Origin of the sequence: Sphingobacterium sp. GVS05A, assembly GCF_019969845.1 — a bacterium.
In the GTDB taxonomy this organism is placed as follows: domain Bacteria; phylum Bacteroidota; class Bacteroidia; order Sphingobacteriales; family Sphingobacteriaceae; genus Sphingobacterium.
The window spans coordinates 1-57671 of sequence record NZ_JAHXYR010000001.1 but is presented as its reverse complement, the minus strand read 5'-3'; the positions used below and the strand labels follow the sequence as shown (position 1 = coordinate 57671).

Annotated in this window: 54 protein-coding genes and 2 pseudogenes (1 of these 56 running past the window's edge); 11 read left to right on the top strand and 45 right to left on the bottom strand. The window is 37.2% G+C overall.

What is annotated here, in order from left to right:
• From LC454_RS00260 to LC454_RS26575, 5 genes and pseudogenes are all read right to left on the bottom strand, one after another.
• Positions 1-515: the 5' portion of an MBL fold metallo-hydrolase gene (locus tag LC454_RS00260; RefSeq protein WP_223577858.1), read on the bottom strand. Its footprint begins 985 nt before the window's first position; the window shows 515 of its 1500 coding nt (coding positions 1-515); it begins with the start codon at positions 513-515; the stop codon falls past the left edge of the window.
• Positions 516-587: 72 nt separating this feature from the next.
• The gene (locus tag LC454_RS00255) at positions 588-1835 is read right to left on the bottom strand and encodes an MFS transporter (RefSeq protein ID WP_223577850.1); all 1248 of its coding nucleotides are present in this window, start codon (positions 1833-1835) and stop codon (positions 588-590) included.
• Positions 1836-1878: 43 nt separating this feature from the next.
• On the bottom strand, positions 1879-2142 hold the full coding sequence (locus tag LC454_RS26580) for a hypothetical protein (RefSeq protein WP_404479131.1): 264 nt from the start codon (positions 2140-2142) through the stop codon (positions 1879-1881).
• A gap of 244 nt (positions 2143-2386) precedes the next feature.
• Positions 2387-3055, bottom strand: a complete 669-nt coding sequence (locus LC454_RS00250) for an ArsR/SmtB family transcription factor (protein ID WP_223577848.1) — start codon at positions 3053-3055, stop codon at positions 2387-2389.
• A 388-nt stretch (positions 3056-3443) separates the two neighbouring features.
• A pseudogene (locus tag LC454_RS26575) lies at positions 3444-3668 on the bottom strand (colicin immunity domain-containing protein); the annotation flags it as partial.
• A 43-nt stretch (positions 3669-3711) separates the two neighbouring features.
• Here LC454_RS26575 and LC454_RS00240 point away from each other — a divergent pair.
• On the top strand, positions 3712-3858 hold the full coding sequence (locus tag LC454_RS00240) for a hypothetical protein (RefSeq protein WP_223577846.1): 147 nt from the start codon (positions 3712-3714) through the stop codon (positions 3856-3858).
• 160 nt (positions 3859-4018) lie between these two features.
• Here LC454_RS00240 and LC454_RS00235 read toward each other — a convergent pair whose 3' ends face one another.
• Genes LC454_RS00235 through LC454_RS00205 form a run of 7 tightly spaced genes read right to left on the bottom strand, consistent with a single transcriptional unit; the run spans position 4019 to position 10718 of the window.
• Complete coding sequence (locus LC454_RS00235; protein WP_223577844.1) at positions 4019-4762, bottom strand: GLPGLI family protein; 744 nt, start codon at positions 4760-4762, stop codon at positions 4019-4021.
• Positions 4763-4772: 10 nt separating this feature from the next.
• Complete coding sequence (locus tag LC454_RS00230) at positions 4773-7406, bottom strand: hypothetical protein (protein ID WP_223577842.1); 2634 nt, start codon at positions 7404-7406, stop codon at positions 4773-4775.
• A gap of 42 nt (positions 7407-7448) precedes the next feature.
• Complete coding sequence (locus LC454_RS00225; RefSeq protein ID WP_223577840.1) at positions 7449-8039, bottom strand: hypothetical protein; 591 nt, start codon at positions 8037-8039, stop codon at positions 7449-7451.
• A gap of 3 nt (positions 8040-8042) precedes the next feature.
• Complete coding sequence (locus LC454_RS00220) at positions 8043-8366, bottom strand: PadR family transcriptional regulator (protein ID WP_223577838.1); 324 nt, start codon at positions 8364-8366, stop codon at positions 8043-8045.
• Between the two features lie 17 nt (positions 8367-8383).
• Positions 8384-9133: an AAA family ATPase gene (locus LC454_RS00215; protein WP_223577836.1), complete on the bottom strand. Its 750-nt coding sequence runs from the start codon at positions 9131-9133 to the stop codon at positions 8384-8386.
• 12 nt (positions 9134-9145) lie between these two features.
• Complete coding sequence (locus LC454_RS00210; RefSeq protein ID WP_223577834.1) at positions 9146-9763, bottom strand: hypothetical protein; 618 nt, start codon at positions 9761-9763, stop codon at positions 9146-9148.
• Positions 9756-10718, bottom strand: coding sequence for an AvrD family protein (locus LC454_RS00205; protein WP_223577832.1), 963 nt, complete (start codon positions 10716-10718; stop codon positions 9756-9758). The genes LC454_RS00210 and LC454_RS00205 overlap by 8 nt, the downstream gene beginning before the upstream one ends.
• Positions 10719-10927: 209 nt before the next feature.
• Here LC454_RS00205 and LC454_RS00200 point away from each other — a divergent pair, with 209 nt between their 5' ends.
• Positions 10928-11905 carry a helix-turn-helix transcriptional regulator gene (locus LC454_RS00200; protein WP_223577830.1) on the top strand — a complete coding sequence of 326 codons (978 nt, stop codon included), beginning with the start codon at positions 10928-10930 and terminating at the stop codon, positions 11903-11905.
• 16 nt (positions 11906-11921) lie between these two features.
• Here the strand turns inward: LC454_RS00200 and LC454_RS00195 are convergent, their stop codons facing one another.
• The 7 genes from LC454_RS00195 to LC454_RS00180 form a co-directional block, all read right to left on the bottom strand.
• Entirely contained in the window at positions 11922-13685 is a 1764-nt protein-coding gene (locus LC454_RS00195) for an ABC transporter ATP-binding protein (protein WP_223577828.1), read from the bottom strand.
• A 33-nt stretch (positions 13686-13718) separates the two neighbouring features.
• A complete protein-coding gene (locus LC454_RS00190; protein WP_223577826.1) occupies positions 13719-14435 on the bottom strand; it encodes a hypothetical protein in 717 nt (238 codons plus the stop codon).
• 17 nt (positions 14436-14452) lie between these two features.
• Positions 14453-15394 carry a DUF6895 family protein gene (locus tag LC454_RS00185; RefSeq protein ID WP_223577824.1) on the bottom strand — a complete coding sequence of 314 codons (942 nt, stop codon included), beginning with the start codon at positions 15392-15394 and terminating at the stop codon, positions 14453-14455.
• A 116-nt stretch (positions 15395-15510) separates the two neighbouring features.
• Positions 15511-15633, bottom strand: coding sequence for a hypothetical protein (locus LC454_RS26335; protein WP_262903019.1), 123 nt, complete (start codon positions 15631-15633; stop codon positions 15511-15513).
• A 57-nt stretch (positions 15634-15690) separates the two neighbouring features.
• Entirely contained in the window at positions 15691-15813 is a 123-nt protein-coding gene (locus tag LC454_RS26330) for a hypothetical protein (protein WP_262903018.1), read from the bottom strand.
• A 57-nt stretch (positions 15814-15870) separates the two neighbouring features.
• Positions 15871-15993: a hypothetical protein gene (locus LC454_RS26325; protein ID WP_262903018.1), complete on the bottom strand. Its 123-nt coding sequence runs from the start codon at positions 15991-15993 to the stop codon at positions 15871-15873.
• A 1101-nt stretch (positions 15994-17094) separates the two neighbouring features.
• On the bottom strand, positions 17095-17364 hold the full coding sequence (locus LC454_RS00180; protein WP_223577822.1) for a hypothetical protein: 270 nt from the start codon (positions 17362-17364) through the stop codon (positions 17095-17097).
• A gap of 1537 nt (positions 17365-18901) precedes the next feature.
• Here LC454_RS00180 and LC454_RS00175 point away from each other — a divergent pair.
• The 3 genes from LC454_RS00175 to LC454_RS00165 all read left to right on the top strand — a co-directional run bounded on the left by LC454_RS00175 (position 18902) and on the right by LC454_RS00165 (position 20487).
• The gene (locus LC454_RS00175) at positions 18902-19441 is read left to right on the top strand and encodes a TetR/AcrR family transcriptional regulator (protein WP_223577820.1); all 540 of its coding nucleotides are present in this window, start codon (positions 18902-18904) and stop codon (positions 19439-19441) included.
• 38 nt (positions 19442-19479) lie between these two features.
• A complete protein-coding gene (locus LC454_RS00170) occupies positions 19480-20007 on the top strand; it encodes a DUF2867 domain-containing protein (protein WP_223577818.1) in 528 nt (175 codons plus the stop codon).
• A gap of 222 nt (positions 20008-20229) precedes the next feature.
• Entirely contained in the window at positions 20230-20487 is a 258-nt protein-coding gene (locus LC454_RS00165) for a transposase (RefSeq protein WP_223577816.1), read from the top strand.
• 223 nt (positions 20488-20710) lie between these two features.
• Here the strand turns inward: LC454_RS00165 and LC454_RS00160 are convergent, their stop codons facing one another.
• Together LC454_RS00160 and LC454_RS00155 are read right to left on the bottom strand one after the other, a co-directional pair.
• Positions 20711-21136 (bottom strand): hypothetical protein, encoded by a 426-nt coding sequence (locus LC454_RS00160; protein ID WP_223577814.1) that lies wholly within the window; start codon positions 21134-21136, stop codon positions 20711-20713.
• Between the two features lie 247 nt (positions 21137-21383).
• The gene (locus tag LC454_RS00155) at positions 21384-22061 is read right to left on the bottom strand and encodes an ArsR/SmtB family transcription factor (RefSeq protein WP_223577812.1); all 678 of its coding nucleotides are present in this window, start codon (positions 22059-22061) and stop codon (positions 21384-21386) included.
• Between the two features lie 109 nt (positions 22062-22170).
• On the opposite strand from LC454_RS00155, the gene LC454_RS00150 reads away from it, so the two are divergent.
• Positions 22171-23484 carry an alpha/beta fold hydrolase gene (locus tag LC454_RS00150; protein ID WP_223577810.1) on the top strand — a complete coding sequence of 438 codons (1314 nt, stop codon included), beginning with the start codon at positions 22171-22173 and terminating at the stop codon, positions 23482-23484.
• A gap of 182 nt (positions 23485-23666) precedes the next feature.
• Here the strand turns inward: LC454_RS00150 and LC454_RS00145 are convergent, their stop codons facing one another.
• Positions 23667-23990: a MerR family transcriptional regulator gene (locus LC454_RS00145; protein ID WP_223577801.1), complete on the bottom strand. Its 324-nt coding sequence runs from the start codon at positions 23988-23990 to the stop codon at positions 23667-23669.
• Between the two features lie 102 nt (positions 23991-24092).
• Between LC454_RS00145 and LC454_RS00140 the strand changes: the two genes are divergently transcribed.
• On the top strand, positions 24093-25136 hold the full coding sequence (locus LC454_RS00140; RefSeq protein ID WP_223577793.1) for a nuclear transport factor 2 family protein: 1044 nt from the start codon (positions 24093-24095) through the stop codon (positions 25134-25136).
• 49 nt (positions 25137-25185) lie between these two features.
• The gene (locus tag LC454_RS00135) at positions 25186-25800 is read left to right on the top strand and encodes a cysteine hydrolase (protein ID WP_223577791.1); all 615 of its coding nucleotides are present in this window, start codon (positions 25186-25188) and stop codon (positions 25798-25800) included.
• A gap of 59 nt (positions 25801-25859) precedes the next feature.
• On the opposite strand, the gene LC454_RS00130 is transcribed toward LC454_RS00135, so the two are convergent.
• Positions 25860-26393 (bottom strand): STM3941 family protein, encoded by a 534-nt coding sequence (locus LC454_RS00130; protein WP_223577789.1) that lies wholly within the window; start codon positions 26391-26393, stop codon positions 25860-25862.
• Positions 26394-27129: 736 nt separating this feature from the next.
• Here LC454_RS00130 and LC454_RS00125 point away from each other — a divergent pair.
• From LC454_RS00125 to LC454_RS00115, 3 genes are all read left to right on the top strand, one after another.
• Positions 27130-27747: a zinc ribbon domain-containing protein gene (locus LC454_RS00125; protein ID WP_223577785.1), complete on the top strand. Its 618-nt coding sequence runs from the start codon at positions 27130-27132 to the stop codon at positions 27745-27747.
• Positions 27748-28589: 842 nt separating this feature from the next.
• Complete coding sequence (locus LC454_RS00120) at positions 28590-29423, top strand: hypothetical protein (RefSeq protein ID WP_223577783.1); 834 nt, start codon at positions 28590-28592, stop codon at positions 29421-29423.
• A gap of 437 nt (positions 29424-29860) precedes the next feature.
• Positions 29861-30058, top strand: coding sequence for a hypothetical protein (locus LC454_RS00115; protein WP_223577781.1), 198 nt, complete (start codon positions 29861-29863; stop codon positions 30056-30058).
• A gap of 437 nt (positions 30059-30495) precedes the next feature.
• Here the strand turns inward: LC454_RS00115 and LC454_RS00110 are convergent, their stop codons facing one another.
• The 22 genes and pseudogenes from LC454_RS00110 to LC454_RS00005 all read right to left on the bottom strand — a co-directional run.
• Complete coding sequence (locus tag LC454_RS00110; RefSeq protein ID WP_223577772.1) at positions 30496-31734, bottom strand: peroxiredoxin family protein; 1239 nt, start codon at positions 31732-31734, stop codon at positions 30496-30498.
• Between the two features lie 235 nt (positions 31735-31969).
• Entirely contained in the window at positions 31970-33568 is a 1599-nt protein-coding gene (locus LC454_RS00105; protein ID WP_223577770.1) for a hypothetical protein, read from the bottom strand.
• Between the two features lie 324 nt (positions 33569-33892).
• A complete protein-coding gene (locus LC454_RS00100) occupies positions 33893-36298 on the bottom strand; it encodes a GumC family protein (protein ID WP_223577768.1) in 2406 nt (801 codons plus the stop codon).
• An 11-nt stretch (positions 36299-36309) separates the two neighbouring features.
• Positions 36310-37104: a polysaccharide biosynthesis/export family protein gene (locus LC454_RS00095; protein ID WP_223577766.1), complete on the bottom strand. Its 795-nt coding sequence runs from the start codon at positions 37102-37104 to the stop codon at positions 36310-36312.
• A 62-nt stretch (positions 37105-37166) separates the two neighbouring features.
• Positions 37167-38252, bottom strand: a complete 1086-nt coding sequence (locus LC454_RS00090; RefSeq protein ID WP_223577758.1) for a nucleotidyltransferase family protein — start codon at positions 38250-38252, stop codon at positions 37167-37169.
• The gene (locus LC454_RS00085; RefSeq protein WP_223577756.1) at positions 38242-39366 is read right to left on the bottom strand and encodes a glycosyltransferase; all 1125 of its coding nucleotides are present in this window, start codon (positions 39364-39366) and stop codon (positions 38242-38244) included. Before LC454_RS00085 ends, LC454_RS00090 begins: the two co-directional genes overlap by 11 nt.
• A gap of 5 nt (positions 39367-39371) precedes the next feature.
• Positions 39372-40493, bottom strand: a complete 1122-nt coding sequence (locus LC454_RS00080; protein ID WP_223577754.1) for a glycosyltransferase family 4 protein — start codon at positions 40491-40493, stop codon at positions 39372-39374.
• Positions 40490-41641, bottom strand: a complete 1152-nt coding sequence (locus tag LC454_RS00075; RefSeq protein WP_223577752.1) for a glycosyltransferase family 4 protein — start codon at positions 41639-41641, stop codon at positions 40490-40492. Before LC454_RS00075 ends, LC454_RS00080 begins: the two co-directional genes overlap by 4 nt.
• 9 nt (positions 41642-41650) lie before the next feature.
• Positions 41651-42931 (bottom strand): hypothetical protein, encoded by a 1281-nt coding sequence (locus tag LC454_RS00070; RefSeq protein ID WP_223577750.1) that lies wholly within the window; start codon positions 42929-42931, stop codon positions 41651-41653.
• Positions 42932-42937: 6 nt separating this feature from the next.
• Positions 42938-43933, bottom strand: a complete 996-nt coding sequence (locus LC454_RS00065) for a glycosyltransferase family 2 protein (RefSeq protein WP_223577748.1) — start codon at positions 43931-43933, stop codon at positions 42938-42940.
• 10 nt (positions 43934-43943) lie between these two features.
• The gene (gene gmd / locus LC454_RS00060; protein WP_223577746.1) at positions 43944-45023 is read right to left on the bottom strand and encodes a GDP-mannose 4,6-dehydratase; all 1080 of its coding nucleotides are present in this window, start codon (positions 45021-45023) and stop codon (positions 43944-43946) included.
• Between the two features lie 25 nt (positions 45024-45048).
• Positions 45049-45897, bottom strand: a complete 849-nt coding sequence (locus tag LC454_RS00055; protein WP_223577744.1) for a hypothetical protein — start codon at positions 45895-45897, stop codon at positions 45049-45051.
• A 4-nt stretch (positions 45898-45901) separates the two neighbouring features.
• Positions 45902-46783, bottom strand: coding sequence for a glycosyltransferase family 2 protein (locus LC454_RS00050; protein ID WP_223577742.1), 882 nt, complete (start codon positions 46781-46783; stop codon positions 45902-45904).
• A gap of 8 nt (positions 46784-46791) precedes the next feature.
• Positions 46792-47724 carry a glycosyltransferase family 8 protein gene (locus LC454_RS00045; protein WP_223577740.1) on the bottom strand — a complete coding sequence of 311 codons (933 nt, stop codon included), beginning with the start codon at positions 47722-47724 and terminating at the stop codon, positions 46792-46794.
• The gene (locus tag LC454_RS00040) at positions 47721-48710 is read right to left on the bottom strand and encodes a glycosyltransferase family 2 protein (protein WP_223577738.1); all 990 of its coding nucleotides are present in this window, start codon (positions 48708-48710) and stop codon (positions 47721-47723) included. The genes LC454_RS00045 and LC454_RS00040 overlap by 4 nt, the downstream gene beginning before the upstream one ends.
• 2 nt (positions 48711-48712) lie before the next feature.
• Complete coding sequence (locus LC454_RS00035) at positions 48713-50239, bottom strand: hypothetical protein (RefSeq protein WP_223577736.1); 1527 nt, start codon at positions 50237-50239, stop codon at positions 48713-48715.
• Between the two features lie 6 nt (positions 50240-50245).
• Positions 50246-51262 carry an acyltransferase family protein gene (locus LC454_RS00030; RefSeq protein WP_223577734.1) on the bottom strand — a complete coding sequence of 339 codons (1017 nt, stop codon included), beginning with the start codon at positions 51260-51262 and terminating at the stop codon, positions 50246-50248.
• Positions 51263-51269: 7 nt separating this feature from the next.
• Positions 51270-52232: an NAD-dependent epimerase/dehydratase family protein gene (locus LC454_RS00025; RefSeq protein WP_223577732.1), complete on the bottom strand. Its 963-nt coding sequence runs from the start codon at positions 52230-52232 to the stop codon at positions 51270-51272.
• 9 nt (positions 52233-52241) lie between these two features.
• Positions 52242-53408, bottom strand: a complete 1167-nt coding sequence (locus LC454_RS00020; protein ID WP_223577729.1) for an MraY family glycosyltransferase — start codon at positions 53406-53408, stop codon at positions 52242-52244.
• A gap of 58 nt (positions 53409-53466) precedes the next feature.
• On the bottom strand, positions 53467-54627 hold the full coding sequence (locus tag LC454_RS00015; RefSeq protein WP_223577727.1) for an acyltransferase family protein: 1161 nt from the start codon (positions 54625-54627) through the stop codon (positions 53467-53469).
• Positions 54628-54882: 255 nt separating this feature from the next.
• Positions 54883-56088 (bottom strand): OmpA family protein, encoded by a 1206-nt coding sequence (locus LC454_RS00010; protein ID WP_223577725.1) that lies wholly within the window; start codon positions 56086-56088, stop codon positions 54883-54885.
• Positions 56089-57333: 1245 nt separating this feature from the next.
• Positions 57334-57671, bottom strand: a pseudogene (locus LC454_RS00005) (hypothetical protein); the annotation flags it as partial.

The window sequence follows — 57671 nt, the reverse complement described above, 5'->3', positions numbered from 1 at the left end:
GAAAGCGAAAGATCTGTCAGCAGGAACGTCATGCTTTCCGGAGTATGCCCTGGGGTATGTATGGCTTCAACAATGATACGTCCCAACTGGAACTGCTGTCCATCTTTGATCGGACTGTGTGGAATATGGTATGACCAATCTGGATCTGTCTCGCCAGAAAGGATCAATTCCGCCCCCGTAGCGGATGCAAGTTCCTGAGCACCACTTAAATAATCGGCATGTATATGTGTTTCTGTAACTTTTGTGATTTTTAACCCATTCTGTTTAGCGATATCGAGATAGGTATCAATATCCCGCTTCGGGTCGACTACGAGAGCTTCTTTGGTTTCCATACTGGCGATCACATAGCTGGTCTGTGCTAATGTAGAATCAAAAACACGTTCAAAAAACAACGTACCTGTACTTGGACTATGGCTGCTTACCCTTACTTTTGTATCTGCAATTGTCAACAGTGGAGCCGCCAAGGAAGCCGTCCCCAGTATAACACTTGTTTTTATAAAATTTTTTCTTTCCATATTATTCTTTTTTTAATTTCCAATATTTTCTCAATCTAGTATCCTACATTCATCAGCCTTTACTTATCATTCTTAGTCGTTGACCGCTGTTGTCTTCATGTTTAACCAAGCGATCACCCCCGAGATAAACGTAATGATTCCTGCGATGTGTACAGCCCAGATCAGACCAAAGAAATTGCCGACTATACCTGCCATCAAAGCACCGACAGCATACCCCATATCTCGCCAGAAACGGTACACGCCCAATGAAGAGGCCCGCCAACTGGGATGGGCAGCATCACTTACCGCTGCTAGCAAAGCCGGATACACCATCGCTGTACCAACCCCTAATAGGACAGAACCGATCAATCCGGATTGAAGTGGGTCAAATACAGCCAATCCGATGATAATATGTCCCAAAACCTGAACAAACATGCCCCAGACAATAAGTGGTTTCCGACCCCATCTATCAGCCAGAGGCCCCGTGATAATCTGTCCTACCCCCCATACAACGGGGTATATGGCTTTGATCCACCCCACTCCTTCCAACCCGACTCCTAATGACATAAACAGTAAGGGGAATACGCCCCAAGACATTCCGTCATTGAGATTGTTGATCAATCCGGCCTGCGAAATGGAGAACAAGTTCCTGTTTCTCATGGAGGTCTCCCTGAATACCCACCACAGGCTTGGTTTACCTTTGTGATCCTCTGAAGCCGTTCCTCTTAATTCCATAGCCTCCAACTCCGCATATTTTCGGGTATCTTTGACTAGGATAATTGATAGGAATAAACCAATAATAGTATAAACAATACCAATATAAAATGGCTGAGGACGCAGCCCATAATAAGAAGCCAGATATCCTGTCAAAAGTGCTGTCAATCCTACCGCCCCATAACCCGCTGCTTCGTTCAACCCCATGGCTAAGCCACGGCTCTTACGACCAACCAGGTCTATCTTCATATTTACTGTCATTGACCAAGCCAATCCCTGACTTATACCCAGTAGCACGTTGGCAAACAAAATCCAATTCCAACTTGGACCAAATGCCAAAAGAAAAGGCACGGGAAGTCCCACCAACCATCCCCATACCAGTACTTGTTTGCGGGTATAGCGATCGGCTAGTACACCCGAAATCAGATTCGTGAGTGCTTTGACTACGCCAAAAGCAATGATAAATGAAAAAACAACCACATCGGACTTTATATTGAACTCATTGGTGCCCACTAAAGGTACAACAGTGCGTTCTAGCCCAACCATTCCACCCACCATCATATTAACGAGAACAAGTAATGTAAACTGCCTCCAATTTTCTTTAAGCCCTAATCTGATCTGCTCCACTTGTTTTATCTATTTATTTATTATTACTAAAAAGACTCCTCGCTTATGATATGGTACATCTATTGGCTCCAGCCTCTAGATCCGCAGGATCAATGCCTTCATACTTGCTGGTTTTATTTAGCGCTGCAATTTGACTAGTTCTACCTGCAGCACTAACTGTTACGATCGCTATTTCTTTGGAAACAGGAAGATTGTCAAAAATATCTTGATCCCCTTTGTTGAGTGCTTCGTATGCATCAACATGATAGCTACCGTGAATATTCCATTCATCACGCTGATCCTGCGGTCTAACATCAACAATTGCTATTTTCTTATCGGTTCAAGCAGCTGTTGCAACTCGTAAACGCTTAAATCTTTTGTGCTCATTTGTATTATTTTGAGTATAATACAAAAGTAGCAAAAACAAACTATTCAATAGAATTATTGAATAGTTTGTTTTAAATAAAAAAGAATAATTCAATATAAACAACTTACAAACAATAATTTACATTAAAAAAATAGCGCTAAAACTTTGGTTATAGCGCTAGTTAAAACTGATTTAAACAGTAATATCATTCAGAAAGATCGACTGGATATCCTTTGATTGCCCATTCGGGATACCCTTCTTCTAGTCGGACGGCTTTATATCCTTTTTCTTTCAACAGGGCTACGGCCTCATCTGCATACACACAGAAAGGACCACGACAATATGCCACCAACATCTTACGTTTGGGGAATTTTTTGAATGAATCGCCCAATTTATCAATAGGAATTGACATCGCTTGATGAATATGGCCTCTATGATATTCTTCTTCTGGTCGGACATCTAAGAGTATTACCTCATCATTTTCGAGCATGGTCATTAACGTTTGAGCATCGATAGCCGACATATCCTCATGATGTCCTTTACGAAAATCACTGACCACTTTCTCCACTTCGGCATTGAAAGCGATTCCTAATCCACGGAGGGAAACCCAGGTTTCATAAACGCTCTCACTTGCAAGCGTATAGTTTATAAAGTTCCCATTTCGGGTCACAGTCACCAATTTTGCATTTTTAAGATTTTGTAGATGTTGGGATGCATTTGCAATAGACTGTCCGGTATAATTAGCTATCTGTTCGACAGAAAATGGTCCTTGGGCCAAAAGATCGATAATTTCTAACCGCACAGGATTAGCCATTGCTTTAGCTACCTTTGCCAACTCAGTATATACTTTGTCTTTAAATTCTCTTTTATTCATAGTGCTATCCAAAAAGCGCTTCGCAAAAGTGAAATATTGATGGCGCTTAATGCATTGCAAAGTTATGAAAGACTTTACACTATTCAATTAAATTATTGAATAGTGTAGTTTTCTTTGCATTTACTCCCCCATTTTCTTTTTGGCATTAGAGAAAAATAAAGATATTGCCCTGAATTTTAGAATTCATCACTCCCTCAGACAGGATGGAAGATCTTGAACTGGTGGCGAATTCATAGTTTATCTGAATACTCCCCCAAAGCTCATTGAGTTGATCTTCGTCGTATGGATTCGCTTTCCTTTCAAGAGTAAAATACAATTTCCCGCAATCCATTTTTTCAAAATTTAGTTATTTACGATATCAATTCTTCAAGCAATACTAAATGAGCTCCTAGCCGTCTTTTAAATTCAGATTCACTAATATAAATTGATCCCTCTCATCATACAATTTATCTGGAGCATATTCGTCCACATCCAAGAATAGCATATCTAAAATTCGGTAGATTCCATTGTCAGAAACAGCTACCCTCCAATGAATATCTTCCCTCCTAAGCTGAAGAAAGCGCGTCTCGAAAACTGATGCTGTGATCTCGCTATTTAGGAAAGCACGTAGTAAATAAAGCTTAACAACAACACATGATGGTTAGCGACTGTAGTATATGACACTCGAAGAATTAACACTTGAAATCTACGCGGAAAGAGTATTGACTCATTTTGAGGGTAAACGCCTTGTTGCCTGGACAGTCAATGTTTTAAAATTGGGCTATGAGAGTGATAACCTCTATGTATTAACCGGATTGGATTAGGCATCTACTGAAGAACGCAAACTCTATTTTTGGAAATCAATTGCTGATCTGAAGCTGGATATTGAGAAAAACGAGAGACTGCAACGTAAACTGTGTCAATGGAATAATTCACGTTACAGTCTCCAACTGTCAAATCAAATAGTGGCCGTTATTAAATTTATTATTGGGCCATTTTATTCTGAACCATTTTCATAAAATTAGCTTTAGCCGTTATTGATTCTCTCAAAGAAACTGTCTTAGCATTTTTTTTCTCTCGTACAAGTGACTCAGAGAGTTTTGAAAATTGATTCTTTTCTTTATCATTCACAAATGTGGCATTTGTAACTTTTATTAGCTCAAAATCGCTATCAACCTGCATAACTAAGCCAGGAAGTCCTTGGTATAATGCCGGGCCATAATTAACAGGAATGTCAGGAGTGAAATAAACTACAGCGTCGGGTAACTCTTTTAACGTTGCCCTATAACATGTATAGCCTGCGATGTTTACAGTATCTTCAGAAATCTGCCAGTTATAATCTTTTACATTCCCTTTAACAGTAAAATTAGAATTCATAAAGTTCTCATTATTTAAAAAACTACCCGTTGAATCCCTCAAATTAAATTCAGTATTTCCAGCTATTCTTACAGAGTTCACTGTTTTTACCGAATCTAGAGAATAAATAGCATTATTCTCCTTAAGGTAGACACGTAGTGTGTAATAAAATTTATAATCAGACAGCATATTAGTGACCTCTGACAGCTTCTCAGGGTCTTTGATCTGAGATCGAAGCAAAGAAACCATTTTTGGAGAGGATGGTGAAGCTGTATACTTCGCTTCGAGCACATCATGTTCGACCACTTGTCCATGAGCTAAAGTATATAGCGCGAAAACAAGTACAAGACTGATTAATCTAGATAATTTCATCTTAAAAAAATTAAAAATTGTGTTTAAAAAATAGTTGTATATAACTTATGGCCATATTCCGAACTAAAACAGAGTTGAAACCATTTTCAAAACTTAAAGTAGAGTTATAGGCTCGGTTGTCGAACAACTCTAATATATCATCAAAATTCTGAGCTTCAATTCCGATTAGTGTTTTACCAATATTTCTTTCATAAGAAAAATTAAAGTTTTTGCGAACATATTGCTGCCCAAGCAAATTGTCATTATTGTATAAAAACTCAACTTTGGCATTATGCACTGTCTTTCGGTATTTTAAAGCAATGCTATTCGACCAATAATTGTAACGGTAATAATTTGTAGGAATCTCTACTTTAGTCGTTTTATAATTGGATGTCAATTCCAAATTAAATGGCGAATCTATAAGCGTTTCAAGTTTAATTAGTAAATTTTGTTCGTTACTATTTAGATCCATTGGCTTATCAAATGAATAAACCTCCATATTACTTTTCATTATTTTGTAATTAACATAGCTATTGAGCGGAAATGATGGAGAAAATAATGTTTTTGAACCATACACAGAATAAGACTGTTCGGTAATCTTGGGAATTAGGTAAAGCTTAAAATTTTGGATCCCATTGTCCAAAATGGAAACAAGTCCTTCTCTATAGTGATTTTTCTTTCTATTATAGGTAATATTGGCCCCATAAGAATACATTTTAAAAAGATTGTTGTGGGCATATCTAATCTCCCACTTCTCGTCAACTAACTGTTGAATAGGCATGTCTAGACTTCCAGTTATCAATTTATTATATGGTTGAAACTGATCAATTCCAGCACTTACATCGAGAGGTAAATAACTTTTGTTGCTGAATAGGTCTAACAGATCCAACCTATTTTCAAAACGTATTCTAAATTCATAAGGAAAATTAAGATATCGTTTCTTATCCCCATTTACCCCAAATTCAGCATCTTCGATTCCCAGCCTTCCTTCGTATCTAATTTTATCTAATACTTTCTGACCAGCAATTTTGAATGTTGCTTTCCAATTGTTGATATATCGCTGTATTGAACGCATTTCTTGATCCAAATATCCGTCAATTGATTCATCAAGGTAGCCGTAATCAAAATCAAGTCTGGGGGTAAATTGTTCTGACGCTTTATATTTAATCTGAAAAGTCTGCCTAATCTTTTCTCTACTATAAGGATAATCCATTAGACGAAAGAAAGCCTCATTTCCATTGTGTAAAATATCGCCATTAATTTTTGTATCTTCTTTAGACCAGAATGTCCTACTGCCAAGTATTGTTTTCGGAGTTATTTTAATATCATAACTTAATCTATTCATAAATTCGGCAACTTTCAGATTATTATTGGAAACAATCTCATTTGAAGCCCCTTTCTGCATGAATAGTTCCTCAATGCTATTATTTTTCCCATTCATATAATTCATTCCCATTTGATAGGATAAAATCTGATTGTTATTAAGCTTAAAATCAGCGATAAAATTTGAGAGGAATGTATTTGAATTGGTCGAGATTTTCCGTTCTGATGAATAAAGTAGATTATCATCATACGTACTGGCTTTTTGCAATGTGCTCATTTCCCGGTCGGCTGAAATAAAATAAATAGAGGTATTCAATCTAAAAGCATTTGACTCTTTTCTTAAAGTAAGATTATTGGACGACGTAAAATCTGATAATCTGTTTTTATCTGGAATTAATAGATCTTTTAGATATTTATCCTGAAATGAAGAAATCAAATCTTGGCTAACAAGAAACTTATTTATTTCATTCAGATTTAGAGAAGTCTTTCCCATATTGTTATTGGAAGACTTGAGAAAAAAATTAAGTTTTTCTCCAAAATATAACACCTCGGCATCTCCTTCGAATTTCCGTTTTATCCCACCTCCTATTCGAAGGGTTGGCTTGATGACATTTGAATAATCTTTTTTAGTTTTAATATCTAAGACTGTTTCCTGAACCTCATCAAAGTCTAAATTAAATTTGTTCTTATGGTTATTTACAATTTTCAAATCTTCAATCATCCGCTTTTCGATAGACTCTAAAGCGATCGCATTTTGATTTACAAAGGCCTGTTTGTTGTTGACTGTTATCTTTTCAATAGATTTTCCTTTATAAAGTATTGTACCATCTTCGCCTAATATGAAATTGACATTTTTTTTGAGTATTTCCTTTAAACTGCTGTTTTCAGATAGATTGAGTTTATTCAGGTTTAGACTTATTGAATCAGGCTCAGTATCTCTTTTGCCGGTAATAACAATTTCTTCTAACCTTGAAGAAGAGTTTTTCAAATGTAGAGTATATGAGCTGTGTTCTTTAGCTATTTGCTGAAGTTCTGCAGCCGCTAATACTCTCTCCAAAAATGCAATGTGTTTTATTACTAAAACATTATTATTAGACAGCAACTTCGGGATTGAAAACTCTCCTTTTTCATTACTCGAGCTGAAAGAGGCTATTCTGTCTTTCTCTTTTAGAATAACTGTAGCACCTTTTACAGGTGAATTTGAAGAGTCAACAAGGTGAAAAATAATTCTTTCACCCTGCGCTTTAGAAAGCAAAGGAACAGCCGATAATATTGCCAGAAGGAAGCAATATTTGGCAAGTACCCTTCTGGCTAATATTAATAAATTAGGGCCTATCATCATTTTTTTTACAACTAATCTTTATTTCTCTCGACAACCTTTTACTTATTCTGGTTTCATTTTTGAGGGATATCCATTGAGTGCCTCCAAGATAAGTTTGTTATATTCTTTAGGATACATATATCTTCTTATAGTGAGCAGATAAAGCAAAAACATAAAGAACAATGCAGGAGCAGAAAGAAATGCAAAGAACCATGGACCTAACTTATCTTCTAAATTATAACCAGAAAAATTCATATAGCCCAAGCCAACAAATTGATTTTCATCATAGAACAATCCTGTTTGATCTGGGTAAAAGAGTTTAAGCAGTGCTAATAGAAAAATAATAATCAAACCAGTCCAAATTATGTACTTTGCGCAAATCAATAGAAAACGAAAAATTGAACTTTTATTTTCAACTATATCCATTTCGGCAGTAATTGAAACTGAACCATATAGTTTATTTATTGCGTTAAGCGAATTAACTTCTTCGCCGTTTCTTTTTTGATTGAGCAATTCTTCGTAAATATAACTTTGTACTTCTTTGATAATCTCATACCTTTTCTTTTTCGGATAAGGAAGCATCTGTTTATTTAAATCTTCGATATAGTTTTTATAAAACTGATACATGTTTTGCGTCTTTAATAAGCTTTTCATATGTTATTTTTTTAAAGTTTTAAAGTAATTAGTAAGCATTTCTTCCATAGTTTCAATTGCCTTTCGGCCTTCGTCCGAAACCTCATAGTATTTTCTTGGCATGCCAGATTTTTGCTCAGTCCATTTAGCGCTTACCAAGCCGACTTCATTTAATCTGACCAGGATAGGATAAATAGTTCCCTCGGAAACTTCAAGCCCAGTTTCGTCATTTATAGTGACAAGTAGGGAATAGCCATATTGTCTTTTCTTAGCGATAGCTTTTAGAATGATGAAAGGGAAAAAGCCTTTATTTATCTGGGTTCTCCAATTTTTTATCAAATCTTCCATTGCATGTGATTTAAATTTCAAAATAGATTAAAATGATTACTTTCTACTGTCAGACTAGCTCGCATCAAAACTGGATTTTCCAATTGTATGTTGTCAAATCTGGAAGTTTTATATTTTCGTGCTTTCTCAATTGCCTTATGAATGTCCATTACTGGATTTATCTGCAAGACATCTAATATTTTTTCGATTCTTTCTCCGGTCGTTCCGTTAATAATCTTATAATCTAAACCTAATTCATAGTAAGACTTTACCAACATTTTATCCGATAAGCGACGGAAACCTTCACTGGCAGGACGATGACCATCAAGGACCAAAGGGAACTCAATCGGTAAATGTATCACCATATCGTAGTTTGATTTGGCATGTTGCTTTGCGATTTCACCAAATGCCGCGACAGACTCGCTGAAAATTTTCCATTTTTTGCGCTGTAGCAGCTTTTTTAAATAAATTAGATAGCTCTTTTCAGAAGGATTAAGACCTGCTTTGATTCTTGCGGCACCGTATACCCATTCGTTTAATGAACATCCATCAGAAATAAAATTGGTTCCTAAGGGAGACTCATTCACAATTCTATTTTCCAACCGCCTAATTCCCAACTCTATTAACTCATGACCACCGCATTCTTCTAGTCTTTTATTTGGCATTGACTTGGGTAAAATCTCACGCATAGTACGCGCAAAACTAAATGGAATGCCTGTAACATAACTAAGGGCTAATGCAATGGTTGTTTTTCCTGTGGAATATGTTCCTGATATGGCGACTCTCATAATCTTTCTTTTTTATTTGTTTAACCAAAGTTGCTGCTTAGCTCTTTCTATATAAGCTCTAATAGGACCTTCAATATTTATTTCTAATTCTTCGAGGAGCACTTTAAGAGCTTCTTCTAGACTGTGATTTTCAAGAAATACAATATTTTTACAATGTTCCCTCAAATTACTCTCAAGCATTCGAAAATCATCCCTACCCTCATTTTGGGTTTGATTTTTTTCAATTTTCGAATCAAAAAGTACGACACATTGATATTGGCGGCTCGAATATTCACAGGCAACTTTAAATAAACTGTTTATCATCATACTTTGATATTTTCGTTTCGTAGTGTCCCTTTCTTTTTTATAACTTTCCGACTGAATGAATATAAGATCTTGCAAAGAGCAACCATTTGAAACATATTGAACATAATTCTGTTCAATAATAACTCGCTCTATAAATGACGAGAAAGCATAGGTTAATAAATCTTGCCATTTGGCTTTATCAAAGCTGTTTTTAATTTTGTATTGCTTAGACAAAAGGTACGCAGGCTTTCGTTGCGATATATTAAATCCTAGAATATAGGCTAAGGAATAACTCATTATGGCTTGCTCTTGAAAATCAGTTCCTATAACGCAGATTCTATCCATCTATTTTTGTTTTATGTGCTATTTTAAAATATGATTTACATTTATCATCCGATATTGTATTCTCTACTGTAATACAGGACCACTTTTCATCTCCCTTATAAAGCTGCCTGTAATCCGTAAATCTTATATTATTTTGATAAGAAAGCTGACCATTGGGAATTGGATATGCTATCTCCAATTCCCTCAACCATAAATTATTACATTCTTCTCTTTTTTTATTTTCAATACTGTATAGAAGTATTTGTACCATCTGCCCTGTGACTGCTATGATATCTGTCAGCAACGTACTTTTATAAAAAGATCCAATGCCTCTGTCCCCTTTAAATTCATTTTGTATGAATACTTCAGCTGAACAAATATTATCATTTGTAGAATAAACGATCTGGCTGATTTGGTGCGTGCGCAGTTTATAACCTTCGCTATATAACCTATTGGTGTCTACCTCTTCGATATTTATAAATGGATGAATTTGTGTGCAACTACCTAGAGGGTGATCCACTATCATTTTAACCATTGTTTCGTTAATTTTCACTAATACTTCACTTTGAAAGCCATTTATCGAATTTTCACATGGCTTTGTAGTGTTAACCCGTACAATTGTCCTTGCTTGAGCTTGTGTTTCAAAAGCAATTGGCTCTTTGACTTTCATTGAAACCTTATTGATCCAAGAACGTGATATTTGATTTTCTGATAAACCAAGAGAACAACGAATAATATCTTCTACTAAACAGCATGATAGAGCTAAATATTCGATAGTGCCAAGATGATGTTTGTCTTTATCTAATGTATTTCGCTTGACGGATTCAAGACAATAAATATCTATTACTCCCTCAATTTCTCGTTGATCATTCCATTTTTCGCTACAAAGTGTAAATGATATTTTTTTAAAGCCATTAGAAAAATATCTCGTAGCGGGATTACCTAAAAAATCTGAGGCTAGTTCTATTCTTTCCATATTTTTTCAGTTTCTCAAATCTATCTAGTTAACAGTGTTTATGGAAATTGAAAAAAGTACAGACAAATTAAACTCTAAGCTTATACCAATAATTACACACAGCAACCTGAGATAAATATTGATATAGAATATTAATCAATGATTATTTTTTTGTATTATTGCTTTACACTAATAATTATATTTCCATTTGCGGAAATCAATAATAATTTATGAAAGTACAAGATCACCTTTTTAATACGTTGAAAGCCGTAATTCCTAAACAATTTAAACTTGCGGATATAATAGGCGAAATTTTACAATTAAGTCCGGATGCAGTTTATAGAAGAATTCGGGGAGACAAAGAATTAAGTTTAAGTGAACTATATAAACTCTGTAATCATTTCAATATCTCTTTAGATGCTATCTTGCATGTAAATACGAATTCTATGCTAACCCGTTATTCGTCTTTAAATCTTGATGATTTTTCCAACTATTATAAATATTTAGACGAGTTTGATAACCAATTGCAAATGATGTCTTCTGAGGAGCACAGCGAACTGTTTTTTACGGCTGAGGATATACCAATATTCCATTTTCTACAATTTCCTGAATTGACATATTTTAAAGTTTATTCATGGTTTCAGACTATGAATAATTTGAAGATCTCCTATGAAGACTTTGTAAAAAATTTAGACCAAGAGTTTCTCAAAGCAAAATATTTGAGTATTTTCAATAAGTACATTAAGATACCCTCCACTGAAATATGGACTGAACGAACCATTGATCAATTACTATTTACATTGGATTATTACTATGATATACAGTGTTTTGACGATCCTAATATTGGATTATTAATCTGTTCCCAAATTTCCGAATTAATTGATAATTTCAACTTATGGACCGATGAGAAGAAAAAAGGTCTACAAGGAGATAAATATGATGTTTACTTGAGCCCTCTTAATCTAGAAAACAGCTTCATGCTGCTAAAGGCACCAAATAAAAGTGCGTGTAGCCTGAAGCTGTTCACAATCAATAGTATCGTTACTTCGAATGAAAAGTTTTGCAAAGAAACAGAAAATTGGATTTTAAACACCATTAACAAATCGTCCTATTTAAGTGGTGCATCTGCAAGAGAGCGTTTTAAATTTTTTCAAAGTACGAAAAACAAAGTAAATAATTTAATAGAAAAGCTTCAAACAGGCCTATAGTATCCAGTCAGTTTATTTAAGCCGCCACAATTTTCTTATCTTGCTTAAACTGTTTATCATATAATTGGATGTAGGGTATACAGCCACTATTTATTAATGACTGATGGTCACCTATTGCTTCGATCTGTCCTTTGTGAAGCACAATTATTTTATCGTAATCTTTGATTCTTGAGAAATCATGAACAATTGCCATTAAAGTCTTTTCTTCTAAGATATCTTTTAGATTTTGATAGATCAGATGCTCAGACATTGCATCTATTGAACTTGTAGCTTCATCGAAGATTATGATATCGGCGTTCTTATATAATGATCTGGCAAGTGCTACACGTTGACGTTGGCCTCCAGACAACTTATTACCATTTTTGCCCAACGCTACATGTAAATCGGTATTTAATGAAGCCAAGATCTCCTCACAATTTGATATTTTTAAGACTTCCTTCAATCTTTTAGGATCAAGATCGGTTCCAAAAATAATATTCTCATATATAGAGCGATTGAAAATTTCAATATCCTGGGACACCACACCAAAAATTTTTCTATAGCTTTCAGGAGAAATAGTATTCACTTTGACGTCATCAATATAAATATTCCCTTCTGAAGGACTGATTAGTCCTATTAACGTATTAATAAGCGAAGACTTCCCGGCCCCGTTATTGCCAACGATCGCAACCTTTTCTCCCTTTTTTATTTCAAAAGAGATATTTTTAAGAATGTCATGACCATTTTCCTCGAAGGATAATGATAAATTCTCAATATTTATTTTACTTTTAAAGTTTTCGATCATCTCTTTCTTCTGCCCATGCTCATCTTTTTCATTTAAGATCTCCAAAATGCGGGCTGTTGCACCTTTCGATCGTTGGAGACTACCGAAAAAATTCGATATGGAGGAGAAAGCGTTTATAATAAAAACCATATTGAAAACAAAAGTAATTATCTCTGCAACTGTCAATTCGCCCATTGCAACCATTAAAAATGCATAGAACACATTTAAAACCATAGCTAATACCACTAAGAAAGATGTAGATAGCACAAAAGTTGATCTTATCAGACTATTCTTAATTGACTTTTGGATAACAGCATCGATTTCCTGTGAGAATCTTTTGACTTCCTGATCTTCATTACCGAAAAGCTTAATTGTTCTTATATGTGCTAGATCTTCTTCTATAATAGAATTACAGCTGGCTTGAAAGGCCTGAGTCTCCACCGAATTCTTCTTAATTTTCCCAGAAAAGTATGTTGCTACAAACATAACAAATGGAAAGACTGAAATTAAAATCAGGGTCAGCTTTACGTTAATTGAGAATAAAATTACTACACTAAATAGTAGCAGAAAAACACTATGGAGCACATCAGATAACTGAGTAGAATATAAATCCCTAACTACAAATACATCTCCCGACAATCTGCTCATCAAATCTCCTGTTTTATTTTTACGATGAAAGGAAAAGGGCAGATGCATATATTTTTTGAATAAACTTTTTCTTATCGAGCCAATCGACTTTTCTGCAAAATTATTGAAAAAATAATTTCTTATGAAGGTGAGGATATATTGTAAAATAAAGACAAATACCAATATGATAAGGTTTTTCTGTAGATCTTTAGAATCGAAATTCAATTGTTGTGTAGTTTGACTAAAAGTTTTACCTAAAATCGGCGGAAGTGTAAGCTGTAAAGCACCAGATAAGACCAGAAATATTAATCCAATATAAAATATCTTAATATTATTCCTAAAATGGGTAAAAATATTCTTTATAAAAATCTTTGATAGTAAAAATTTCATATTCTCTAGTGTTGAATTGATGATCTCCAAGTATTAAACGCTCGCTTGAATAACTTTATACATAACTGCTGTATCGTTTACTTTAGAAAAAGTAGCATTCAGGGTTCTCAAACAATCTAAATTTTTTGTCAGAAAATTAATGATGTTTAAATCCTTTAAATCAGAAATACTACTTTCACAATAGAAATATCCCTGAGTTGTCTGGAGGAGTCTTAGGTATTTTACTCCAGAATTTACAGCAATTGACTTATTACCAGAAATTTTTAAAAATCTCAAAAGCGTATTAGCTTCTATTAACTGAAATCGTTCAAAACATTGTATCATTAGGCACTCTAAAAATATAACATTTGATTTGGTTAAAGAATCTACTATAGCTCTGGCCTGTATTTCATTAAAGCTATTAGGAAGAATGAACGCTCGGGTAAACGGCACAATCTCCTCATTATTTAATCTAAAAAAATCTTCAGGAATAGAATCAAATTCATTTTCAAAAGTCGATAACGTGGAATATTTTTTTGTATCAGAGAGAAGATCATTTTGAAATCCAAGGTCGTAAAGTTCGATAAGAAAACTATTAATGTCATCAAAAGAACAGATTTTTGACCTAAAATTTAACTCAAACAAAGTGAGTTTTTGCTTGATCATTTCAACATCCGAAACAGTTCCATTTAATAAACACTCCCTTTCTAACAACGTGCTTATCCAGGCTCCGAAATTCATATTTATATTATTGATTTCATTATAATTCATGATCGTTAAATGGGGTTTTAATTTAAATAATATGTGAGCAATGCTGCTATTGACACGAAGGTGGTGTGATAATTCAAGACCACATCCCGATCCCTGTCTACTAAGGACCGTAATGTCGTAGATTCGACTAAAGCCCTCTGATAGGTATATGAGGCAGCTTCAAATACTCCATCTTCTCTTTGCCCTTCACATAGCGTATTTATTGATTGATCAAGCAATGGATGCGCTACATTCAAATGAACCATATTCATAACCAATTCGGCTAACAGATCATTATTCTTAAGAAGTAGGTTTTTACCAGTTAAATATAGTACAAGCTCCTGTATAGTGTTAACCCCCAACTCCATAATGATTTGGTTCGCATTTATCTTCTCCCACTCTGTGAGGTAAAATAGTATATGTGTAAGCTCATACTCTTCTAAACGAGTCATGTTCACTAAATTCAGCTGCCTTTTACCTAATATCGACTGCTTCGCTAAACTTATCTTTTCTTTATTGTCAAACTCGATCAGTTTGTTCATTTCCAGAAATGACTTGACTTCATAGTGCCTAAACGCAGAAGCAACACAGGGATCAAAAAGACCTGAATAAAAAGCTTTCAATACAATTTTGTTTAATAACTCATCTTCCGGATGAAGCTTGAGCATAATAAGTAATGCAACCTCCATAGGTTTAAAGCTTCTTTCATTTTTAAAAATACCCATATATAACTGTGGGCTTTTCAAAGTTTTCAAGATCTGTGTACTTAAGAATTCAATTTTGTTGAGCAATACGCTATTAAGATGTTTTTCAACTTTTTTTGCTGCGAAGACGATCAAGGTTATCTCAGCAAAACTTTTTTTAGAAATATGTTCTGGATAGTTTTCTTTTCTCTGATAAGGGTCAAAATAGTCATAGTTGTTTATAACCCAGTCAATCCCTTTCTCTATGTTCCTTTCAAAATTGGAAATGGTTCTCATATGTAAACTCTGTTTAAAGCCTTGTTCGTGAAAATAAAATACTATAAATGATAAAATAATTGGGGGTTTAATTTTTAATCCTCCGAGTCTAATGATCGGCCCGGAGGATTAAGATATTACCAACTGGCAATAAAGTACCAATCGTCTGTACCAACGATAATACCGCCTGCCTCCGCTTCTGAGTTGTAAACTTTAACATCTCCTCTGGAGTGATTCATGTGTGTGTTCTTCGTGTTCATTTTTTTAGTTTTAATTGTTAAAAATTCTGTTCTTAAATTTCCAGTCTACCGTGTTTATTACCAGCCGGCAATAAAGTACCAATCGTCTGTACCAACGATAATACCGCCTGCCTCCGCTTCTGAGTTGTAAACTTTAACATCTCCTCTGGAGTGATTCATGTGTGTGTTCTTCGTGTTCATTTTTTGTAGTTTTAATTGTTAAAAATTCTGTTCTTAAATTTCTGATCCACCGTGTTATTACCAACCGGCAATAAAATACCAATCGTCTGTACCAACGATTATGCCGCCTGCCTCCGCTTCTGAGTTGTAAACTTTAACGTCTCCTCTGGAGTGATTCATGTGTGTGTTCTTCGTGTTCATTTTTTTAGTTTTAATTGTTAAAAATTCTGTTCTTAAATTTCCAGTCTACCATGTTATTACCAACCGGCAATAAAATACCAATCGTCTGTACCAACGATTATGCCTCCTGCCTCTGCTTCAGCATTGTAAACCTTAATGTCTCCTTTGAAGTGATTCATGTTTGTGCTCATCCCTTTTTATTTTCTTTAAGTTATTATTAACAAGAACTAAATTAGCTACAATTATTTTTAATGAAAAATAATTAATTTAAAATACATGACATTACACATACACTTGTATTTAATAATACCTTGTGATACATGGTAGTTATATGAAGAGAAAAGGAAAGGTATCTTCGGTGTATGTCGCATGATATGCTTTTCCGCTATGCTACTTAGAGAATAAAGGCAGCAGTTATATTGGCCGTAACCGTTACATCAAAATATCTGATGTGTATGGGAGAAAGTAAATAATTCAGATTTTAATAGCCCAGAATTCAGAGTAATTAAAATCTGAAGCCGAAACAAGTAGATTCATTTGTGTATTTCAAAGCAATGAGTTCGTCATCACTTTTGTTGAACAGTTTTATACAAAATCTACATCATGTCTGGATGTATCTGTAAGAAGCGGAATATCCGAGAACTGCACAAAAGAAATATCAAAGTATCCAGAGTGGAGGTGGCTAAACTGATGAGAAAGGCAGTATGTCCATCACTAGCTAGTGATACAAATTGTATATAGCGGAGTAAAATCCTTTCGTCATTGAGCTTGGGTATAAAGATTTCGGGTAGTGGAATAAAAAGTATTTAAGGAATGTATTTGATAACACTATATTAACATCTAACAAATATTTTTGTAGAAATTTCAAGAGCCCTATGGTGTCAGCAAAAATTATAGATCGTCATATAAATATGTGTAAATATGTGGCTAAATGGCGATGAAGCAGCATTTAAACACATTTTTGATCATTATTATCCGCGCTTATTGTCTGCTTCAATCATATCCTGACACTGTCTCATCAAGTGTCGCAGCATCGGTAATGGATTGGATCTAAATAATATAACGACTGCCCAGAACCACCAAACATCTAATAAATTGACAATTATATTAGCTCCATTGTTCTTACTGACCATCACCAATAGCAATAACAAGATTATCCTTTTTTGAAAAGAAAATAAAATAGTCGTCAGAGGATCCTACCGCGGATTTATATTTAAGATTAAATCGTAATGTATCACCTTCAAAGTCTATACTATCAGTAGCACCCCCCATAATATCCACAACTTTATCGTAATGCATTCCTAATTCTATCTTTTTTAAATTATCGTAATTCCTATCTCCTTGATTTTCTGAACAGCCTAACACCATAACCATTAACAATAGTTTTTTCATCTTATTTCCAAGTTGGTTTTGTATACTTAGTATTTATATAACCTTGAAATACAGCCACAAAGTCCTTTTTTCTCAAATGAGAATTAGTAGGATGTGCTAAAAAATCAAAAAAATCTGCGCCAATTTATTTGAATAAAAATCTTGTTTATCAAAGGCACTTACTCTAGTTTTTTTGGTCAGAGATTGTAAGAACTCAACCATTTCCCCCCACATAGAAAAAGCAAAGCTATTTCAATTTTAATATTAGTGTATCTGTTCTAGATTTCATTTGCACAGTATTGATCATTCTTAGCTCCAGCGACGTATCAGACAACAGATAAGACTCTAGTGAATCGTACCTTTGGTAGTTTTCAAATAACTAAATCCTGCTTTAATCCACCTTTGGTCATTTTACCCTAATATATTTCCGCGCCTTTATTTTGAAAATTTACACTTAGATTGTAAGCGAATAAGTCTCCAAACTCTTCATTTAATTTAATACCATCCATATTGATTAGATAGTTCTCATAAGAGGTGTTATTTTAAAAATGTGATCTTCATCATGTTCATTATCCAATGACCAATAATCTATCAATTCAACAAAGTATCTTTTATCCATTGATAACATCGCTCTAATTCTATCTCCTCGCCCATCAATAAGCTCCTGCTTCCCTTGCCAGAATAAAGGAAACAAAAACCAGTAATAAGCCAACAATTACGGAGGCCAAGCCATCCAGCTCGGGAATTTGAAGCGAATGGCTCAGCCCCATCATAACTATAACTCACCATAAAAATTATTGTCAACTTTGTATATGTGATTGATTTTATCTTTTTCACACCTTCCTACCAGCGTACCGTCCTCTTGGGCGGTCAAAAAGACTTTACCATACAGCCTCTTTTTATACAGTTTACCGACCTTCTATCTAATCGTAAAGTTCCACACTGAATTACGTCGGAGCGTTAAATGAGTTCCCTCATCCAATAAAACTTATTTACTAAAGATGTTTGACGATGAAAACTGATGTTGCAAAAAAAGGATTGATATACCTTGATAATGTGTGTCATGACCCACATCTTAATGTATGGCATATCTGTTTGCTACTTGCAATTGCCCGCCCTGCATACCGTCAAAATGAAAGTAAAATTATAAGGGTAAGCTGAAGTAAACTAATTTGAGAACTCTTGTATAGGTAACTAGCGTATGATAACGATTTCAAAAATTTTTCCAGTGGAAAATTTTTGAAATTTGTATTTGATTTGGTTTGAAATCAAAACATACTATCTTTGAAGCAGTTGCGCACGTTTTTCTGCTAAACACCCATAGACTTCCATTCTAACTGTATTTGGGATTTATGAATTTCTCTACCGTAAATCAAAAAGTAGTTTAATTTCGGTTCATGAGGCCGGTCTAAACTAATCGCATATTTCTGCTTCAATTTAAGCAATTGTTAGTTAAAATATAATATATTTGCATACCATAAGGTATGGTATGATATATCAATGCAAAAAGAAATGAAGAAGTGGAATTATTCTAAAATCGGAGCATAATCAATAGATCATGAAAAAAATAGAAAAAACAGATTGGTTTGAAGATGGAATGAAAGTCCTGAAAAGAGAAGGTTTCCACCGAATCACCATAGACAATCTTTGCAAGTCCTTAAAAGTAACCAAAGGATCATTCTACCACCATTTTAAAAATACGGAGGGCTACATTGAAGCATTAATGAAATATTGGCAGAATAAGAATACACTTGAATTTATTAAATATACTGAGGAACAATCTGATATTCAGACAAAATACTTCATACTGAATGATTTGGCTGGCTCCTCATCCCATAAAATCGAGCAGGTGATCCGTGCGTGGAGCTTCTCGAATGAAACTGTCAAAGAATATGTAAAACAGGTTGACAATATGAGAATGGAATATCTTACTGATTTAAATATTCAAAAAGGAATAGATCCAAAACAAGCTAGAAATTCCGCAATCGTGCAATATGGAACGTTAATAGGAATACAACAATTACTTCCTGATATATCAAAAGATAAGTTTAATGAGTTATATCAAATTCTTATCAAAGATAAAACAGATAACGAATAAAAAGGTTTAATGGTAGGTAATCATTTTGAGATAATCGTATGAATTTAAAAGTAAATAAGGTTAATTTAAATAAGGAATTATTAGTTAATAAATATCTTCCAGCAAATTATGCTGATGCCTTTGAATGTATTACTCCGATTGCTAATCATGTAACTCCAGACAACTTGCAGGTCGCTTTTTGGGGATCAGAAAAAAGTTGGATAAAAGCATTATTCAAATTGCGTAACATGCTGGTCAAACCTTTTGGTTTAAAGACATCAAAAAAAGAAAGTACTAGCAGTATTGCAATGTGTATAGAAAAAGGTAATGGCCATCATATTGCTTCTGTTTCGGATAGGTCTCCAAATGAAACCATTCTTTTATTGGATGATAGGCATTTGAAGGCGTATATATCAATTTCGATAGTAGACGCAGAAGACGACCTGAAAAGAGTCACTGTATGCACTATTGTCCACTTTCATAACTGGTTTGGATATCTCTATTTTTATTCAATTGAACTTTTTCACAGCATAGTGGTAAAACATATGCTTAAACGTTCGATTCGCGCTAACCTGCAAAAAAACTAAGATTATCCTCTCTAAATCTTATAGCAAATTAGGGAATAACATGTAAGATTGAAAATCGGAGTAGTAGTCAAAATATGAAACTTGTATATTTTATAACACGAGACTGTAACGTGAACTGTGTCAGAGGAATAATTCAATAAGATTATTTATATTCAATTATTCAAATGACACGGTCATGAAAGAAAAGACCCATGCGACTTTGAACGCTTCAAGACAGTAGCTATGCAAGGTCTTTACGAAGGTGAAAGTTTGTCTCCCAATGATGGCGTTCTAGCACCATTAATGAAGCATCTGTTGGAATCGATGATGGATGGCGAACTGGAAAACCACTTGAACGAAGAGAAAGCTTCGAGCAATAGCAACCGTCGCAATGGCAAAACAAAAAAGACAGTCCGAGGTCTCAATACCGGCACTTTTGAATTGGAAATAGGCCGGGACAGATCGGGAACGTTCGAGCCTAAAGTAATTAATCATCACTGAACAGCTTGAGGGACACGTGCTGAGCATGCATGCCAAAGGAATGAGCATGCGGGCAATAAGTGAGTTTATCCGCGAAAATTAATAAATCGATGGAGACTGTATACTGAATTAATTTATTTACTTTTTATTTGTTTTACATAATATTCGTAGCTTTAATATAGCTATTATTGGTTTGTGAGTATTTGCCCCTAAATTTAGACAAAACCCTTATTATTAGGGAGATTCACATTTTGTATCGGATAATATCTCCATTCTCATCTTTCAATAGCAGATAGAAATTATTGGATTGTGGATCATAACAACTAAACCGAGCATATAAGGCTCCATCGGGAACAGTTATTTCCTGATTGGTGATAACAATATCTATCTGCGGATAAGCTGATAGAAAGGCCGCAGCTCCATTATTGCTATAAAATGCAATCCTACTGCCTTGATTACCAAATCGGCCATTGTAAAGAATCTTCTTAGCGCCCATCAGATCCACATAGCTACTGACACCCCAGAGCGCTGTTGCTGCTGAAGTAGTTCCCGATGCATTGATCATAGCGGACATTGTCAAGGACGGGATCACCTTCGAAGGGCTCTGATCAGCGGTTGATGGGTAATAAACGATTGGCTCAGGGGTATCTCCTTTTTTGTAATAGCCCAATAAAGAAACATGTGTATGTAAGCGGCATCGGGGAGATACCGAAAAGTCATATTATAAATGCACAAATGAGAAGAAATTGGATTCAGCTCCGCGGGAAAGATCCCGCTTCCAGGGACTTCTGATTTTAATTCTTAAGTAAGGGAAACCGTAAAATTAGTTGATAATTCAGGATTAGATTTGCAAAAATATACAGGCTCTAAAAAATGGAAAATTCGGCTCTTTTGATTAAGAGGTCAACTGCAATAAACTACAATTTCAAATCAAATCTTTCTCTTAGCGCTATCTCACCTTTATGTGTTATAATAATTGCTCTCGAATTTTTCTTCTTTCTAATCAAATCTTCGTGTAGCATTTTATCCAATAATGCCTGCCCTAAAGCCCCAGAAAGGTGGTATTTTCTTTCACTCCAATCCAAGCAAGTCTTCGCTAATATTCTCTTTTTTTGCCTAAGATTCTCAATGTCAATATCAATACTATTAAAAAAAAGTTCGCCTTCAGCAGTTATATCATAGTGATTGTTAGCTTTTAATTGCAGAAAATTTTTATTTACGAGGCTTTCTGTAATTAAGACACCTATTTTTCCGGCAAGATGGTCATAGCAAGTTCTGCAATAGGTGACATCCGTATTATTATCTGTAATATTTTTACGTTTAATATCAGGGATTAATGTAGAAATCGCCTCCACAGCAAAAGCAACTTCCGCACTTGCAAGTCTATAATAGCGATGTCTTCCCTGTTTATCTACATGAAGTAGATTGGCTTCTAACAACTTGGCTAAGTGCATACTCATGTTTTGTGGGGATGTTTCAGCAACAATAGCCAATTCTAATGATGTATAGGCGCGACTATCTAGTAGTGTCCATAGGACTAGAGATCTAATAGGTTCTCCTATTATCGCAGCAATTTTTTTTATTTGTATCTCCATCCATTGTTAATTCCAGATTGAACTATTAAAAGTATAAAAAAAATAGTTTTACAAAAAAATAAACTAAAACATTTAAAATTCATTCCACAATTTTTAACAAGTATAAGCTATGCACAAAAACAAATATGAAATTGAAATTCTAAAGATAGAAAGCCATATTACAGGACTGAATATTGCCCTTGGTCATAAAATTCCCACTTCTCCGCATAATGGAACACCAGTACTCTTTTTACATGGCAGCTCATTCCCAAGTCAGCTATCTTTCAATTTTAAAATGAATCAGGAATCATGGATGGATTATCTTTGTGAAAAAGGATTTGATGTATATGCCCTAGATTTTTTAGGGTATGGTAATTCTGACCGTTATCCTGAAATGGATAGACAAGAAAGCATGAAAGTGATAGGACGAGCAAACGAAGTATATAAAGACGTAGAAATTGCGGTGAACTACATTACGGGTAAAACAAGCAAACATAATGTATTTCTAATAGGTCATTCGTGGGGAGGTACTGTTGCCGCTCTATTTGCATCTCTATATCCGAATAGGGTCGAAAAACTTGTACTTTTTGCAACATTAACAGAGCGAAAGTCTGAAACAAAAAGACAAAACATCAATGGCTCATATGAAACAATGACACCTAAGCAACGGATCGATGCTATGATAGAACTAACTCCCAAAGGGAATAGTTCTGAGTTAGAAATGGATATTTTTGAAAGCTGGGGAGATCTTTGGAAAGAATCAGACCCTTTTTCCAAAAAATGGGGTACAGATTATATAAAATTTCCCTCTGGCCCTTCACAGGATGTACAGGATTTATTAAATAACAAAGCCTATTATGATCCAAAAAAAATAAAATCGCCTACATTGATAATTAGGGGAGAATGGGATTGTTATCCTAACAATCAGGATGCTTACCATTTATTTACAGCTCTAGAGAACGCAGCATCAAAGAAATATGTGGTACTTGAAAAAGGAACCCATGTCATGCATTTAGAAAAAAACAGATATAAGCTATATGATGAAGTACTTTATTTTTTCGGGAATAAAGAAAAAATTAAAAAACATTCCGGTAGTATAGCTGTAATTTTTGAAGTTACACTTCATGAAGGAAAGCAAAAGGAATATTTGGAAATTGCAGCGGAATTGAAAACAGAATTGGGAAAAATCCCAGGGTTTATCTCCATAGAACGCTTTCAAAGTCTTACGCAGCCGGATAAATTGTTATCACTATCTTTTTGGGAAAGTGAAGACGCTGTTCAAAAATGGAGGAATTCGGAATTGCATAGAAGGGCTCAGAGTGTTGGAAGAACATTGATATTTAAAGATTATCGCCTTCGCATTGGAGATATTATAAGAGATTACGGAATGATTGATAGGAAAGAAGTTCCAATAGATAGTCAGAATTATCATATTGTTAACTAAAAAGGAACTGACCCACCAAGTGTGTAAATAAAAAATACGGAGTTCAGTTATGTTCCTTATAACTGGACTCTTTTTCAAATAAAATTAAGAAATGATTTAGAATAATGCCTGGGTTTGAATAGAGGATAAATTAAAGTAAATAAAAAACATGAAGTCCTTTGGATCTCCGCTTGTCAGATATTCTAATCTTTTTTATTCTGCAATTTATTCAACGTTTCTTCAATCATCTTCATCCGATTTTTTACCTTTTCGGCTGATGCGTCTAACGTATATCCCTCGTCCAAAAGTTCTTTAATAAGCAACATTTTTTTAATGTTCTCATAGTTGTACCTTCTGTTTTTGCCCTCCTCTTCGGTGAGACTTGTAATAATTCCTTTTTCTTCCCAATAGCGGATTTGCCTTGGAGGAATACCAGTAATCTGCGATACTTCACCAATTCCGACAACCAATTTATCTAAAAAATCAAAGTCAAAAGACAGGTCACTATTTGTTTTCGATTCGCTCATTTTGTAACATATTTACAATTTATGTTGCAAATATAAAATATTAGTCTTTATTTTGCAATTGTAAATAATTTACAATTTATGATTATTTAAAACAATAAAAGTATGAAAACAGCAATTTTGATTTTAAGCGTATTGATGATGACAGTAAATGTAAATGCACAGACAGTATCTTTAAAAGATACTCAGTCCTATTTAGATGAATTTAAAAAGCATATTGAAATCCCCCAAGACTACAAGTTTCAAACTGCAAGTAAGGTTAATGTGGATAATACCCCGGCTTATTTATTCCGCTTTGAGAAATCGTCCAATAACGGTCTAAAAGGAGAGCATTATTCATTTGTAATTTCAGAAAAAGATAAACAGATTTTGGGTTTTACGAATATGGATAAAAAGTATTCCAATACAAAAATGCTATTAAAGCCGGAAGCAGAAAAAATAGCAAAAGACTTTCTATTGAAGTTGGATAACTCATTAGCCAATGCTCTGCAAAACCTTTGGATAGAAACACATGATGAAGAAATTTACGTTAACGAAAAGAAAACAACCATAGCGGGAATGAAGTACAAATGTTTTCGAGCTTCGCAAAATGATTATGCGTGGGTAATTGTCGGCTTTGACGGCTCCGTAATTACATTTGAACGTAACATAAAGTGGAATAACGACGAACATAAACGCATTACAGAGAAATGGTTGCACGATAACTGGTTGGTTGAAAATAATCTGGATTTTTTAAACACATCAACAGACGAACAAACGCTAAGAAAACTCGTGGAGGAAACCTTCGCAAACGGAGCTTTGAATAAACTGAACTTAGAGGAAATGCCACGAGGCTTTCACCCGGATTTTTCTATCCTCATAGCCAAAGAAAATAACCTTTTCCGTCTTCCGCTGCGTAACTGGATGAAAGTTGTAGAAGAATACAAAAGCAATCCCGAAAAGGTAAGCTCTGGAATTAGAAATCTTGATTACACCATTGATATTTTAGGAATCACCGAAAATACTGCAGTCGTAAAAACACAATTTTTCAGAGATAAAAAACTCATTATTACGGATTACCTATCCTACATTAAATATCCCGACGGCTGGAAAGCCGTTGCAAAAATTTCTAATGAACATATTGTAAATCCATTACAGCTTAATCTTTAAATCAGATAATATGAAAATGTCAATTTTATTTATGCTAACATTTTTAAATATGAATTACCTACAGGCACAAACAAAAGAAAAATCAGCACTTATCCTTATCGAGACACAAAACGAATGGATGCACAGAGACGGAAAATTGTATAGGGCTTTGGTAAAAGACAAGGAAATGATGCACAATTCAATCGCTAACATTGAAAAGGCATTAGACTATGCAAGAAAGAACAACATTGAGGTTGTCCACGTTGGGTTGCGGTTTGAAAAAGGCTATCCCGAATTAGCGAATGGAAAAAGTGGCTTGCGGAAAGCGATACCACTAGCAGGAACTTTCCCAATAAATGAATTTGGCTCACAGTTTTATGAAACGGTAAAACCTAATGACGGTGAATTTGTGGTTACCGGACGAGTTGGCGCAAGCGGTTTTACAGGATCGAATTTAGACGTATATCTGCGAAACAACAAGATTGAAAATCTGTATTTGGTGGGTTATGCTACTCACGTTTGTGTAGAAAGTACCCTGCGTGATGCCCACGAAAAGGGGTACAATACTTTTTTGATTTCTGACGGAACTTCTGCATTCAACCGTACACAACAGGATTATGTTTTAAACGAAGTTGTTCACCACTTTGGCGACCACTTGACAACCAAAGAATTTATGAATAAGTAAATACTAAAATTACAAAGCGGTTTGTGGTTTTGATAGCTACACCGCTTTGTTTGGTTGATTTAATTATTGCTGCGTGCATTGTCCCAGTAGCTAACAAAGAGGTCAAAAAGTGTCTGTGCATCGAGGTCGATCTCAGAAGCTGAATAAGTCAGATGTAATTGCTGAGTAGATTCTTCATAAGCCATTTTTTGAAAAATTTTGGAAAGCCGCCCTTTATATTTCGCCCTATTATGCAGAGATACGACTACCAGCATGTCACCACCAACTTTTTCCAATTGGATATTAGTCACATCGGACCATTCTCCCTGACCAAAAGCTTTGGATAGAGGTGTTGTTTTTCCCGAAAAATAGCAGGAATCTAATGATATCAAAGCTGATTTATCCCGCAAACTAATAAGCGTTTTCAGGAAAAAGTACAGCATGATTACCAGAAAAGTCGCCGAAAACACAAGCGCCCTTATTCGCAAGATGCCGTCGAACAGTCCCATACAATATAAAAGTATAATAAAAAGTAGTAGGCATATACCAGCCGTAGAAAATAACAACCTTGTCGTTTTCTTTTCATTTCTATATAAATTTGTTTCTTTTTTCATTTATCTACCTTATTTTATATTAATTTGATGTTTTTCTGCGTATCTCTGTCCCATACTAAAGAGTCGATCGGATTTAGCAAACTATTAAACCGTAAAATGCTCCTGAGCGACTAAATCGATTAGTCAAATCTATTGATGATATAGCACTATATAGGTGCATTTAATAAAAAAAATAGGGACAAATCATATATACTATTTTATTACCTGTCAATACCCACTCTCATAAGTGACTATCCGAGTACCAATAGACATCTATTCGACGAAAATAAAAAGCATTGTACTATGAAAAGATACGTTCATGACAGTCTTGCTAATTGGTTAAACGACGCAAGTAAAAGTTTACTTTTCTGTATATGAAAAACATGGGTATAACTGGAGCGCTGTCGTGAATAATTGAGAAATTGAACAGCTGAATTTTCACATAAAGTGTTTCGCTACGAACTCATAGATCAAAGCAGATTTCCTACAGCTCCTAGCACGAAGAGGGGGCTATGCTATCCTTAATGATTTAACCTTCAAATCAAGTAACAATTTCTATGCAACAAAATATTATACAAAATATCACACGTTTTTGTACGAAACAAAAGCGCTTGGAAGAATTATATACTTTTATTTGACAGGTATATAAACTTAAGTTTGAATAAAACGTCATTTAAGGAAAATAAAATATTGAAAACAATAAGGTTGTCTTATTAAAAAGAATTGTGCATTATAAAAATTTCAAATTATTACAACTATGATCATCTTCGGAACAAAAACAAAACTATTATCAAACAGTCCTGAAAACTTTTTAGGCGATTGTGATTATTGCCATACACCCAAGTCGGTATTTGCCCACAAAGAGGTAAGTTATTTCCATATATTCTGGATTCCTATATTTCCCTATAGATCAAAGATTATAACAATTTGTGGGCATTGTAAAAGAGTAAACTCTCAATCTGACATCAACCCACAGACACTAAACGAAATCCGGGCCAAGGGAATGCCCAAGATCCCTAAAAGATACTTTTTTGGTATCATACTGATCGCGCTTCTCTTTTTAGCAATTATCATTGTCGGAATATTTTCCTTAAGCAAAACGGATGCGTATCTGGATGACCCCAAGATAGGTGATGTATATAAAATCGAAATGAATGAAAGTGGCAGATCAATATACACACTTTATCGTGTTGCCGATGTTACAGCAGACTCGATAACCTTCTTAATGAATGATTACGAGGCTACCGACAGAAAAAGCTTCCGCAAACTACAGGAACAACATGCGGATAACTATTCTGAAAAAATCGTCTTATCGCGTGCCGAAGTACTAGAATTGTATGAAGAGAATCAGATATCCTCGATAAAAAGAGATTAGCTGTGAGCGCTAATTTGCGCTCTACATTTCAATTGCCTTAATTGTTGATTCATCAAGCGCCTATCCATCAAGGAATAGATTAACCAAAACAGGGCTCTCCCTGTCAGAAAATGAATTTATTCTTCCTACCCATTACGGCTAAAACCAACTTACAAATTGTCATTCGATTTAGATTATCCTAACGAATTAAAATCGGAATATAAGAAAAGGGCACTGACAAAAGGAGTAAAACCAAACATACAAAACACTAATAAAAAACAACTTACACCATTCAAACGAAATATCATACGAAATGTCACAACAATTGTATTTCGTAAAGATCAAAATATAATTTTTCTCATTCTATTTGTTTGATCACAAACGCAAAACTATTAAGATAATTTAATAGAAGCTTACGAATAAGCTACTATTAAGTACCAGAGATGCTAATAAGTTTAAGATGTCCAACATGGAGAATCTAAAAGCATCTGTACGTATTGATGATACAATTGCTCGCGTGAAAACAACCTCATAATAAAAAAAATCATTTACAAATATCAATTCGAAACTTTATGGATTTTAAATTAGTCATACGAACGTTTGCATTTGCTTTGCCTATTTTTTCCGCAATATATTGCATTATATTGCTACTGGTCAACTTATATAGCCGCAAACATGACCCCTTTTCTAAGCGGTTGATGTTTCTGTTAACTGGATTCTATATGATAGAAATACTCTATTGTATTAGTATTGCAATGTGTTTTTATTATAACGATGTTTACAGATACTCTATTCCGATCAACCTTTACTGTATGTTTGTTATACCTATACTCCTATATCATGTCGTTTTTAAACTAACACGGTTGCGCAAAAAAGAACAGTTCAACCTCTGGCATTATGCCATTCCAGTTTTCTTTCTGATAGCATATATTCTATGTACTTATATTATTCCGTTTTATTTTCAAGGATCACTAAGCTATTCGTTAAATACAACACATCGTTTTGGGATATTCGTTCATTTTTATACAAAATACCGATTATACATTCGGCTGTTGTTTAGTATTATCTATTTGGTTCTTGCCCTAAGGAGAGTAATAAAGTATAAAAAAGAGATCATTGAATACTCTGCAGATATTGACGCTTCATCATTAGGTTGGCTCTATCAGATATTCTGGTGTCTGGCTCTTCTGCTTCCAGCACCATTTCTGTATTACTTCGCTCCAAAAGGCGGTCTTTCAGAATATACGACTTCTATTATAACACTGGCGCTCATTACTATTTTTAACAGTATACTGTGCTACAATATTTTTTCCAAAAACTTTGTGCTACTAACAGAAGATATGATATTTCATGAAAAGGATAAAATTAACGCATTAGCGAAAAGTGGGATTATCGATCCAGTAGTTTTTGAAGACTATATGCGTATTGAAAAACCCTACTTACGTCCTGACCTCAAAATCACCGACATGATCAAACCACTTGGAACAAACAGAACCTATCTATCAACCTTTATCAATCGCCATTATGGGAAAAATTTCAGCTCGTTTATCAATAACTATCGACTGAAGGAAATTGAGATTTTAAAAATGGATCCAAACTACAAAAATGTTAAAGAAGAAGAGCTGATTTATATCGCTGGCTTTAAAAGTCTGAAAAGCTATCAACGAACAAAAGGTATAGCAGGGAAAACAATATAGGTCGCACAAAAAAGCTCCAAAATCCGAAGAATTTGGAGCCCGACAATATTCCTTCTGCTGAGGTTGCGGCAGGGAATACGTCACATCTACCTATGAATATAAAACATTCGAAAGTAATCAATAAAAAAAAGAAATATCGCCATATCATACAAAACAAACCGACCTATTATATAAATCTGCTCTGTATGTATGTAACACACTTTGTCCATAATCGCTAAAGCACATATGCACAATGAGTTTCTTTTTTTACAATTTGGCAGTTAGGTTTGTACCCTAGATACCAACGAATTTAAACTGAATTTCCATCTTTGGATATCAAAAAGATTTAGACTCTCAAAATAGAGAATTTACAAATTACATTTTTATTAAGCCGGATCTGGTGGCTATCGATCTGAAGTAAATTGAACAGAAAAGCTTAATAATATAAAGATTAACAAATGAAAAAAGACAACACAACACTGGAAATGAAAAAAAAGCAAAAATACGTTTCACCGGTTCTTGAGATTGGTATTATCGAAATGGAATGTGGTATAGCAAAGGGCTCAGCGGGTGTCAAACCTGGAGGCCAAGGCGGCGTTGAGGAAGAATGGGATATCGATACAAATAATGAGGAAACAACAGTCAAATGGCAGTAAACAGTCCTCTCCTTAATTCCAATAAAGAATAAATTACTGAAAACTATTAAGATCCTTCAGATTTAATAGTATGCCAATGATGATCAAATTCGCGCTCGATTTGGATGATAATAACATCTAATATTCCGCCTCATTCAAACGAAATTCAGCAGTTAAAATGCGTGAAAACTGAGAAGAGAAAGAATTGACGATGTTATTATCACACCGAATTAAAACAGTTGTCATAATAGCTCAAGAAATTACAACTGTGGGTACGTAAGCCGGATGAAATATATTTTTCTAGAAGAATGAAAGGCTATCGGAATTAGCGAAAGGATATCGCTGCAAAGGAGGGCACAGCGGTAGGTCACGGAAACTGGAATATTAGAAAGGGAATTTAATAAAAATTCCCTTTTTGGAAATAGTACTGACGCCAATCTATCATGATTATGTTGTATTTAGAAGTTAATTGAACCGCCACGGGAAAGGATTTTTCCTTCAGCATCGATAAGGAAAAGCGTAGGAACCCCGGTAATACCATAACTTTGAAAGTTCTCCCCCTTTACACCTTGATAATCACAGTAGGTATCTAACCATGGAAAGCTGTGAATCTTACTATTGAATATCTTCTCTTCCGAGTCTGCCGAAAGCGCTATGACACGCGTACCTGAAGCCTTAATCGTCTTATATTTCGTCGATAGTTGTTTTAGCGTTTCCATACTATTTGGATCGTCAGATTGATAAAATATAAGTATCGTACGTACAAAATCCTTCCCAGAAGCATTTATACTTATCGTTCTTTTCTTCATTTTATTGCTTTTGGAACTTGTCCCTGTTTTGAAAACAAGATCGGGAGCAACAGAACCTACGGTACCTTTTATGTAAAAGGCCAATGGCCCATCAAAGGCTGTAATCTTACCGGACGAAACAACTGTCTTGGCAATATATCCTATATAATCATCATCACCCCGCTGAACCAAGCGGCTAGCAATGTCCTGTGCTAGTTCGGTAAAAATCAAAGGAGATTTTATTCGTGAAGTTATTTTTTGAAAATCCGAAGTAAATCGAGTCGGATCTTTCAGTACGTCAATACGACTATATAACCAAGAATCGATTACTGCATTCCAATGCCCCGAGGTATACAAGGTCTCCCAATTGAGCTGATCACGAATAAAATCAGCTACATTCGCTGCTCTTTCGTGCTCTTTTTCCAGCAAATGGGTCCCAAATCCAGCCTCAACATTACAAATCTGTGTCAACTGACTAATATAATCTCCCTGTGCACTTAGACCTTTAGACAAGCTGGCATAGGCTTCTTTTTGCTTCCCGAGCTCATCTGTTGCTGCTGAACTTAGCGCTTGTCTATAACGTTCAAGAATATCATTGCTGGAACTGTATAATCTATTGAACTCTTTATTTTTACCATTGTCAGCATATATAATGTTACTTTCATTTGGCTGTGACGATTCACAGCTTACAGAAAAGTCCGTACCAGGGATAAACATATCTAAGCCCCCCCCTTCCGTCGTCCCAGTAATTAGCCATCTACTCATCCCCGTGTAAGGTGCATATTCTTTGGGAATAGTTAATACGAATTTACCATCCTGTGGAATAGTGCCTTGGTATATAGTCTTGGGATGTCCCCCCTGGAAAATAATAAAATCATATTTTTTGCCCGTGAAATGAGGAAAATACATACTGATAGTTTGTGTTTTCTGCGTACAAGAAAACAGGCAAGAAAAGACTAAACTAAATAATATAATTGTTTTATACATGTTTTGCTAATTATTACGCTATTGCCTCTGATAACTTACAATAAGTGTAGCCAATAGTTTGTTAAAATGCTATTTATATATCCAAGTACTATAAAGGACAAGGATATATAAATAGCACGCACTTTAGTAATTTAAATTGAATCGTCCTTACAATTTATTACTTCATTTTAATACAGCGAATTGGGGTGGACTTGATATCAGTCCTGGTTGCACTTACCCAAAAAGTTTTATTTTGCCTTATATTAGCCATAATTCCATAATATGAGGTCCCTAAAGAATAAGGAGTTCCAGCCCAATACCACGCCTGAACACCGCGGTCTTTGATATTGCCTACATCCATGGAGTTGACACCGCCACCTGCTTTAAACTCTCTAAACCCCGCAGCTGGAAGCATAAGTTTCTCGCCAACCATAAAGCCTGCCTCAAATGAATTCGGCCCCCAAGTATTCCCTGTTTCACTTATGGCATTGTATTGAAATAAATTATTAAAATCAGCCATAGTCATCACTTGATAACCAGTTGGACAGGGATCTTGCGTTCCTTTTGTATCATTCCAACCCGACTTAACCCCTCCCCCTGTTTGGTGAATAGAACCATTTGTATTATCATTTTTATTTTTCATTCCACTGCTCTCCCCTATAGACACAGAGTTACCCCATTTAAACTTAGCCCCTTGGAGATCGACGTGGGGTACAAAAGGCGATCTATTCTCCACCGCAAACATATTATAACATGCAACCTCTCTCCACACAGTTTTATTAGGACCAAAATAAGCGCCACAACCATCGGCAGTCATATTAAAATTAATGTTCAGATTTTTCTTTTTACCACGGGTAATAGTGAAAAAAGCTTCGGTGATTATCGTCCGCTCAGTACCATCAATATTGATAGTAGCGCCAAATTTCCCTTCAGGTGTAGTAGCCTCCCCATTGACGAATATAGGAAAGGGTACATTAGTGGAGCCGGTGGCATTACTATATGATAAACCCGGTATTGCCCCGACAGGTGTGTTTGTCTCAGTGAAGGAGCCGCTTTTGAAAGAGAATTTTCCATGCCGATCATTTGGGCTGATAATAATATCTTTAACACTCTTGATCAGCTCTCCTTTGGTATTCAGATTTGCTGTAATCAAGGCTACTTTATGTTTCAAAAGTATATTTAAAATATTGATCTTATCAGCCCCCCCCTCAGGCACAAAGTTTGTATTGATGAAATACATCAGATCTTTGCCTTCGTTATAGTCATATGACAAATTGGTAGCATCAAAAGTTGTAGTGGTTGAAAGAATAGGTAACATAGAAACTTCATTCGCGTAAGCGACCATGGTATAGGACACGCCCCCGTCCAATAGGAGGTTATCTCCCGCAACAGGTACACCGTTCATGATCATATAATCCTTATGAGCTTTATATTTTCCGCCATCTGAATTATCGTAAGCCACCACGCGTAAAACACCAGTAAATGCCGCCCTATCAGCGGCTCTTGCTTTGGGAGCAATTGTCGGAACCGCTTCAATACTTATATAATTACTGGGATCTATCATCACAGTGGTTTTCTCCGCTTTCGTACTTCTTGCAGAAGCTTTAGTGTCTGGAGTATCTTCATCGTAAGCATCTCCCATAAAATTGATCTTCACAGCCGCTGTCCCCCCTGGCACCGAATGTTCATCCTTTTCCTTTTTATTACACGATGTGATCCATAAAAAAGGAAAGATTATGGCTAGCCCTAGCATTTTTCTAAAATTTAGCTTCTTCATTCTATTTTAATTTATTATTGTAATTCAAAAATTTAACCGCTCTCTTATGCATTCATTAATTGTATTCTCCTTCATGTCAGAGTTCCATCTTTTCAAATACGCTCCATCCAACCACACTTTTCAATAGATGTGGACAATTAATTAAGCAGCAAATAATAGATCGTATCTACTAATCCGGAGGCAAAGATGAGATCTCAACAAGTTCTTTGCAGGATATAGTATAAAAATCTGACTGACACATTGTAAAAAAGATAAGTTATCATTACTTATATGCAATCAAAAGAGTACTTCAGAAACAATAAGTCATTCTAAAGTTTTATATCATCATTTTCTCTTTCTACCAAATACATCTCTGATGGACCTAGTGAACCTCGCCAAAATATTTCGACTTTCCTCATTACCATAGCCATGTCCATAGCCATAGCCGTATCCATAGCCGTATCCATAGCCAGACTGTCCCAATTTAAGTCCATTGAGGATTAAAGCGAGATTTGACAGCCTTTTTTCTTCATATATTTTCTGCAGTTCTGGGAGCTGGCGCTTATCCATTTTCCCGGCACGGATCACAAACAATGTCAAATCCGAAATCCGATCTATCACGGTAGCATCTGCAACTATTCCCATAGGTACCCCATCAATAATAATATAATCATATCGCTCTTTTAGATCAGTGATCAGTTGGTCAAGCCTTTTACTGAGCAATAGTTCTACAGGATTGGGTGCTTCGCTTCCGATAGGTACATAGTCAACATTTTCGATACGCAGGTTGCGATGAATAATATCATCCAAAGTGACATTTACATCGGATAGATAATGGCTCACACCCGTTCCTTCTTTAATACCTACGCGTTTACTCAGCGTTCCTTTTCGTAAATCAAGATCGACGACAGCTATTTTTTTGCCCAAAAAGGATAATGTGTCTGAAAGATTCAAGGAGGTAAATGTTTTACCGACTCCGGGGATAAATGATGTCAATGAAATAACCCTTGGCTGCTTCCCTTCTCTCGACATAAAGCTAATATTTGTACGGAGGATACGGAATGCTTCTGTCAGGGCATCCCTGCCGGTGTTGTTCACCAAAATATCGTCTTGATTTGACCGTTTGGTTTTGACTAATGGTATCTCGCCCAATAACGGTACATCAATCGCGTCTTCAACATCTTGGCGGCGCCTTACCTTGGTATCGAGAATGGAAAATGTCAATATAATAATGGCTGGTAGAATGAATCCGATCCCCATTCCTAAGCCAATTTTTCTTATTTTACTTGGGGCGATCGGCACGGTTGATACGATCGCTGGGTCAATGATCCTGATGTTATCTTCGGTCATCGCTTGGTTAATAGCATTCTCCTCACGCTTGTTCAAAAGATAAAGATAGAGCTCCTCTTTTACCTTTTGCTGCCGCTCTACAGACAACATTACGCGTTGTTTTTGTGGCACTTGCATGGCTTTGCCTCGCGCGGCATACTCCTCCTTCTTCATATTCCGGGCCTTAATATTTAAACCATCTATGGTATTATCTACAGCTCTTCCAATATTGCCTCGCATTGCACCCAGGGCTCTGTCCAGATCTTGTACCACGGGATTGGCGTCACTACTCCCTTCTATCAAACGATTACGTCTAAGGAGTGTCGTATTGTAGTCGTTGATCTGCGATTCGACACTGGCATCGACCAGACCCGTATTGTTGGGGATCAATTCATTTTTTTTGCTTCCATCGGCTAGATAACCACGCATCATTTGGGCAAGATTAATATCGGTTTCGACCTTAGTGCGCTCGGATTGATACAATCTCGTATCTTCAAAATAGGCCTCCCCGACTCTGGCAACATCCATCCCCTGGTTTTGTGTCCGTAAATCTTCGATACTCGATTCAACAGATCCCAGCTCCTGTTCGATAATCGCCAGCCGGTTCTTGATAAAATTAGCCGTATTGATACCAATCTGATTTTTATCTTGCAGGGCAACTTCATTGTACACATTTACCATCTCTGCAATCAGTTCAGTAGCCCGTGTGGGATTGGTATCTTCGGCTACAATCTGCAACAAGGAAGCCTCTTCCTCCATTTGAGTGATCGATAGGGCCGACACAAAATAATTGACCATGCTTTCCAGTGCGTATTTTTCGACTTTGATTTCCTGATCCACATAGATCTTACCAAATCCCTCCGTCGGCTGTATGATCACCTGTCCAACTGGGGTATTGACGGGTTTATCTAATACTGCTCTGATCTCGCCTATCCCCTCTCCCCTGCTCCAATTGGAGAGAATGACGTCTTTGTTCCCTAGTAGGGTGACCGTAAAAGAAAAGGAATCTTCTGGCTTTGCCTGGGGAACAATGACTCGTACCGGACTTTCCTTATAAAGTTCTTTCCGGCGCAATCCCGCTCTAACGGTGTAGCTCATTTCGGCCCCTATGCGGGTAACAGTCTGACGCATTAACTCCTTGGACTTTAGTTGGAGGATCTCACTTGCCACACTGATGGAACTGTAAGCCTCACTCGTCCGGGAGATGCGGGCAGTCCTGGGCGTATTCAACGGTGTCTTTATAATAATCGTTTCGTAACTACGATAGATAAAAGGGGATTTGGCATATTGATAATAGTAGTAAGCGCCAAATACGAGAATGGATAAAGCAAACCATTTCCAATGGTACAACAGATGTCTTAAAACGTCTAAAATATTGATTGTTTTGTCTTTTTGTGTTTGGGTATATTGTTCTATTTTCATTTTCGAGTATTTTATTTTAGCAACGTCAATGTTGCTAAGATGATGGAAACCACACCCATTGCTATGGAGGTGAATCGCCAGGTTCTGTCTTCACGTGGAGTACTTTCTGCACCTACGGGCTCTACATATACAATATCATTCTGCTGAAGATAATAAGCGGGGGAGTCAAAAATATCCTGAGATCCAATATCGTTCAGGATCTTTTTGCGAACTCCATTTTCCTCGCGAATAACGGTCACACGGTCTGAAGCGGCATTACGCGTTAGCCCTCCAGCCTTGGAAATGGCTTCCAATAAATTGATGCGTGCATCGGGCACATCAATGATACCTACGCGGTTGACCTCGCCCATCAGGTTGACTTTCAGGTTCAATAGCTCAACTTTGACAATTGCATCTTTAATGTATCCACCTTCTGATAATCGATTAACCAAAAGATCGCGTACCTGCTCTAGAGTCAACCCTTCGAGATGAAAGTTGCCCAAAATCGGAAAAGTAATATTACCCTGCTGGTCAATCAGATAAGTTGGCGCATCCTGATTATTACCACTCGTATTCGATCTACTCCCTTTTTCATCAGCAACGTAATTGCCTCCTATTACATTGAATGGAGCCGCCAGTTCGGGGTTCTTAGCACTGATTTTGATACTCAGCCGGTCACTTTTCTGCAATTTTAACATCGGTACCTCAAGCATTTGATAGTCTATATTTGGAACCATGTCGTTGACATATACCACTTTCTTGGAGGTCATACACGAAGTAAATAGACCTAAACCAAGCAAAATAATCCATAAAGTGAATTTTTTCATTTCTTAATAAATATTTAATTTTTGTTGATTTTATTTTTATACTATTGTTTCTCTGTGCCAGGTCATCGCTTTCTTTTATTTAAAAGATGGATAAACGGAAACCATAAGGCTTCTTTAGGTGCATGGGAGAAATATTTTGTTAGCCGTCGCAACAGCATGCCCGTCTTGTTTTTACGAACAATATAGGGGCCTTCTGTTTCCTTAATATAGGATGTATCAGTAAAGCCAAAGTTGCCACCGTGCCAGACCTCATCTATGATAGACAGACCAGAGTCCATCGTATTGCTTGCAAAAGGCAGTTTATCCGCCGGCAAACCGATATAGTCTACCAGTAGTTGGTGTACCGCTGATATCCAATTTATTACACCAAGATCACTATAGAGGAGTTCCAATCGCTTGCCATCAAGTTTTGCCGCGTATTTGTCATAAAGTGCGGCCAGATCACAAAATTGACGGAGACCGATACCAAAAGATAGTGAATGCTTAAGAATGTGTGCTGTAATCTGAACAACTTGAATCTGAGGTGCCAATACGGCTATCTCGCGCCCTCCGATTGTGAGGGTTGTATCTGGAAAATCTGCCCTTATCTGTTTCAACAGATTTTTGGAGAATGGATTGTGGAAATCAAACAGGCGATCATGAAGGTCTGTTTCATAACCTTTCCAGAGATAAACGGGACTCCCTCTCCCCAACGTTGGCGCACCTTTTTTGGTGAGTTGCAACTGGGCCAAATCAAAGTGTCTTCTTTTATCAAAATACCAATCGATATCGCCACAGACACGGTGCTGGGGTGCTCCGTAAGCCACTGCGACCCCCTGGCCTTTTAATAGGATTGGGCACAAACCATGCGTCATAAAAAATATGTGTTGTTCTGCTATAATATCGTTGGATAAGCGGTTGCTACGCTCGATCCTATCGACCGATACGGACCATTTTTGTCGCATTTGTCTGGGGGGTAAATTTTCGGGTGCCAATAATAACAACCCATCATACAACAAACCTTCAACTGTTTGCTCCACAGCGCGGGCATAAACTGCTGACCATTCCTCTGCCGATAGCGGAAACAAGTCAGCCTCCCATATATTTTCACCCCATAAGCCACTCTTCAATAAAAAAAAGAAAGCTCTTTCAATTCTATTATTTTCCATATATCTGCCTACATTTTTCTACCATTTTCTCTCTCGTAAAATAGGTACGATACCGTTGCTTACTTCCCGCTGCATATTGCTGATAAAGTGTTGGATCGGTACCGACCCGACGAATCGCAAGGGAAAGTTCCTCAGGATTTTCCGTAGGGACAACTAAACCGGAGACGTCATGCTGATTTACCCAGCTTACGCCTGAGCCCGGAATTTTTGTTGATATTACAGGCTTTCCACAGGACATGGCTTCGATCTGCACAATAGCAAAAGCCTCCGTTTTCCAGATAGAGCTTAAACAAAAAATATCCGCTGCTGCAAAATAACTGGACAGTTCCTCATCACGGACAAACCCGATCATACTCACTCTTTCTTCTAGTTTCAAATCGCCGACCAGCTTCTGAAGCTGATCATGAAGGGGACCCTTTCCGCCAATAATGACATGAAAACGCTCATCTAGCGCTTGAGCTGCACGAATCAGATACTCATATCCTTTGTATTCTACGAGACGTCCTACAGCGAAGACAATGATTTTGTTCGGATAACGTTTTCTAATTTCTTCTATACCCGATGCCTCCTGTTCAATAGCATTTACGCCAATGGGCACATAATCAACTTTATGTTGTACATGCTGCAAAAAGGGCGACTCCCGTACATATACCGGCGTGGTACCAACAATTTTATCTGCTCTTTTTATCAACCAGTTCTGGAGCGGTTTATATAACTTGAGCAATGTTTTTTGCTTAAGAATATCCGAATGCCAATGCAAGATGACCTTTTTCTTAAATCCTGAAAGATAAAGGGCCAATGTGGCCATTGGATCTGGATGATGGATATGGATAATATCATAATGGTGAGCAATCTGTCGAAGCTTAGCGATCATACCCGGAGCCAACATAGTGCCCGCCACTTTTATGGATGTATTGACCACAAACAACGTGGCATAATCATTGATTTTGATAACGGAAGCAGGGTGCCCTTCAGTCGAGGCACATAACATATCGCAGTGTACCTGTTGGGCAGATAGTCCCAACATAAGGTCATACATCACTTTCTCAACTCCACCCCTGATCGGATAGAATTTCCCCAATTGCAATATCTTTAAACTTTTTGTTGTTTCCATAGCCATCAATTTTTAGTGCCTTTCAATAATAAATCAAATAGTTCTTTCCAATTATGCGTCACCGGCCGCTCCAGCACTGGATGCGGAATCGCCTGCAGGAAAGTCTCGTCTTTCTCAATCAATCGCCGCATCTGCACGGCAAGTTGCTCCGGCCGATCGGGATCAAAAAAGGCAGTTTTGGAACTCCCTGCTGCTGTTTCGTGTGCATAAGGAAAATCAGCTAGTAACATCGCTTTACCGAAGTCGGCAAACTCCGTAATGGGTAAACCCCAAGTTTCGACCTTTGAGGGAAACAGGAGACAATCACTTTGCTGATAATAAGCAAATAATGCATGCCGGGGCTGAAATCCAATAAAGACTAAGCTTTGTAATGATCCCCACCGCTCATGGATCCACTTGGCATAGCTATTTTCATTACCACGTAAGGTGATATATACAGTAAAATTGAGCAGACCGTATTTTTTCTCAAGGATTTCAACCGAACGACAGATGCTCTCAAAGTTTTTATGGCTGTCAGAGGCCGCGGGATAGATAAAGGTATATTTTCCTGCTTCTCGTTCTGGTATGGTATTGCAATCCTCAACAGGTTGTAATTTATTGGGCAAAGCAAGGATTATATCTTTTGGAGAGAGCGCAAACATATGCTTAAACTCATTTTTCAGCCATTGCTGCTGTACGATAACTGCACTATTCTTTTTTATACCAACGCGGTAAATCCACCTACTGAATAAGGCAAATAGTACAATTTTAGGTGCCCGAAAACACTCCGCCAGCGTCCAGCGATAGAAAGGGAATGGATTATGACAATAAACCGCTTGTCTTTTTGCATATACAGCAGGCGTCGTATCGTGCAAAGAAAACCAAAGATCAATAACACCTATTTGCCTAGAAATTTTCTTGAGGGACACATATTCATACCAAAGGCGGTTGATCCATCTTTTCTTCGGCCATTGTGTCTCGATATAGTCAATATGTGGGTAATCTGCCAATTCACGTTTATAGACTATAGCAATGATGCGATAAGCGCCGCCTTCGGCCAGCGCAGAAAGATAGGCAAGACAATTGCGAAGAATCGTCAATGTCCCACCCTTATTTAGATTTACAGCAGATATAACGATTGTTTTCATGCTTGTTGTACTTCTTTAAATAAATTCAACCATTGTTTCATCACTTTTTCCTTCGAAAAGCGAAAGGACATCTGTTTCGCCTCACATCCCATGATAAGTCGTCGTGTGTCATCTCCCATTAATAGCTTTAATTTTGCCGCAAAGTCTTGTTTATCCCCTTCGGCGATTAAAAATCCATTTCTGCCAGCCTCGATAATATCTTTCGGCCCACATTTACAAGCATAGGAGACCATCGGCAGACCACATGACTGTCCTTCTGCCAGTGCCATGCTCCATCCTTCATAGCGCGAAGTCACTGCAATGATGGAACTCTTAAGGTATTCTTTTTGAATATCCTTAACGGGCTCACACAAGCTAATCTGCTTATTTAAGCCCAAGCGATCTATCCATCCCTGTAGGAAACTGTGCTGTTCACCTTTTCCAAAAATTTTCAGTTTCCAATCCGGGAAATCGGAGACTACTAAAGCCCAAATTTGAATGAGGTCTTCAAATTTCTTTTGATGGTCAAACCGCCCCACAGCGATTACTGTCTTTTCGTCCAGTGCCGAACGCTCTTCGGGTTGAAAGGTATTCGCATTTGGAATTACAGTAATATGATCCAGATTACCCCAATAACCGCGGTCTTCTTGCGTCAGAACAATAAAACGTTTGTATTTTTTTACGTATTTTAAATCCAGGTTACTACGATATCGGTTAACCATTCCCCAGATTCCTTTCTTGCCGTATTGCAATCTTTTAAAACGGGAAAAATGAACCTCCAATAATTTGTAACTGCCATCTTTTATTTTCCAAAGAAAACCAACTTCGTGATCGAACATAGAGATCGTAATGTTTACTTTGAGAGCTATTAAGGCTTGTGTGAGTCGGCTATAGTGCAACCGTTGCTTACTAGGATAGCTGTATAACTTTTGAAACAAGCCTTCTCCATTACTATCCTCATAATTAATCCCAAGGTCAATGCATTGAATAGCCGGATCTAATTCAAAATAATGTCCGCGCTGTTTTTGATCTGTTGTGATAATGGTAATTTCATATCCATTTCTCGCTAGATAGTTGGCTTTGTTGGCCAGTACCCGTTCCATTCCCCCAGCCTTGTATAAGCTGGAAATGCAATAGGCTATTTTTATTTTTTTATCTAAAGATTTCATATTCAATTTCTATTTAGAGGTGGGTATTACTTTCTCGTGTGAAAAATATGTATGGTATAAATAAGGGCTTCCCATTACTAAAAAAGGGGCATAGACGAGAAATATATCTGTAGAAACCTTAAACCAATTGACGAGCAGTAACAGAAAAAATAGTAAAAACAGTTGCCTATAGCAGATGAATTTTCGAGCCAACGCAATGGATAAGTAAACAAAAAATAGTGTAAAGGTGCTGAGCCCCAATAGCCCACTATAGAAGATAAACCGGCAATAACCAATGTCAGTACGTACTGCAAACCAATCCGAAAAGGTAGCTTTTCCGATAAGCCAGGTTCGAATATCATTGGCTTCGGGCCAAATCCACATCGTACCGTTTAAGCGGTCTGTCGAATCTGTCCGCCATTCGCCCTCCTCTACCCAATTAAAGAATCCCTCGAATCCAAAACGCAGCAATTCTCTAACTGCGGGATTTGTCTGATAAAAGTAAGCTCCCACGAGAAAAACAAGCATAAAGGTGATCAATATCGTAGCCCATAGTTTGATATGGACATAGTTGATATTGGGGCCAAAACGGCCCATCGTTAAAATAAGGTATCCGATTCCACCCACCATCCCCAATAAGGTAGTCCTAGACATCATATTACCAATTCCGGCAATCAACAGAAAAGATAAGATATAGAACGTTACCAGTCCTTGGTTATGCCGTATCTGATCATCTTTAGACAGCAGTACCGCAATCATTATTAAAACAGCTGAAAAGCGTACACCCGCCACATCCAGAGCAGCGCCTATCCCGTAGATACGTTCCACTTCATTTAAAAACTCGGTAATACCATTGCTGAAGTAACGGTCCACGAATACTTTCACGGCAGGTACAAAATCAATAAGTAAGGCTAGTGCACACTGAAGTAAACAAACCACTATAAGATAATTGACCAATAAGCGTACAGACAGTTTGCCATGTACCTGAGCGATGGCCGTACAGGCCACATAGGAGGCCGATAGCCAAATCCACATTGAGATGAAATAGGTCGCATATGAATAGTCCTGTGAATTATTTATATCTACTGAATATACCCCGATCAACGAGAAAACGGTAGCGATAGCTGACGCAATCAAAATCTCCTTAGAAAATGAAGCTTTCCCCATTTTAATGAGGTGATAGCCCATAATGGGGATACCTAACACGGCCAACATTATCTTTGTATTCACCCCCATTAGAAAGGTAAATTCAAAAGGAAAGAAAAAACAACTGGTCAATACCACTGTGAGAATAATCTGCACTGTTTTCATGTAATTTTATTTAAAGATGACACCGTATATAAATCTGATGACCAAGTGATAGTAAAGTTTGAGTATCCAATACTGCCTATTAACCGCAGCATATTGGATAAATTTTATCCTTTTATTAAACAGGGGATTTTGCTTGATATAGGCGTTTGCATCGGGGTACCAATCAGACCAACGCTGATAGGATTGTATATCATTTGATATCAATAGGGGCAATTTGACATTAAGTTTAAAAAACTGAATATCTTCATCTAAAGCAGTCCCATAGCGCGATTTCAAAAACTGAATCGTTTGAGTGACATTATGAAGCAGCTGATCCAAATGCCTGGGAGTCATATTTTGTGTATAAGCCTCCGGATTGAGTTGGACATAGTGATATAAAGCCGACGGAAGATAGGTGACCTTATTGGCATGCGAAATCAATCTGATCATCGTCATATCCTCGCCCATACCGTACCCATCTGGAAACCAATGATCAACACGCTCATATAGCGTACGTTTTACAAGTTTATTCCAGACATTGAAACGAATCCGTCCGCCAAGCATCAACTTGACAAGTTGAAATCCCGTTACCTGGCCATATGCCGGTGGGGCCTGGCTCATATAGCGCTCATTGTTTTTAAAAGAAAGATACCAATCGCACCAAACTACATCTGAATCAGTACTCACAGCCGTATTGTAGAGTTGTGAAAGCGCATCCTTCTCAATCCAGTCATCGCTATCGCAATGAAATATAAACTCGCCTTTAGCGACCATTAACCCCGAATTTCTTGCCGAAGGAAGTCCTTTGTTTGTTTCGTGTCTTAAGATCGATGTCGCTGCTGCCCGATCAGGAAATTCAGCAATCACCTTTTCTAAAATCGCGACACTATTGTCGGGACTGCAGTCATCTACAAAAATATATTCTACCCCTTCCATGTCCTGCATGAAAAGCTGACGGGCATTGCGTTCGATAAAACGCTCGACCTTAAAAATAGGCACGATAACGGAAATAGCTGGTCTCATAAAGAATGCTTTATTTTAATCTTAATCGCTTCAACTGCATTAACATATCTTCCTGAACCATCTCCTTTACCAAGGCAGCTAAATCTGTTTTTGGTTTCCAGCCTAGGTTTTCTTGGGCTTTTGAAGGATCTCCAACTAATAGCTCTACTTCCGTAGGGCGATAGTATTGTGGGTCTACCCGCACCACAACATCACCAACATTGATGATGCTATTGGAATCAATCTTCGATTTTACCCGGCCAATTTCATTAACTCCACTACCTTCGAAGGCGAGTTCAATGCCCAATTCGGCAAAAGCCAATTGTACAAAACGCCTTACAGAAGTTGTTGTTCCGGTGGCAATGACATAATCTTCGGCCTTATCCTGTTGTAACATAAGCCACATAGCCTCGACATAATCTTTAGCATGCCCCCAGTCACGTTTAGCATTAAGATTTCCAAGATATAAGCAGTCCTGCACTCCCATCGCAATTGCACTCACAGCCATAGTAATCTTGCGGGTTACAAAGGTTTCACCTCGACGTGGCGACTCATGGTTAAATAAAATACCATTGCAAGCATAGATACCATAGGCTTCACGATAGTTTTTGGTAATCCAAAAACCATAGATTTTAGCAACACCGTATGGCGACCGTGGATAAAAGGGTGTAGTTTCTTTTTGAGGTACTTCCTGTACTTGGCCATAGAGTTCCGATGTGGAGGCCTGATAAACACGAGTTTTATGCTCCAAACGTAAGATACGAACCGCTTCCAGAATCCTCAGCGTACCAATACCGTCCACATTGGCTACATATTCGGGTGAATCAAAAGAAACTTTGACATGAGACATAGCGCCCAGGTTGTAGATCTCGTCGGGACAAACTTCCTGAATGATACGAATTATATTGGTTGAATCAGTCAGATCACCGTAATGCAGCTTAAAGTTGACATGCGCTTCGTGCGGATCTGCATATAAATGATCTATCCGCTGTGTATTGAACGAAGAAGACCTACGTTTGATACCATGGACCATATATCCTTTTTCAAGTAGCAACTCAGCCAGGTAGGAACCATCCTGCCCTGTAATTCCTGTTATTAATGCAGTTTTCATTTTTTTTATATTTTTTTTTCAACCTTTATGAAGAGGTTATGATGTGTTTAAATTTTGCTTTCCAGTAGTTGTAAGTATCTTTCCCCATTAGGTCACGCATTTTTCCTTTGCATTGCAATAGGCAATAGGCGAAATAATTCTTGACCCGTATTCTGGATCCGACAACCGCTGCGATACGCTCCGTCTCCATCTTTGCATCCATGATTTGTACATCGTCAGTATGCAAGTGAGCTAAAGCTGTCAATACGCATTGATCATGTTTATGATGGGCTAACTCATTGTTTCCGTAGGCTCTCTCATCTGGATCAGGATCGACAATAAGATCAGGCTGTTCCAGCATGATTTTCAACCAGTCTCGCACAAAGTGATTATCCTTGCCCCGGCAAAATAATAGCCCTCCCCAGATCTTATTGTGCTTTTCGCCATAGGCTTTATCCTCCAGCATTTGCTGAAAATAGTCGAGTGTCGCCTGCTTGGTCCAGTACTTTATTTTGGTTGATGTCTGGCCGAATACTTCCCATTCTGGCATCTCATCCTGATATTCAAAACATAGTGTATTGCACTCTTCAAGTGCAGCAAAGTATGTTTGCCAGTCCTCTGAAGAATATAGGGAGCAGCCCGCATCTGCATAGACTACGATACTATCATTTCCATATTTCTGGAGAGTCTCCCAGATTATAGCTGGTTTCCAGACCCAATAGCCGGCTCCCCGGTTATGTGCCATCAACGGCGAATGCGCGATGTAACTGGGTAGGTCGTCTGGTGTGAAAAGTAAAACAGCATCAAATATGCCCAGACGATTAGCTTGGCGCCCTATCCTTTTTAGGGAATAAGCCATTTCACTATTGGCGTAGGAAATAAATATCTTTTTCATGTATCTACCTTAGAAAATTGTATAATTTATAGTAAAAAACAGGGAATAAAGCTCGCGTATAGCCTGCAAGCCACACTGGTACAAAGCGGTAGGGAAAACAACGCCGCTGGAACAAAAGGCTATTATGCAAATTGAAACCCAAAGGCGATCTTAGATAGCGAAAACGTTGCTTGAGGGGAAGTTCTCTAAATATTGTATCGTCTCCTTTGACGTGATCATTTTCGCATATCCCGAGATAGGTACGTAGAATAAATACTGGAAAACCATGTTTATAAGCACGATATGAATAATCGTGATCGCCTCCACTGTGTTGATAGCCATCACAGAATATACCTTCTTTTAGCACGACGTCTTGAGATACACAGGTGATATTACCATGAGCTGCCTGACAGTTTTGGAATTCACCGTTAGGTAATACAAATTGGTCCTTTAGGGTCCATTTGTTGATATAATTAAAGCCGCCGTAGCTGAGTGCTGTTTTTTCTTTATTGTAGGTAGACCCTACATAAATACCACCTTTGCCAAATTTTTGCTTGGAATAATCATCTGCGGCTTTAAGTTCCTGCCAAATATTAGGCAAAACAATACTGTCATTATTCAGCCAGAGGTAAGCATCAAAACCGCCTTTTGCAATTGCAGCACGCCAAGAATGATTCATTCCTCCATTCCAGAATAATTGCCCATTGCCTGCCAAAATTTGTATGTTGGCGTCTGGAAATGTAGCTAGCAATCGTTCTCTAGTGCCATCTGTACTACCGTCATCTGTAAGAAAAATGGAAAAAGAAATATCCAGCCCCTCAAGCGATGCGTCAAACAGACTCTGCAAGCAGGAAATCGTCTTTTCTATACGATTAAAAACCGTCATCAATACTGCTATATGTTTCATAATATTTTTTATTTTAATCTTCCTTTTAAAAAGTATCGTGCAAGTATTTTAACTCTTTTCAATAGGGGCAACCGATCATATTCATCCAGCTTCAAATAGAAAAACTCAAAATAAAACTGGGGGTCATAGTACAGCGAATTACGGTAATATTCCCACCATAGGTCCATATTAGGACAATAGGTATTCCATGGCTTCGGACCATTGTAATGCACAATGCCTATCTGCAATACAGCCGCAAGCTCAGCCGGAGAATACAATGATTGTCGCTGTTGTTTCGATGCTAATTCGAAAATTTCAATTGTACCGCAGAAAACAGGTGGCAGTCGCTTGATTTTACCCTTACAGACAATATTGATAATATCCATATCCTGATAACGATATTTGGATCGCTCCACCTCTTTCTTGAACTGCATTACAATATTGTCTTTACGAAGTAGCGACAGATTCAAAATGAGATTTCCAGATAGTATGTATTCCTGCCAATTTAATTGCAGTTTAGACAGATAAGCACGCTCTTGTTTTTGCAACCCTCCCGTGAAGCTAACGCCCCCCACATAGTAGTTGCTCATATCTGTTGAATTGAACAGCTCGGATAGATCTTCGCGAAAGATCACATCTACATCGTGGTACATCACCTTGTCATATTCGCTAATCACATCTGGAATCATCAAACGATAGTAAGCCGCAACAGTGATGTTTCGTATTTCAAAAGCACCTGAAAATACTGTTCCTACATTTCTGTAGTTTATCTTAAAATTGACGTATCGCTCATGCAACATTTCCAAATATCCTGTTGATGGATAGCTGCAACTTGAAGCATGTAAGATGAAAATATCATAAAATGTATCCGGCCTGGCATGCTCCAGCAAAGAAGTGATACATACCCCGGCGGGTAATATGAGGCGATCGTCAAAACAAAACACTATAGGTATAATATTCATTTCTTTCCTCCTTTGACACGATAAAGTGCTTTTTTTAGATTAATCCAACAGATCACAGGAAACCATATCTCCTTGGACGCGCAAAATCCAAGTATTCTATAATGCAGAGGGAATTTTATGTGCCACACCAAAGTATTAGTTTCGGGATGTATCTCTCGCCAACGTTTGAAATCTGCTATGTCGCTTGACAGCAATAATCTTCGCTTGCCATTGGCAAGAAAATCATTCAGATCTCTTTTACTGATCGAGCTGATTTTCTGATCTTTGATAAACCGGACAATATCATCATTGTTAGCTATTTCCTCATATACTCTTTCCATACGGATGTCTCTCGTCATTGCCGTAGGGTTGGATTGAACATAATGATAAAAGCTGTTTGATTCACGTGCGATCTTACGGCTATAAAATAGTACCTTAAATAGAAAATTTCGGTCCTCGCCCATATTGCAGCCGGGCAAGAATCCTAACTGGTTACCAGTAATAACTGCTCTTAAAAAGAGTTTATTCCATAACATTCCCTGCATTTCTCCTCGAATTAAAGCTGTCATATAATTGTGCTTGTTTTCAGTTATGCGCTGCTCATCTAAGTATTGTTTGTCTTTAAAATCCATAAAAAATGGACTCCACACGATATCCGCTTTTGTTTCGACCGCTCTTCCATACAGGTCAAAAAACATATTTTCATCTACCCAGTCATCCGCATCAACCCAACCGACATACAATCCGGTTGCATGTAATAGCCCACTATTTCTTGAGCAAGCAACGCCCAAGGTCTTTTTATGTTGAATGACCTTCACAGCGATATGGTGATTAGAAAATTTACGAATTGTTTCTTCCAGCACCTTCAAACTGCGGTCCGTAGAACAGTCGTTCACAAAAATGAGTTCCAATCCATGTAGGTTTTGCTTCAACAGACTCGCAGCACAACCTTCAAGATGCTCCGCGGCATTAAAAAATGGAATAATAACAGAAACCTTGACTTGCATAATTAATTACTTTTAATAAAAGACCATTTTTTAATACTTTCTTTCACAAACTGCTTCTCAATCTGCTCCATACCCAATAGGTAAAGAAATACAAGCATAAACAGCACGCTCACAATTGATACTGTCAACAGTCGTAACCAGCCCGGAGACATAAATTGATGCACCAAGAAAACACAGGGCAGAAAGGGGATCACAACAACTAAAATCCTCCCTATTATATTATTCAAGTACCTTGTATAGCTCATTTGTATAGCTGGCGCCACAATCCATACCCGTATCAATTGCGCAAGTACAGCAAGAGCTAAATGAACCACAAAGACGATTTCCGGCGGATAACCCCATCTCAAAAACAAATACGAGACTGGTAAGATCATCAACAGGGCAATACTTTCCCAAAACTGGAATTTTTTAATCCTTCCAGTAGCATGGATCGCTGTTACCAATGGATTGCTTAGGGTGGAAATTAAGCCTGTCAACAGGGTCAACCGAATAAATGTAATTGTCTGAACAGGCACCGGACCCAACCATAAATTGAGTACAAATGATGCTTCCAAGTAGAGTGGGACAGAAATAGCCATTAGGAGTAAAAATGAAATTTTCGAGCTACTGCAGATCAGTTTATGCATATAGTTTAGATCTGAGATAACATAGCTTTTGGTAATTTGCGGATTCAAAGAGGTCTGAAAATTACCAGCAAATCCATTAATTGCATTCTGTACCTGAAAGGCAATCGCGCGAGCAGCATTGACGGCCGGACCAAAGTAAAGGTTTAGCAAAACATTTAATCCATGTGTTACCCCCAAAACAGCGAGGTTTCCGCTGACTGTCCAACCAGCAAACACAGACATTTCCCTGAATAACTGCCGATCCCAAACAAGCTTCAGCACATGTGCTTCTTTGAAATTGCGATAACTAACATAACCGTATAGAAAAATAATGACTAAAGATGCTGCACAACTAAAAACCCCATATAGGTATAATTTGTCTGCGCTAAATAATCCTAGTAAAAAGACTACCCCTAAACGAAGTAAAACATCCACAAGAGATATGGTTGCCAAGATTCCCATCCGTTCTTTGGCGATTATTAATGCTCCGAAAGGGACACTAATAATACCAAAAAGAGAAGACAGCACTGAAAGATGATACACCCAGAGTGCAGCAGTCATCCGGTCTGGGGCAATAACCAGTTTATTGCATACAAACCAAAGCCCAATAGTTTCGCTCAATAATAGGATAAGTCCACCTAATAGTAAATGGATGGAGAGACTCACATGAAATGTCTTGACCAATCGTGCAAAATCGCCTGTTCCGATCTCATAAGTCAAAAATCGTTGCGTCACTCCGGCTAAAGATGTGTTCAAGAAAGTAAGCATTATTACGATCCCTGCGACGACATTGTAAATACCAAAATCTGCCACACCGAGTACTTGCAATACGATACGGGATGTATACAAACTGATCATTAATGTAAACAGCATCCTGATGTAAAGGAACATGCTATTTTTTGCTATACGGCTACTTCTTTCCATTCTAACTCAAAAAATTTTGTTTAACCATGATACCCGCTGCTCGTATCTTAATACCCAAAATGCCAGGCTTATCGTTACCAATACTGTAAAGAGAAATCCAACCCATTGCGGCAATTGAAAACTATAGAAAACCGACTGATAGGTAAAGAAGACGAGCATATGCGTAAAATAAATCACTGTGCTTACTTTACGGATTTTTTTACCATAGGCTTGGCTCAGCCAAGGGAAAGACAATACGAACAACTGAAACACGGCATAGGCGCCCACTAGAATACACAACTCTGATAAAAGCGGGATCTCGAAAAAACCAAGGGCCACGGCCCCTATACTGGTAATAAGAATATTGGTCTTCGACCAGTACCGTCTCGAAAGACCTAAATACAACCCTAGAACCACAAAAGTCAACGCCGTAAAAACACGTACCGAACCAAATGAATTATGCCATATTTTTAACCACATATATCCTTCGGCTTCGACTGCTTTAACAATGATGTCCCACGAGCATGCAACGAAATAACTACCAAACGCATAGACCAGAATAAACTGGGGCGAGATCTGCTTTTTTAAGAAGATCAATAGTACCATAAGTGTGTAAATCAATGCCATCAGATACCATAAGGGCCATGAATAATAATTCTCCCCACGTAGGAATATATTTCTAAAAAACAAGGCAAAAGCTAACAATGGATCAGTATGCTGCTGATAAAACCCATAGATTGTCAAAGGCAAATACAAGATTGTCCAGATGACATATAATTTTGTTATCCTAAAAAGGTAATCGCTCAGGATCGTATAACACTGTCTGTAATCGACAGGAACAGTTATCTTTCGGGAAAGCAGGTATCCTGAGGCCACAAAGAAAAATGGAACTGCTAAGGCAATAAAAAAATTATAAAGGGCTAAGCTAATTCCAGAAATTTTACCGGCCAATGGCTGCGTATGAATCGCTACAACCACTATCGACATGATAAATTTACCGATATCCAATCCTCCCGTAGTATTCACCTGATTTGCGTTTCCCATGATCCTTCTATATTGCATTAAATTCGGTCTCTAACATACGCTGTAGGCCTTGCTCAAGTGTGAACGGAGGTGTGAATGTCGATTTCGTGACTTTGGATGCATCGTATATAGTCACTGCACAGAATTTCTTGACACGGACAGAACTAATGCTTAATTTCTTGCGGGTTAATACCGCCAAAAGATCAAAACCATAGCCACCCAACATGCCTAGCCAGTATGGTATATGGGTCGTGGGAATAGGCTTATTCAAGAGTGCTCCCGTCAATGAAACAAGGTCATTGGTGTTGAAGTCAGGTTTATCAACATAGTTATAGACATTATAGCCCTCATGCTGTTTAAGGGTCAAAAAAGCTAAAAATGCCACCACGTTACCAACATAGGCCATCGACTTGCGATTGTTGCCTTTACCGATCATCATAAACCTTCCACTGGCTATCTGCCGGAACAGATTATATACATTTCCACGATTGCCTTCGCCAAAGATCACCGATGGTCGTACAATGTTAATATTCCAGTCGGTATGAGTCTTATACCAATCTTCGAGTACCATTTCAGCCTGCCATTTACTGATGCCATAGTGATTAAAAGGTTCGGCTGTGGAAGATTCATTGGGATTATTTTTATCCAAACCATAGATTGCGACCGAGCTGATAAATAAGATGCGGGTAATTCCATTTGCTTCCATCGCGGCAAGTGTATTTTTCATACCCTCCACGTTCACATCATAATACAGGGATATCGGGCTTACATCATCACGATGTTCTGCTGCCAATAAAATGACAATATCACTGCCGTACAGCTGTTCAGTTAGCAGCTCTTGGTCCAATACATTTCCAATTAAACTAATTGTGGGATACGACGTACTGCCTACCTTATCGATATTCAGTACCTTATTCATCCCCAGTTTATGAAAGTGGGTAATCAGATGGGTTCCTACAAATCCAGAACCTCCTATTAATGTTATTTTCATGACATTAAATCAATTAGATTTTAAAATATTTGATATTTGTGTACTGCGGGTCAGCTTTTCTTTCGAAATTTTTCCTTTATCAGTTTCCTTTGTCTTTTCCATTAAGCGGTATCCTTTGAGAAAAAGTATCCAGATCAGGAGATCTGCCAAGACCACTAGGTTATTACTGATCAGCTGTACCATGATTATATTGAATACACAGTAAAATAATGTGAGCAATAAGATTGAAACCATCGTTGTTCGGTGGCTCATCCCCATCTCCAATAGATAGTGATGTAAGTGACTACGATCAGGTTTAAAGAGTGGTTTCCCTCTTCTCCAACGTATGCAGATAACTCGAGCTACGTCAAACAGGGGTACGATCAAGATTGAAAAAGCCACGACGATTGCACTTTCTGAAAGAGGTTTGATATAGGTATTGTTCATTGCGAAACTTATAGCTAGAAATGCAATAGAATAGCCTAAAGTCATGCTACCAGTATCACCCATAAATATTTGTCGCCGGCGACGGGTCACCCCATAGACATTAATAAAGAAAAACGGGGCGAGCACTCCTACTGCGATAAATGCAAACAGAGCGTGTATCCATGCACCATAATAGCTAAACAAAATCCCCAGTACAATACAACCGACACCAACCACACCGGAACAGAGCCCATCCAATCCGTCGATCAAATTAATCGCGTTGATAATTAGTACAACCATAAAAACAGTAAAGGGAATACCAATCCAAGGTGAAAGCTCCGAAATAAATGCAACACCATACAAATCATTGATCCATAGCCCTGATAAGGGAAAAAAGCAGGCGACCACAATCTGGACAAGAAACTTCCACTTGTAATTTATGCCAATCAAGTCATCACCTATTCCCACGATAAAAAGAATGAATAGACCACAGAGCAGCAGCATGAAACTTGGTAATATCGCCCATGATTCTAGGCCAAGATCCATATTGATAACCTTGATCATAATGACCAAAGACATGACTAATACACAGCATTGAATGGGTGCAAAAGCTACTCCTCCGAGACGAGGAACAATCCCATGGTGCTGCTTCCTTGCATCAACCGGATCAAACAAACGCTTTTTATAGGTTACAAGAATTATGAAAGGAATAAAAATCCTACTCAGCAGCATTGCTATTAGTCCAGCAATAAGAATCAAAACCAATTTCATTTCCATCATCAATATTTTTAATAGTAAGTATATAAGTAGATCCACCGATCAAACTGCTCTAACGTCCAATGCTGTCAATAAGCTTTTTGCCTAAACCTATAAATGGTTTTTCGACGGTTACAAATGAGATTTTAGCAACTAGATAGCTTGATAAAACAACAAGCAAAAAATAAAAGGCAAGAGAAAACACACCGTAACTTCTCCAGCTTAAGGGCAAGAAATCAAGTCCGAACGCGAAAAGAAAATGAAAAAGATACATCGAAAAAGAAACTCTCCCTATTTCCCCCAACAACCTTATGTTCAACCCTTTATTCTTCCTAAATAGCTCTATGAGAAATACAAACGATAGACTAGAAATTACTGGAATCCATGAAAATAAATAGCCAATCTTCAGGTACCACAGCAGAAGGCAAGCTATTGTGAGAAAGCAGCACCCAAACAGATCCAAATACCAGCTATACTTCGCTTCACCTAGTTTTAAATAAAAGAAATATGCTATTCCAATAAAAAAACAGGGTAATTGATTTGCGATATTGAAATACAAGAATGTATTATTTGCCAGATATAAACCACGCCAAGAAAACAATTGGACAAGACCCTGTGCAACAATAATACCCATCGCTACAAAAAGAAAGATCTTGCTATATGAGTTGATAAAACGGCTTGTAAACTTAAATATCATTGGAAACAGCAAATAGAAAGTCATCTCAGTTGCTATAGACCATCCTCCCGGCACGATCGTATTATTGGCTGAAGGCAAAAATCCATGTAGAAATAAAAAATTAGCCAACAAATTTAAGGCTGTGTAATTCCTGATATCAAAGAATGCTAGATTATAAACGCCCAAATAAGAAATAAAAAAATACAGCAGAATTCCCAGCCAATAGATTGGAGTAATTCGAAATACGCGACGAATCGCATAATTCCGTAAAGGCCTTTTTTCATGGCTTCTATTTTTAGTAGAAAGACAAAGTGTATAAGCTGAGGCTACGAAAAACAACTGTACTCCCATCTGACAATATTTTGCGAACACGTCTGTCACCCGATCAAGGTTTTGAATCCCAACCATCGTATGAACTAGCACAACCATTAGAATGGCGATCCCCCTAATACTGTCTATGTATTGATATTTTACTGCTGACTGATCTTTATTGACTTCTCCCGACTGGTAGGAATAATTCCCCACAATCTCAGAGCCATCCATTAATGTTGTTTTCATGGCGCTAAATCATTATAAATTCTTTGTTATTTATGTATTCAGAGATAGTTTCTTTTTGAGAGACTTCAGTGTAACTGGAATATCTCACACATTTCAATAAGTCGAATCCCTGAGAAAGAAAGCAGAGCAGGAACTCTACCAATACATACACTTACTTATTAAGGGCAGTGTATAAGATTCATTAGAGCTTTAAGAAATGTGCAGCCTTTACGCAAAAAGGCTACACATGCTCATGAATAAGAGAATTGAACACTTTTATTTTGCTATGGTAATTACCGCGCGGCTTAAACGGGGATCATCATAGTACATATTATCAACACCTCCCTCATAAGACACCTCTAATTGGCCAGGGTTAACATCAAATTCATGTACTAGAACATTATAAATTGCTTTCGCTCGCTCGCTGCTGATTCGGTTGTTGAATACTGCTGTACCCGTACCCTTGTCAGCATAGCCTGTTACTTTATAGACAACATTTTTGTTTCCAGCCTTGATCACTTTGGCAAAGAAACCGAGGTTTACTCGTGCTTCGTTACTCACGACACTTTGGTTAATCGGAAATGTAACCAATATCGGTGCTGCCAATATTTTCTCTTCAACTTTAATCTCGGTAATAGTTTTTCCCTGGGATGCCAACAACTGTGCTTTCAATGCCTCATTGTCTTCCGACAGCTTGCGTACTTTTTCACGCAGGCTGTTCAACAGCTCATCACTGTAGCTGATAACCACGCTGCTCGGTTTTTCCCAATCTCGTTTTTTGAACTTATAAGTCAGTCCTAGCAATGCAGACAAACTTCCATCTTGACGGCGATTTCCAGTTTCACCATCAAACCGGTCATTCACCATTGCACCTCGCACGTCGAGGGTTAGATCAAGCGCATCATTTAAGCGAAAGCTGTTGTAGATACCAATATTCGCACTCACTTCTTTTGCTGCAGGCGCCTCGTTCGTTACCATCCAACCCAAACCCACATAGGGACTAATGGAATAAAAACGGTCATTCTTGTATCCGCTGAAGATATTGGACAAATTGAATAAAACATCACCATGAATATGGAAATAATTGAATTCTTGGTTGTATAGCCAATAACCATCCCAGGGTTTACCAGTATACTTTTCACCAGTAGAGTGACTTCCATTTTGAGTGGCCCCTTTTATCTTATATCCATTAACACCAGCACGTACCCCAATCCCGGGACTGAACCATTTACCCAGATTGAATTCAAAATTGGGCGTCAGACGTTCAGAAAGCTTCATCTGTTTGTTGTGATCACCAAAGTAAATCTGGGCGCCCGCACCGACATTGATAAACCAGTTGTCCCAGAAACGGTTGGTTTGTACCTGATACCTGTCATTGGATACTGTGACAACGGTATCTGGCCTGAAGTCAACTTGCTGCGCCTGTGACATCTTCGCCCCCGTTACAGCTAAAATTATTGCGAATGTTTTTTTTAAAACCATTTTGGTTAAAATTATTGTTTAAGTAATATTTGCTACGTTATTGTTATATTTCCTCAGCGTGTATTGTTAGAATCTAGTGACCGCGTTAAGCAAGACACCCAACTAATTCCCAGCGGCCTTTTTGATTGTCTCTTGATTTGTGTGCAGTGTTATTTTTACTCATTGTATATTGTTTTATTATATGTTGAATTATTTCTAGTTAACCTCTTCTATATATTCGTATCCACAGGTAATTTAGAATCCTTACCATTTTTGATCTTAATAAGTTAAAAGTGACTTGATGACCTGACAGCCGGTGTCAAATTCTATTGTGGTCCAAAGGTGAGAACTCGCCTTAAAATTTCTGGAATATTGTGTAAAAACATGACTGCCAATTTGTAAAACAAAGGATAAATCAATGTTAAAGCTTCAATTAGCACATGTTTTGTCTTTTTTTACAGAAAAAAATTTTATTCGAACTTTATCGAAAATCTCATCCGCCGAGCGATGTATACTGCTTAAATTTGGGCATCCTGTTGTCTTTCTGTTTTGTTCGGGATTTAATCTAACCGCGCGCACAGACCACTTCTCAAATATTGCGCAATAATATTTCGAAGAATGTGATAACATACGGTCATTCAACTTCAATAAGGTTATTCAACATCAAGGCATCTAGTTTCAGAAATTCCTAAAACCAGGGCGTTCAACTATGAATAAACGAGCAACAAGATTTTAATTATTAACAACTTAATTGGAAGAAACACCCTAGCTTATCATGGGATTTGCTATAATTGGGTTAAAATAAGACATAATGAAACCCAGAGTATTTACAGCATAATTCATTTGCGATCTGGATGCTGCTGATATACACTGCAATAAGTTTGAAACAAAAAAAGAGCTCCAAAACCCGAAGATCTTGGAACTCAATCATCACTTCCTCTGCTGGGCAGCAGCTTGAAATGATTTTCATCTACCTATGAAACCATTATTAAAATGTTCTCGAAAGTAGTAATTGAATTGAAAAATATACCGCTATATCGTACAAAATAAATGACTAACTGTATAAATGTAGAAAAAGTCGCATTATTGTTTTAAAATCGGGCACACTATTTCTATATCCTTGAATTCACACTTAGTATCATTGTGATGTCAGCCTATAAGTAATCGTCCTGCTCTAGACACCTATTTTCCCCTCATAATTAGATTTCATATCGAATAATTGTAAAAAAAAAGTATTTTACAAGGAAAATACAAAAGAGAACGGTCCTATCCGTTTAATTCCGAAATAATATGCTTTGTTCTCTGATAGCTTTTGACACTTTTAAAACCCGCCGTATAAACAAGTTCCTCCTCCTCAAAGCCTTTATAATAAGGATCCGATCGAAGAGCTTCAATTTCGCGCATCCGACAAGTATTTATAAATGTACTGAAATTCATACCATAATACTGATTGATAAAATTTGACAGATAGGTTCGGTTGGTCCCTAATGGTGCCATAAGATCTGTAATTTTAAGATCATGACTTAAGTAAGGTTTTTCAGCATCCATATATTCTTCAAAGACCACGGGATCAATGGGATTACCTGCGATATTGTCGTCCGAAA

What these genes read in the sequence shown, in the direction of transcription:
- LC454_RS00080 (WP_223577754.1), bottom strand. Translation starts at nt 40,493, where the DNA reads ATGAAAACAATCGTTATATCTGCTGTAAATCTAAATAAGGGTGGGACA.
- LC454_RS26330 (WP_262903018.1), bottom strand. Translation starts at nt 15,813, where the DNA reads ATGAACACGAAGAACACACACATGAATCACTCCAGAGGAGATGTTAAA.
- LC454_RS00065 (WP_223577748.1), bottom strand. Translation starts at nt 43,933, where the DNA reads ATGAGACCAGCTATTTCCGTTATCGTGCCTATTTTTAAGGTCGAGCGT.
- LC454_RS00070 (WP_223577750.1), bottom strand. Translation starts at nt 42,931, where the DNA reads ATGAAAACAGTGCAGATTATTCTCACAGTGGTATTGACCAGTTGTTTT.
- LC454_RS00105 (WP_223577770.1), bottom strand. Translation starts at nt 33,568, where the DNA reads ATGAAGAAGCTAAATTTTAGAAAAATGCTAGGGCTAGCCATAATCTTT.
- LC454_RS00110 (WP_223577772.1), bottom strand. Translation starts at nt 31,734, where the DNA reads ATGTATTTTCCTCATTTCACGGGCAAAAAATATGATTTTATTATTTTC.
- LC454_RS00220 (WP_223577838.1), bottom strand. Translation starts at nt 8,366, where the DNA reads ATGGAAGATTTGATAAAAAATTGGAGAACCCAGATAAATAAAGGCTTT.
- LC454_RS00045 (WP_223577740.1), bottom strand. Translation starts at nt 47,724, where the DNA reads ATGAATATTATACCTATAGTGTTTTGTTTTGACGATCGCCTCATATTA.
- LC454_RS00085 (WP_223577756.1), bottom strand. Translation starts at nt 39,366, where the DNA reads ATGGAAACAACAAAAAGTTTAAAGATATTGCAATTGGGGAAATTCTAT.
- LC454_RS00180 (WP_223577822.1), bottom strand. Translation starts at nt 17,364, where the DNA reads ATGAAAAAACTATTGTTAATGGTTATGGTGTTAGGCTGTTCAGAAAAT.
- LC454_RS00170 (WP_223577818.1), top strand. Translation starts at nt 19,480, where the DNA reads ATGAATTTAAAAGTAAATAAGGTTAATTTAAATAAGGAATTATTAGTT.
- LC454_RS00240 (WP_223577846.1), top strand. Translation starts at nt 3,712, where the DNA reads ATGACACTCGAAGAATTAACACTTGAAATCTACGCGGAAAGAGTATTG.
- LC454_RS00090 (WP_223577758.1), bottom strand. Translation starts at nt 38,252, where the DNA reads ATGGAAAATAATAGAATTGAAAGAGCTTTCTTTTTTTTATTGAAGAGT.
- LC454_RS00040 (WP_223577738.1), bottom strand. Translation starts at nt 48,710, where the DNA reads ATGCAAGTCAAGGTTTCTGTTATTATTCCATTTTTTAATGCCGCGGAG.
- LC454_RS00155 (WP_223577812.1), bottom strand. Translation starts at nt 22,061, where the DNA reads ATGGAGATACAAATAAAAAAAATTGCTGCGATAATAGGAGAACCTATT.
- LC454_RS00225 (WP_223577840.1), bottom strand. Translation starts at nt 8,039, where the DNA reads ATGAAAAGCTTATTAAAGACGCAAAACATGTATCAGTTTTATAAAAAC.
- LC454_RS00020 (WP_223577729.1), bottom strand. Translation starts at nt 53,408, where the DNA reads ATGAAATTGGTTTTGATTCTTATTGCTGGACTAATAGCAATGCTGCTG.
- LC454_RS00030 (WP_223577734.1), bottom strand. Translation starts at nt 51,262, where the DNA reads ATGGGAAACGCAAATCAGGTGAATACTACGGGAGGATTGGATATCGGT.
- LC454_RS00135 (WP_223577791.1), top strand. Translation starts at nt 25,186, where the DNA reads ATGAATTACCTACAGGCACAAACAAAAGAAAAATCAGCACTTATCCTT.
- LC454_RS00050 (WP_223577742.1), bottom strand. Translation starts at nt 46,783, where the DNA reads ATGAAACATATAGCAGTATTGATGACGGTTTTTAATCGTATAGAAAAG.
- LC454_RS00235 (WP_223577844.1), bottom strand. Translation starts at nt 4,762, where the DNA reads ATGAAATTATCTAGATTAATCAGTCTTGTACTTGTTTTCGCGCTATAT.
- LC454_RS00200 (WP_223577830.1), top strand. Translation starts at nt 10,928, where the DNA reads ATGAAAGTACAAGATCACCTTTTTAATACGTTGAAAGCCGTAATTCCT.
- LC454_RS00115 (WP_223577781.1), top strand. Translation starts at nt 29,861, where the DNA reads ATGAAAAAAGACAACACAACACTGGAAATGAAAAAAAAGCAAAAATAC.
- LC454_RS00015 (WP_223577727.1), bottom strand. Translation starts at nt 54,627, where the DNA reads ATGAAAACAACATTAATGGATGGCTCTGAGATTGTGGGGAATTATTCC.
- LC454_RS00175 (WP_223577820.1), top strand. Translation starts at nt 18,902, where the DNA reads ATGAAAAAAATAGAAAAAACAGATTGGTTTGAAGATGGAATGAAAGTC.
- LC454_RS00010 (WP_223577725.1), bottom strand. Translation starts at nt 56,088, where the DNA reads ATGGTTTTAAAAAAAACATTCGCAATAATTTTAGCTGTAACGGGGGCG.
- gmd (WP_223577746.1), bottom strand. Translation starts at nt 45,023, where the DNA reads ATGAAAACTGCATTAATAACAGGAATTACAGGGCAGGATGGTTCCTAC.
- LC454_RS00125 (WP_223577785.1), top strand. Translation starts at nt 27,130, where the DNA reads ATGATCATCTTCGGAACAAAAACAAAACTATTATCAAACAGTCCTGAA.
- LC454_RS00145 (WP_223577801.1), bottom strand. Translation starts at nt 23,990, where the DNA reads ATGAGCGAATCGAAAACAAATAGTGACCTGTCTTTTGACTTTGATTTT.
- LC454_RS00055 (WP_223577744.1), bottom strand. Translation starts at nt 45,897, where the DNA reads ATGAAAAAGATATTTATTTCCTACGCCAATAGTGAAATGGCTTATTCC.
- LC454_RS00210 (WP_223577834.1), bottom strand. Translation starts at nt 9,763, where the DNA reads ATGGATAGAATCTGCGTTATAGGAACTGATTTTCAAGAGCAAGCCATA.
- LC454_RS00205 (WP_223577832.1), bottom strand. Translation starts at nt 10,718, where the DNA reads ATGGAAAGAATAGAACTAGCCTCAGATTTTTTAGGTAATCCCGCTACG.
- LC454_RS00195 (WP_223577828.1), bottom strand. Translation starts at nt 13,685, where the DNA reads ATGAAATTTTTACTATCAAAGATTTTTATAAAGAATATTTTTACCCAT.
- LC454_RS00140 (WP_223577793.1), top strand. Translation starts at nt 24,093, where the DNA reads ATGAAAACAGCAATTTTGATTTTAAGCGTATTGATGATGACAGTAAAT.
- LC454_RS00130 (WP_223577789.1), bottom strand. Translation starts at nt 26,393, where the DNA reads ATGAAAAAAGAAACAAATTTATATAGAAATGAAAAGAAAACGACAAGG.
- LC454_RS26325 (WP_262903018.1), bottom strand. Translation starts at nt 15,993, where the DNA reads ATGAACACGAAGAACACACACATGAATCACTCCAGAGGAGACGTTAAA.
- LC454_RS00230 (WP_223577842.1), bottom strand. Translation starts at nt 7,406, where the DNA reads ATGATGATAGGCCCTAATTTATTAATATTAGCCAGAAGGGTACTTGCC.
- LC454_RS00150 (WP_223577810.1), top strand. Translation starts at nt 22,171, where the DNA reads ATGCACAAAAACAAATATGAAATTGAAATTCTAAAGATAGAAAGCCAT.
- LC454_RS26335 (WP_262903019.1), bottom strand. Translation starts at nt 15,633, where the DNA reads ATGAACACGAAGAACACACACATGAATCACTCCAGAGGAGATGTTAAA.
- LC454_RS00165 (WP_223577816.1), top strand. Translation starts at nt 20,230, where the DNA reads ATGCAAGGTCTTTACGAAGGTGAAAGTTTGTCTCCCAATGATGGCGTT.
- LC454_RS00100 (WP_223577768.1), bottom strand. Translation starts at nt 36,298, where the DNA reads ATGAAAATAGAACAATATACCCAAACACAAAAAGACAAAACAATCAAT.
- LC454_RS00250 (WP_223577848.1), bottom strand. Translation starts at nt 3,055, where the DNA reads ATGAATAAAAGAGAATTTAAAGACAAAGTATATACTGAGTTGGCAAAG.
- LC454_RS00190 (WP_223577826.1), bottom strand. Translation starts at nt 14,435, where the DNA reads ATGAATTATAATGAAATCAATAATATAAATATGAATTTCGGAGCCTGG.
- LC454_RS00215 (WP_223577836.1), bottom strand. Translation starts at nt 9,133, where the DNA reads ATGAGAGTCGCCATATCAGGAACATATTCCACAGGAAAAACAACCATT.
- LC454_RS00035 (WP_223577736.1), bottom strand. Translation starts at nt 50,239, where the DNA reads ATGGAAAGAAGTAGCCGTATAGCAAAAAATAGCATGTTCCTTTACATC.
- LC454_RS00025 (WP_223577732.1), bottom strand. Translation starts at nt 52,232, where the DNA reads ATGAAAATAACATTAATAGGAGGTTCTGGATTTGTAGGAACCCATCTG.
- LC454_RS00095 (WP_223577766.1), bottom strand. Translation starts at nt 37,104, where the DNA reads ATGAAAAAATTCACTTTATGGATTATTTTGCTTGGTTTAGGTCTATTT.
- LC454_RS00185 (WP_223577824.1), bottom strand. Translation starts at nt 15,394, where the DNA reads ATGAGAACCATTTCCAATTTTGAAAGGAACATAGAGAAAGGGATTGAC.
- LC454_RS00075 (WP_223577752.1), bottom strand. Translation starts at nt 41,641, where the DNA reads ATGAAATCTTTAGATAAAAAAATAAAAATAGCCTATTGCATTTCCAGC.